The sequence below is a fragment of the Tissierellales bacterium genome (assembly GCA_025210965.1).
Classification (GTDB): Bacteria; Bacillota; Clostridia; order Tissierellales; family JAOAQY01; genus JAOAQY01.
The window spans coordinates 1-50919 of the sequence record JAOAQY010000158.1 but is presented as its reverse complement, the minus strand read 5'-3'; the positions used below and the strand labels follow the sequence as shown (position 1 = coordinate 50919).

Annotated in this window: 50 protein-coding genes, 1 tRNA gene and 1 other annotated feature; of the genes, 7 read left to right on the top strand and 44 right to left on the bottom strand. The window is 33.1% G+C overall.

The features are described from left to right. The 7 genes from N4A40_11110 to N4A40_11080 form a co-directional block, all read right to left on the bottom strand. Positions 1-275, bottom strand: a 275-nt coding sequence (locus tag N4A40_11110; protein MCT4662401.1) for a hypothetical protein, incomplete at its 3' end; no start/stop codon positions are given. Between the two features lie 98 nt (positions 276-373). Next, positions 374-1057, bottom strand: coding sequence for a DUF554 domain-containing protein (locus N4A40_11105; protein ID MCT4662400.1), 684 nt, complete (start codon positions 1055-1057; stop codon positions 374-376). A gap of 191 nt (positions 1058-1248) precedes the next feature. Continuing rightward, positions 1249-1641 carry a dihydroxyacetone kinase phosphoryl donor subunit DhaM gene (gene dhaM / locus N4A40_11100; protein ID MCT4662399.1) on the bottom strand — a complete coding sequence of 131 codons (393 nt, stop codon included), beginning with the start codon at positions 1639-1641 and terminating at the stop codon, positions 1249-1251. A 119-nt stretch (positions 1642-1760) separates the two neighbouring features. Further along, the gene (gene dhaL, locus N4A40_11095; GenBank protein ID MCT4662398.1) at positions 1761-2387 is read right to left on the bottom strand and encodes a dihydroxyacetone kinase subunit DhaL; all 627 of its coding nucleotides are present in this window, start codon (positions 2385-2387) and stop codon (positions 1761-1763) included. Positions 2388-2416: 29 nt separating this feature from the next. After that, complete coding sequence (gene dhaK, locus N4A40_11090; GenBank protein MCT4662397.1) at positions 2417-3409, bottom strand: dihydroxyacetone kinase subunit DhaK; 993 nt, start codon at positions 3407-3409, stop codon at positions 2417-2419. A gap of 147 nt (positions 3410-3556) precedes the next feature. Next, positions 3557-5596, bottom strand: a complete 2040-nt coding sequence (locus N4A40_11085; GenBank protein MCT4662396.1) for an HPr family phosphocarrier protein — start codon at positions 5594-5596, stop codon at positions 3557-3559. 15 nt (positions 5597-5611) lie between these two features. Further along, positions 5612-7213, bottom strand: a complete 1602-nt coding sequence (locus N4A40_11080; protein MCT4662395.1) for a GGDEF domain-containing protein — start codon at positions 7211-7213, stop codon at positions 5612-5614. Between the two features lie 40 nt (positions 7214-7253). Between N4A40_11080 and N4A40_11075 the strand changes: the two genes are divergently transcribed. Continuing rightward, complete coding sequence (locus tag N4A40_11075) at positions 7254-7739, top strand: hypothetical protein (GenBank protein MCT4662394.1); 486 nt, start codon at positions 7254-7256, stop codon at positions 7737-7739. 17 nt (positions 7740-7756) lie between these two features. On the opposite strand, the gene N4A40_11070 is transcribed toward N4A40_11075, so the two are convergent. The 4 genes from N4A40_11070 to N4A40_11055 form a co-directional block, all read right to left on the bottom strand. Beyond that, a complete protein-coding gene (locus N4A40_11070) occupies positions 7757-8773 on the bottom strand; it encodes a hypothetical protein (protein ID MCT4662393.1) in 1017 nt (338 codons plus the stop codon). Between the two features lie 10 nt (positions 8774-8783). Further along, positions 8784-9419 carry a metallophosphoesterase gene (locus N4A40_11065; GenBank protein ID MCT4662392.1) on the bottom strand — a complete coding sequence of 212 codons (636 nt, stop codon included), beginning with the start codon at positions 9417-9419 and terminating at the stop codon, positions 8784-8786. Further along, the gene (gene yfcE / locus N4A40_11060; GenBank protein ID MCT4662391.1) at positions 9406-9960 is read right to left on the bottom strand and encodes a phosphodiesterase; all 555 of its coding nucleotides are present in this window, start codon (positions 9958-9960) and stop codon (positions 9406-9408) included. The genes N4A40_11065 and yfcE overlap by 14 nt, the downstream gene beginning before the upstream one ends. A 97-nt stretch (positions 9961-10057) precedes the next feature. Continuing rightward, positions 10058-11212 carry an aminotransferase class V-fold PLP-dependent enzyme gene (locus N4A40_11055; protein ID MCT4662390.1) on the bottom strand — a complete coding sequence of 385 codons (1155 nt, stop codon included), beginning with the start codon at positions 11210-11212 and terminating at the stop codon, positions 10058-10060. A 167-nt stretch (positions 11213-11379) separates the two neighbouring features. On the opposite strand from N4A40_11055, the gene yedE reads away from it, so the two are divergent. The 3 genes from yedE to N4A40_11040 are packed head-to-tail and all read left to right on the top strand — an operon-like array spanning position 11380 to position 12889. Continuing rightward, positions 11380-12441 (top strand): YedE family putative selenium transporter, encoded by a 1062-nt coding sequence (gene yedE, locus N4A40_11050; GenBank protein MCT4662389.1) that lies wholly within the window; start codon positions 11380-11382, stop codon positions 12439-12441. A 14-nt stretch (positions 12442-12455) separates the two neighbouring features. Then, on the top strand, positions 12456-12662 hold the full coding sequence (locus N4A40_11045) for a sulfurtransferase TusA family protein (protein MCT4662388.1): 207 nt from the start codon (positions 12456-12458) through the stop codon (positions 12660-12662). Beyond that, positions 12662-12889 (top strand): DUF3343 domain-containing protein, encoded by a 228-nt coding sequence (locus tag N4A40_11040; protein ID MCT4662387.1) that lies wholly within the window; start codon positions 12662-12664, stop codon positions 12887-12889. The genes N4A40_11045 and N4A40_11040 overlap by 1 nt, the downstream gene beginning before the upstream one ends. Before the next feature lie 59 nt (positions 12890-12948). On the opposite strand, the gene N4A40_11035 is transcribed toward N4A40_11040, so the two are convergent. The 19 genes from N4A40_11035 to N4A40_10945 all read right to left on the bottom strand — a co-directional run bounded on the left by N4A40_11035 (position 12949) and on the right by N4A40_10945 (position 34055). Next, positions 12949-13278 (bottom strand): hypothetical protein, encoded by a 330-nt coding sequence (locus N4A40_11035; GenBank protein MCT4662386.1) that lies wholly within the window; start codon positions 13276-13278, stop codon positions 12949-12951. 43 nt (positions 13279-13321) lie between these two features. Beyond that, entirely contained in the window at positions 13322-13585 is a 264-nt protein-coding gene (locus N4A40_11030; protein ID MCT4662385.1) for a hypothetical protein, read from the bottom strand. Positions 13586-13777: 192 nt separating this feature from the next. Continuing rightward, entirely contained in the window at positions 13778-14557 is a 780-nt protein-coding gene (locus N4A40_11025) for an ABC transporter permease (protein ID MCT4662384.1), read from the bottom strand. Next, the gene (locus tag N4A40_11020; protein ID MCT4662383.1) at positions 14544-15461 is read right to left on the bottom strand and encodes an ABC transporter ATP-binding protein; all 918 of its coding nucleotides are present in this window, start codon (positions 15459-15461) and stop codon (positions 14544-14546) included. Before N4A40_11020 ends, N4A40_11025 begins: the two co-directional genes overlap by 14 nt. A gap of 301 nt (positions 15462-15762) precedes the next feature. Next, positions 15763-15839 (bottom strand) — tRNA-Arg (locus tag N4A40_11015). A 126-nt stretch (positions 15840-15965) separates the two neighbouring features. Continuing rightward, positions 15966-16442: a metallophosphoesterase gene (locus N4A40_11010; GenBank protein ID MCT4662382.1), complete on the bottom strand. Its 477-nt coding sequence runs from the start codon at positions 16440-16442 to the stop codon at positions 15966-15968. Continuing rightward, on the bottom strand, positions 16439-17047 hold the full coding sequence (gene rdgB / locus N4A40_11005) for an RdgB/HAM1 family non-canonical purine NTP pyrophosphatase (GenBank protein MCT4662381.1): 609 nt from the start codon (positions 17045-17047) through the stop codon (positions 16439-16441). Before rdgB ends, N4A40_11010 begins: the two co-directional genes overlap by 4 nt. Before the next feature lie 12 nt (positions 17048-17059). Next, on the bottom strand, positions 17060-17776 hold the full coding sequence (rph, locus tag N4A40_11000) for a ribonuclease PH (protein MCT4662380.1): 717 nt from the start codon (positions 17774-17776) through the stop codon (positions 17060-17062). A 14-nt stretch (positions 17777-17790) separates the two neighbouring features. Continuing rightward, positions 17791-18321, bottom strand: coding sequence for a DUF5698 domain-containing protein (locus N4A40_10995; GenBank protein ID MCT4662379.1), 531 nt, complete (start codon positions 18319-18321; stop codon positions 17791-17793). 20 nt (positions 18322-18341) lie between these two features. Next, entirely contained in the window at positions 18342-20543 is a 2202-nt protein-coding gene (locus N4A40_10990) for an N-acetylmuramoyl-L-alanine amidase (GenBank protein ID MCT4662378.1), read from the bottom strand. A gap of 148 nt (positions 20544-20691) precedes the next feature. Further along, positions 20692-22437 carry a peptide ABC transporter substrate-binding protein gene (locus tag N4A40_10985; GenBank protein ID MCT4662377.1) on the bottom strand — a complete coding sequence of 582 codons (1746 nt, stop codon included), beginning with the start codon at positions 22435-22437 and terminating at the stop codon, positions 20692-20694. A gap of 286 nt (positions 22438-22723) precedes the next feature. Next, on the bottom strand, positions 22724-24451 hold the full coding sequence (locus tag N4A40_10980) for a peptide ABC transporter substrate-binding protein (protein ID MCT4662376.1): 1728 nt from the start codon (positions 24449-24451) through the stop codon (positions 22724-22726). A 244-nt stretch (positions 24452-24695) separates the two neighbouring features. After that, a complete protein-coding gene (locus tag N4A40_10975) occupies positions 24696-25667 on the bottom strand; it encodes an ATP-binding cassette domain-containing protein (GenBank protein ID MCT4662375.1) in 972 nt (323 codons plus the stop codon). Beyond that, positions 25668-26693 carry an ABC transporter ATP-binding protein gene (locus tag N4A40_10970; protein MCT4662374.1) on the bottom strand — a complete coding sequence of 342 codons (1026 nt, stop codon included), beginning with the start codon at positions 26691-26693 and terminating at the stop codon, positions 25668-25670. It lies immediately after the preceding gene. A 13-nt stretch (positions 26694-26706) separates the two neighbouring features. Further along, positions 26707-27603 (bottom strand): ABC transporter permease, encoded by an 897-nt coding sequence (locus tag N4A40_10965; protein ID MCT4662373.1) that lies wholly within the window; start codon positions 27601-27603, stop codon positions 26707-26709. Between the two features lie 76 nt (positions 27604-27679). Then, positions 27680-28606: an ABC transporter permease gene (locus tag N4A40_10960; GenBank protein ID MCT4662372.1), complete on the bottom strand. Its 927-nt coding sequence runs from the start codon at positions 28604-28606 to the stop codon at positions 27680-27682. Positions 28607-29283: 677 nt separating this feature from the next. After that, positions 29284-31269, bottom strand: coding sequence for an NAD-dependent DNA ligase LigA (gene ligA, locus N4A40_10955; GenBank protein ID MCT4662371.1), 1986 nt, complete (start codon positions 31267-31269; stop codon positions 29284-29286). An 8-nt stretch (positions 31270-31277) separates the two neighbouring features. Then, the gene (gene pcrA / locus N4A40_10950) at positions 31278-33524 is read right to left on the bottom strand and encodes a DNA helicase PcrA (protein MCT4662370.1); all 2247 of its coding nucleotides are present in this window, start codon (positions 33522-33524) and stop codon (positions 31278-31280) included. A gap of 78 nt (positions 33525-33602) precedes the next feature. Next, positions 33603-34055 (bottom strand): YkvA family protein, encoded by a 453-nt coding sequence (locus N4A40_10945; protein MCT4662369.1) that lies wholly within the window; start codon positions 34053-34055, stop codon positions 33603-33605. A 127-nt stretch (positions 34056-34182) separates the two neighbouring features. Beyond that, positions 34183-34414: a binding site (T-box leader), on the top strand. Between the two features lie 97 nt (positions 34415-34511). On the opposite strand from N4A40_10945, the gene cysK reads away from it, so the two are divergent. From cysK to N4A40_10930, 3 genes are all read left to right on the top strand, one after another. Next, positions 34512-35417, top strand: a complete 906-nt coding sequence (gene cysK, locus N4A40_10940; GenBank protein ID MCT4662368.1) for a cysteine synthase A — start codon at positions 34512-34514, stop codon at positions 35415-35417. Then, the gene (locus N4A40_10935; GenBank protein MCT4662367.1) at positions 35414-35899 is read left to right on the top strand and encodes a serine O-acetyltransferase; all 486 of its coding nucleotides are present in this window, start codon (positions 35414-35416) and stop codon (positions 35897-35899) included. Before cysK ends, N4A40_10935 begins: the two co-directional genes overlap by 4 nt. 106 nt (positions 35900-36005) lie before the next feature. Next, the gene (locus N4A40_10930) at positions 36006-37358 is read left to right on the top strand and encodes an ABC transporter substrate-binding protein (protein ID MCT4662366.1); all 1353 of its coding nucleotides are present in this window, start codon (positions 36006-36008) and stop codon (positions 37356-37358) included. A 68-nt stretch (positions 37359-37426) separates the two neighbouring features. On the opposite strand, the gene N4A40_10925 is transcribed toward N4A40_10930, so the two are convergent. From N4A40_10925 to N4A40_10860, 14 genes are all read right to left on the bottom strand, one after another. Then, the gene (locus N4A40_10925) at positions 37427-38701 is read right to left on the bottom strand and encodes an MFS transporter (GenBank protein ID MCT4662365.1); all 1275 of its coding nucleotides are present in this window, start codon (positions 38699-38701) and stop codon (positions 37427-37429) included. Between the two features lie 78 nt (positions 38702-38779). Next, a complete protein-coding gene (locus N4A40_10920) occupies positions 38780-40012 on the bottom strand; it encodes an EAL domain-containing protein (protein ID MCT4662364.1) in 1233 nt (410 codons plus the stop codon). 277 nt (positions 40013-40289) lie between these two features. After that, on the bottom strand, positions 40290-41714 hold the full coding sequence (locus N4A40_10915; protein ID MCT4662363.1) for a YfcC family protein: 1425 nt from the start codon (positions 41712-41714) through the stop codon (positions 40290-40292). A gap of 201 nt (positions 41715-41915) precedes the next feature. Beyond that, positions 41916-42290 (bottom strand): GNAT family N-acetyltransferase, encoded by a 375-nt coding sequence (locus N4A40_10910; protein MCT4662362.1) that lies wholly within the window; start codon positions 42288-42290, stop codon positions 41916-41918. 43 nt (positions 42291-42333) lie between these two features. Further along, positions 42334-43563 (bottom strand): patatin-like phospholipase family protein, encoded by a 1230-nt coding sequence (locus N4A40_10905; GenBank protein MCT4662361.1) that lies wholly within the window; start codon positions 43561-43563, stop codon positions 42334-42336. Between the two features lie 150 nt (positions 43564-43713). After that, on the bottom strand, positions 43714-44655 hold the full coding sequence (locus tag N4A40_10900) for a winged helix-turn-helix transcriptional regulator (GenBank protein MCT4662360.1): 942 nt from the start codon (positions 44653-44655) through the stop codon (positions 43714-43716). A 21-nt stretch (positions 44656-44676) separates the two neighbouring features. Then, positions 44677-45372, bottom strand: a complete 696-nt coding sequence (gene araD, locus N4A40_10895; protein MCT4662359.1) for an L-ribulose-5-phosphate 4-epimerase — start codon at positions 45370-45372, stop codon at positions 44677-44679. Further along, complete coding sequence (locus N4A40_10890) at positions 45366-46229, bottom strand: L-ribulose-5-phosphate 3-epimerase (protein MCT4662358.1); 864 nt, start codon at positions 46227-46229, stop codon at positions 45366-45368. The genes araD and N4A40_10890 overlap by 7 nt, the downstream gene beginning before the upstream one ends. 4 nt (positions 46230-46233) lie before the next feature. After that, positions 46234-46887 (bottom strand): 3-keto-L-gulonate-6-phosphate decarboxylase UlaD, encoded by a 654-nt coding sequence (locus N4A40_10885; GenBank protein ID MCT4662357.1) that lies wholly within the window; start codon positions 46885-46887, stop codon positions 46234-46236. A gap of 60 nt (positions 46888-46947) precedes the next feature. After that, complete coding sequence (locus N4A40_10880) at positions 46948-47226, bottom strand: PTS sugar transporter subunit IIB (GenBank protein ID MCT4662356.1); 279 nt, start codon at positions 47224-47226, stop codon at positions 46948-46950. Between the two features lie 65 nt (positions 47227-47291). Further along, positions 47292-48356 (bottom strand): L-ascorbate 6-phosphate lactonase, encoded by a 1065-nt coding sequence (gene ulaG / locus N4A40_10875; GenBank protein ID MCT4662355.1) that lies wholly within the window; start codon positions 48354-48356, stop codon positions 47292-47294. Between the two features lie 16 nt (positions 48357-48372). Then, complete coding sequence (locus N4A40_10870) at positions 48373-48816, bottom strand: PTS sugar transporter subunit IIA (protein MCT4662354.1); 444 nt, start codon at positions 48814-48816, stop codon at positions 48373-48375. A 108-nt stretch (positions 48817-48924) separates the two neighbouring features. Beyond that, entirely contained in the window at positions 48925-49737 is an 813-nt protein-coding gene (locus tag N4A40_10865; GenBank protein ID MCT4662353.1) for an HAD family hydrolase, read from the bottom strand. Between the two features lie 80 nt (positions 49738-49817). After that, a partial coding sequence (locus N4A40_10860; protein MCT4662352.1) for a PTS ascorbate transporter subunit IIC occupies positions 49818-50919 on the bottom strand: 1102 nt, incomplete at its 5' end.

Genomic DNA, 50919 nt, shown 5'->3' with positions numbered 1-50919 from the left:
ACCTTATCATTTGTAAATACATTAGCCTCTATCAATGTATCTGTATACAACGCTTCCTCTTCACTAAGATTTACCATGCCATCATTTGGCAAATTTTCTAATAACTTAGAATAAATCATTTTGTGCCTAGCTTCGTCTTTTGCTAATTTTTCAAACAACGCCTTAGCTTTAGCATCTTTCATTTGATGTGCTAAGCTTTGATACAGCTCATTCGTCTTTTCCTCATTAATAACTATAGTGTTTATAAGTCTTTTTGCATCATAAGCCTTTCCCATAAAAAACCCCTCCTGTAAATTTATATAATAAAAAATGATAGGTTTAACCTATCATTTCTATACCCATTATTTATTTTCACACTACATTTTAACAAAATTTAACCAATTATTGCATAATAGATTACTGGTAAAAATATAGCTGGCAGCATATTTCCAACTTTTATTTTTTCCTCAGTAACTCCCAATACATTGAATGCTAAGCCTATTATAAGCACTCCTCCAACCGCTGATAACTCTGTAACCATGACTTCACTAATTAATTTAGACAAACTGCTCGCAAATAAAGTAATCGCCCCTTGATACACTAGTACTGATCCAGCTGAAAACATAACACCTATACCAAAAGTCGACGCAAATATTACTGACGATATTCCATCCAATATAGATTTTGCCATCAATGTATCGTATCTTCCAGTAAGACCGCTTTCAATTGCTCCCATTATTGCCATGGCCCCTACACAATAAATTAAAGATGATGTTATAAAACCTTCCGTAAAATTTCCATTTGAATTTTTAAATTTAGATTTTAAATATTCGCCTAGATGCTCAAGCCTCAGTTCTATATTCAATGTCTCTCCAATTATTGATCCTATAACAACAGATAATATCATGACCATGAGGTCATTACTTTTTAAAGCATTGCTAATTCCAATAATAATAATACACAGTGGAATCCCCTGCATTATTATCTTTTTGTACCTATCCGAAATACCTTTTCTCATGAATATTCCTATTAAACTTCCAACTATTATTGCAATAGCATTTATTATCGTGCCTAACATAGCTTTACCTCCTAAATTCACAATGTGACACTATTCTATTATATACCCAACTAAAAATCAAATATAATTATTCCAAAATCTATATTTTCCAACAAAAAAACACGCTAATCTACATAGATTGAAAATCTAAATAGATCTTCTAATCTAGCAAATAACGTGTCTTCAAAAATCATAATATATATAGGCTAACTTTACTTTTTAGAATAATTTTTTGCTTGTTCTGCCGCTTTAACTACCTTTTTCAAATCATGACCTAGTGAAGCTTCTACAACAGCTGCGATACTCCCTTCTACAAAAGGTGTATCAGCTAAAATAATTTTCTCTCGAATCTCTTCATCTAAGAATTCAAGTGCCATCTGAGTACTCATAACAGAGCTTCCAATATCGGCAATTAATACCACACCGTCTCCTGTATTTGCATCTTCTATAGCACTCATTATTTTAGTTGTATCAGTTCCTATTCTTCCATCCGCTGTTCCTCCTGCATTTATTAGTTTAATTTCACTCTGCGCCATTTGTTGGCAAAGCTCTATCGTTCCTTCTACTATCTTTACACTATGTGATACCAAAACAATTCCTACCATATTATCCTCCATTATCTAGCTGTTAATCGTCACCATCGGACTATAAGTCCATTTTACTTATCCAAATTCCTAACTTATTTAGCTGAAAGATATCTAACTAAAAGCTATTTAGCCACAGGCTATTTAGCTAAAACTTCCGCTATTACTTTAAGAATCAGATAACTCGATGTAGCCCCAGGATCTTGATGCCCTATGCTTCGTTCACCAAGATAACTAGCACGCCCTTTTGTAGCTATTATCTCTTTAGTATATTCTACTCCTTTTTCAGCTGCTATCTCTGCTAATTTAGACGCTTCTGACAAATCCTGCCCTTTTTCAATTGATTCATAAAATGCCTCTTGTGCTGGAATCAATGCATCTAACATAGTCTTACAACCTTTATCGGACTTTCCTCTCATCTTTATTCCCTCGATAGCTTGATTGTATATATCCACAAAGTCTTGTTTCTCCAATTCCATCTTTCCCTTTGCTACTGCAGCTGCCTTCATAAAAGCCGTCCCATAAAGTGGACCAGAAGCTCCTCCAACCGTTGATATCAAAGTCATAGCTACCATTTTCAAGATATCGCCACAATCTTTTTCTCTCACTGTGTCTATCTTAGCTTTTACTTCATTAAACCCTCTAGCCATATTTATGCCATGATCTGCATCTCCAATTGCTCTATCCAAATCATTTAGCATTTCTTTGTTCTCTATAATAGTATCCGCTATTTTTTCAATCGTTTCTAACAATAAATCTCTATTCATGATAGCCTCCTAATTTTCAATGTATCAATTTATTTCCAAGCTGGTGTATCTGCTTTTGCATCCAAATAACCTTTTAATTCCTCATCTAATTTTAGAACTGTAACTGAAGCTCCTTGCATTTCGAGAGATGTCATCATATTCCCTATTATAGTTTTATAAATATTTAGACCTTTTTCTTCTAGCAAAACATGAACATCATTATTCATAACATATAACTCCATAAGTGGTGTTCCGCCTAAACCATTAACCATAATTGCTACATCTTCCCCTTCTTCAATCTTTATATCTTCCAAAATTTTTGCTAGCAAGTCATTTACTATCTCTTTTGCTGATTTCATTTTTTCTCTATGAGTTCCTGGCTCTCCGTGGATCCCAAGACCCATTTCAAATTCATCCTCAGGAAGTTCAAATCCTGGTTTACCTGCCGCTGGAACTATACAAGGTGTAAGTGACATACCCATAGTTCTTACATTTGCTATAACCTTTTCCGCTACTCTTTTAACTTCAGCTAAATCTTTTCCAGCCTCTGCTGCTGCACCTGCTATTTTGTGTACAAATAGTGTTCCCGCGATTCCACGTCTTCCAGTTGTATACGTACTATTTTCAACAGCTACATCATCATTAACTATAACCTTTTCTACTTTTATATCTTCCATTTCTGCCATTTCCGCTGCCATTTCAAAGTTCATTACATCTCCAGAATAGTTTTTTATAACTAACAATACCCCTTCTCCACTGTCAACTGCTTTTACAGCTTCGAAGACTTGGTCTGGAGTTGGTGAAGTAAATACTTCTCCCGCAACTGCTCCATCTAGCATTCCAAGACCTACATAGCCTCCATGTGCTGGTTCATGTCCACTTCCACCGCCACTGACAAGAGCTACTTTTCCTTTTATAGGTGATTCTTTTCTAACCAAAACATTAAAACCTTCTAATCTTCTAACATAGTTTGGATGCGCTTTTACTACTCCATCTAACATTTCGTTTACAACTTGCTCAGTTTGATTAATTAATTTTTTCATAAAAAAATCCCCCTTTAATATATCAAAGTAAATTAAATCTACTTCAATTTCATTTATCAGTTACTTATTACTATTTGCAATTATTATGCCAAAAAACAAAGCCTTTTTTACTCACTTCCCAATTTAATTCTGATAAATTTTATCAACCTATTGGTATTTTTTATCAGAATCAAGTAAGCCGTATTTTTTTGCTTTAAGAGAAATAGTTCTATGTGTCAATCCTAAAGCTTTACCAGCTTTATTAAAACTTTTGTGTAACTCTAATGCCATTTTTATAATCGCCTTATCGTATTCTTCCATTTTAGCTAATTTCCCTTGTTTAAGATTAACTAATCCATAATCCAATTTTTCTCTCATCATAGAAATATGCTTTGGAAGATATTTAGGTTTTATTAAATAATCATCAGAAAGCATCACAGCTCTTGTCAAAACATTTTCAAGTTCTCTAATATTTCCTGGCCATTCATAATTTTCAAAACACTCTAATGCTTCTACGCTGATTTTCTTGTATTCCATATTTTCACTCTCAGCTATTTTTTTCAAGAAAAATTCAACTAATAATAGCAAATCTTCTTTACGTTCACGAAGAGATGGCACTTCTATAGGTATTACATTTAATCTATAATACAAATCCTCTCTAAATAATTCTTGTCGAACCATTTCTTCCAAATCTCTATTAGTTGCTGCAATAATTCGTACATCTATCTTAATAGGAAAATTTCCACCAATTCTATCTATTTCTCCTTCTTGCAATACACGCAATAGTTTCACTTGTAAATTCAATGGAATTTCTCCAATTTCATCTAAAAATAACGTTCCTCCATCAGCTAACTCAAATTTTCCTTTCTTCAATTGATTCGCTCCAGTAAAAGAACCCTTCTCATAACCAAACAACTCACTCTCAAGTAGATTCTCTGGAATTGCTCCGCAGTTGACCTTAACCATCCTTGATTTCGATCTAGGGCTCATATCATGAATCGCTCTAGCTATAAGCTCTTTACCAGTACCACTCTCGCCTAGTATCATTATAGATGCTTTCGTTTTAGAAACTTTTGATGCTATCTTTAGACAGTCTTTTAAACTCTGACTATCTCCAATTATACCCTTAAATGCTGAATCTATAGTATTTTTTTCATTTAACTCTGTTTTCAAATACTCCAACTGTTTTTCTGTTTGTTCAAGTAGATTTCTTATGTGTTCAAATTCAGTAACTTCTTTATAGCTAGATAGCACTCCCACAAAATCTTCATTTATCCTTACGGGCGTGGCACTAGATAATATTTTCCTTCCATCCTTTTGATGTATTACTAAATCAAATACTTTTTTCTGTGTACTTAACACCTTGACACTTGGACTATTAGGCAATAAAGTTTTAATATTCTTGTCGATAACTTCAGTTTTATTTACCTTCCATATTTTTTCATAAGAAGGATTGACATATAATACATCACCCTCTCTATTCACGAAACAAATACCATCTGATATATGGTTTAATATACTGCCAAATCTATCTTTTATATCTGCCGTAAATTCAAGTTCGGTACGGAGTGCTTCTATTTTTGTAATATCTTTAAATATTCCCAGTTTCCCAATTAGATGATTTTCTTCAGAATATACATTTGAAAAATCTATAAGACCTATATGATCTCCTATTTTTATCCTTTTTTCCTTTATTGGCTCTTCACTCATCAGTACTTCTGATAATTCATTTTCTCCCCAAATATCATATGGAGCCCTTCCGATTAATTCTCTATCTTTAAATCCCGTCAGCTTTTCTGCTGCTGAATTAACTAAAACTATTACTTGGTCTCTATTTAGGTAAAAAACGGCATTATAAAGTGCTTCTAATATTTTATCACTTGCAATAGCATTTTCATCTAGCACTCTATCTAACCACTCTGCTTCTTCATCTGAAATCACAATGCTACCTTTAAGAAGTGCTTCCATCTGATCTATAGCTGTAATTTCATCTCGTCCAGATGCATATATGCTAACTTCATCATTATGTTTTATATCAAGAGCTGTTACCGCTAACATACTAGTCAAAGGTACTTTAACTTCTGATTTTTCTATATATAACTTTGTCTGACATTTACGATCAATTCTACTAGCTTCTCCCGTAATCATAGCCGCTGTCCTTGCATGAACACCTCTTTCTAATCCTATTGTAAACTTTCTTTTTTCCATCTATACCTCTTTTCACTACATTTCGGTATGTTCCATATCCTCATAAAAACAATAATCGTTTTTAGTACTACTCTTCACATAATACATTGCTTCATCAGCTTTTTTTAAAACAATTTCCTGTTCTAGTCCATCCTGTGGAAGTCTTGCTATACCTATACTAATACCTATTTCCATTTTTTGACCGTTTATTATATATGGTCTTCTAATTTCTTCTAATATCCTCTGTCCTATTTTAGAAATTTCTTCTTTTGATTGAACATTAACCGCTAGTATTGTAAATTCATCTCCACCGATTCTACCTATAAAATCTGATTCTCTCATCAATCCTCTAAATCTTCCAGCAACTCTTGTAAGTAATATATCCCCTGCTTCATGCCCATAGGTATCATTTATATATTTAAATCCATCTAAATCAAGGAAAAACAGAGCACCATCCTCTTCATATCTTACTAACCTATTTAAATATTGTTTTAATGATTTCATAAATAAGAATCTGTTATCAAGTCCAGTTAATTTGTCTGTATATGCTAATTTATTAAGCTTTTCATTATATTCTATTTTTTTTGAGCTATAATAACTTATCAAAAAAGCAATTCCAGCTATGGTAATCATAGTAAATATAAAAAATGACATATATCGTCTTTTTATATAATCCATCTTACTGTCAATAACACCATGTGGCACCCGCGCCATTAGTATCCAATTTTTATAATCTGATACTACACTATAATTTGGATTTTTACTCCTGTCTAGTTCAATTTTTCGAACATAGTACTGCTCTTCATCCAGTATTTCCTTGTATTTTTTGTGATTCAATATTTTATCCCACAAAACTTCATTTTCAAGCTTTAAGTTATTTTCGCTATATTCATTGCCAAACATAAATCCCCATTCGTTTTCTGCTTCGACTGTCTTCAAATAATAACCTTGTTCATTTAGTAATTCGAGTTCAAGCTCAACATCAAGAGTTTTTGAATAATAGTTTTGTATTCTATTTAATAATTGCTGACCGCAAAAATTATTTACTATAACTCCTATTCTATTTTCATCTTCTCCATAAACTGCAGTACCGATTCTAATCATAGGTTTGTACGGAATTTCTATCAAACCATTTTCAATATTCAAATCCATCGGAGATACATAAATTTGATTTCTATCTAGTTTTACACTTTCTTCAAAGTAGTATCGCTTGCTTTTATTTTGAAGTTCAGATTCAGAAACGCTCTCAACTTCTAAATCAGATTTATTAACTCTTATAACTTCATCACCTGCTAAAGACAAAAATCTTATTTGATTATAATCTCCACGAGCCCTGGCAAACTCAATAAAAAGATTTTCTACAAGCAACTTTTCTTCGCTATTAAATCGTTTTCCTATATTAAATTTTTCTATATAATTTCTCAAAAATAAACTATCGCCATAAATATCCTCTAAGTCCTGTTCTACAGAATCACTGATTCTTTCCAAATAAGTTTCAACATCCTTATGAAATGCTTCTTTCGATGCTTGATGCTCAGTAGAGTATAGCCAAAACAGTATACCTCCAAACAATATCCCTAATCCTAGGAAAATCTCAAAAAAGTGAATAATACGTACGCGTCTCTGAGCCTTACTCACAGGTACCACCTCCATTTATTATCTATTATTATATCAGATTTTGTTTCTCAAATACATTTCTAAGGGTATATATATAATACAAACTTTTCGAAAGGGTGATTATATGTTTTCAAATCTTAAACTCGGAGATAAAAAAATCGTTCAACTATCTGTAAAGAAAGAAGATACTGCATTAAATTATGGTAGCGGACAACTTGAAAATCTTTTTGCTTCACCTAAATTAGTAGCTCTAACTATTGAAGCTGCATCAAAGCTCATTGATAGCTCTCTTCCTGACGGTTTCATATCTGTAGGAAAAAGTTTCAACATAGAACACATAGCTCCTACAACGCTTGGACAGACAATAACTTTAGAAGTAGAAATAATAGCCTTATCAGAACCGAAGGTAACGATTTCAATGAACGCTTACGACGAAATCGGCTTAATTGGTAAAGGCGAACACGTTCGTTATATAGTCAACAAAATATCACTTCTAGAAAAAGCCTATGAACGTTCAGATTTCCCCAATAATATACCTATAGATTAAAAAATAGCTAACAAATGTTAGCTATTTTTCGTTCTTTCAATTATAGTATTCTCCATCGTTTTAAGCTCTTTGAGCTCTTCATTTGTAAGTTTCTCTTTTATTGCTTCTCTCAGTTCTATCCCCAATTCTTTCTTTCCAATTCTTCTATTTCCACGAATATCATCCCAATGAATTTTCTTTCTCTTTTGAAAAAGATCATAATCGACTATTCTCTTTCCATCATCTAAATACTCTAAACCAACCAATATCTTTTTTATTGTATCAACTGAATAATATGTCATTAACTTAACTTTATAAACGCCAACGCTCCAAAAAACTGTTGCTGCATCTGTTCCCCAAGTTTCACCTATTATAAGTCCCAATCCTAATTTCTCGATAACATAAACTAGACGATCATAGTGTAGGTCGTAATGTTCATAACTATCATATATTTTAATCGTCAATGCATTCCAATCCTTATAGTCCAAACCTGCATTTATATACTTGTAAACATGTTTGCTTAAATGCCTTATTACCTCCGAAAAATAACGATTAATATAAACTGCATCTTTGTGTATAGCATGAAATTCTAATGACTTATTTATAGTCTCTTTAGTAAATAAAACCACAGTTCCACCTTTATGTTCCTGTAAAATCTGACTTGTTGCTTCTACACTTCCATCATAATCAACAGCAACAGCTTTTACTATTTGATCTATTTCTCCTATTGTTTTCATAATCAATAGTCTAGGCCCAAGTCTAACCTGTTTTATCGCTTTTCTTGCCTTCTCTTCGTAAAGTTTTTCTAGTATTAGAAGAGGCTCTTCATCTATAACATACATATCAACAAAATCGTTTAAATCAAGTAAATCTCGCATCTCAGATACTATATAAAGTATAGTCATATTTTCATCTGCACATTCAACAAATTCTCTAGGCTTTGCATGCTCTACTATTTTATCTCCGCACAGTTCTCCCAGTATTTTTTCAAGCTCTACAAGCCGAGGACTCTCCAATATCAATATTTTAGGTCCACTTCTAACTAAAGATAACATATTAATCCCCCTAAATCCCTATTTTGTATTTATTTAATCTATAATCATCTGTTCCTTTTGGATAATCAAGTTTCAACACTTCTCGCGTCTCTAGATTTATTATGTTTATACTCTCTAATCCATTTAAATAGCATTCACCATGATAAACATTTGATTCAATCATCATATCATGTCCAAACAAATGAAAGTCGGCATGGCACTCTCTCGTTTCCATACCATAGTGAGATATACAAAATTTCACACCATTAATCTCAATTTCCGATAAATTATCACTAATAATAACATTATCAAAATCCATTATAACGTCTTTACAATCATGGTTTCCCATGCAAGCCCATGCTCTGTGTCCTACAGTTTTGCTGATTATTGACATCATTTTCTTTACAAATTTTTCGTACAAATCAATCTTTTTAGGACTGAGTTCTAATTTTATATTATCAACTAAATCACCTGTATGAATAATATATTCCGGTCTTAATTTTTTTAGAAGATAATCTATCTCACCATAAATTGCAGTTGGAGTATCAGTAATGTGTACAACTATTGGATATTTGCGATCTAAAAGTTCTTTAGGTATCTCTATTTTCCCTAACCACTGATACAAATATTTCTTTAATCTACTTGCTATTTTATCACTGTTCATCATCTAAACCTATAGATTCAATTACTCTTCCATCTAAATTTTTCAATATAAACTTTGCTTTTTCTATAATTGCATAGCTATGCTCTGTGTTTTGCTTTGGTAAACTTACAGAACCAGGATTTAGTTTCAGTATACCTTCTCTCCATTCAAGTTTAGGAATATGGGTATGACCTTGAATATAGATATCTCCTTTTTGAAAATTCAAAGCTTCCCCACCATTAAATAAATGTCCATGAGATATAAAACACCTTTTACCTTCTATATATAATACTCCGTAATCTGCTAGCATCGGATACTCTATAAGCATTTGATCTACTTCACTATCACAATTGCCTCGAACCGCTATGATTTTATTCTTCAAGCTATTTAGCATTTCAACAACCTGTTTTGGATCATAGTCTTTTGGTAGTGGATTCCTAGGGCCATGATAAAGCGCATCGCCTAATAATACTATCTGATCTGGTTTTTCACGTTTTATAGCTTGCATCATTTCACTCATATAATATGCAGAACCATGTATGTCTGATAAAAATAATAATTTCATACTAATCCCCTCCATAGATTTATTGTATATTATTTTCAAAAATTCGACAATCCATTTTATTGCAAACAAATAGCAGTGTTTCCACTGCTATTTAAAATCATTGACTTGAAAGTGTCTTTATAGCCTCAATTGCTTTTTCTATTTCTTCTAATGTATTGGCATGACCAATACTAAATCTCACTGTTCCATTCGGAAATGTATTAAGTGTTTTATGTGCTGAAGGTGCACAATGCAAACCGCATCTCGTACTTATTCCATACTCTTTACTAAGTAAATATGCTATTTCACCATTATCTTGGTTGAAAAAATCTACCGAACACACTGCCATTCTATTTTTTAAATCAGATCTTCCAATCACTTTTATCTCATTAATTTTAATTAGCTCTTTCAAAAACACATCCATTAATTTCATTTCATGTTCATACATATTTTCAATACCACGTTCATTTATATACTTAAGAGCTACATTCAATCCATAAATTCCAGGAATATTTGGCGTGCCTGATTCGAATTTATCCGGCATATAACTTGGCTGAATTTCCTCCTCTGAAAAACTCCCTGTACCGCCTTCTATAAATGGTTTTACTATCTCAGCAAAGCCTTTATCAAGCAGGCATCCTCCAATTCCCTGTGGTCCTAATAATGACTTATGACCCGTAAATGCTATAGCACTAGCATTTAATTCTTTCCTATCTATGTTTAGAAGTCCTGCCGTCTGTGCGCAATCCACTATAAAATAAACTCCATACTTTTTGCATATTTCCCCTACTTCCTTTAGTGGTAATATCGTTCCTGAAACATTTGATGCATGTGTCATTATAACTGCTTTAATATTCTCAGACATTATCTCTTCGAGATATTCTAAATCCAAATTTCCTTCATTATCACATTTGCAAATTTTTATTTTTACATCTTCATCTGCTTCTAATCTTCTAAGCGGACGCATTACAGCATTGTGCTCTACTGAAGAAACAACAACCTCATCACCATTTTCAAGTAATCCTTTCAATATAAGGTTCATAGCTTCCGTTATATTTTTTGTAAATACAACATTCTCAGGATTTTCATCTCCAAATAGATCGGCTACTAATTCTCTAGTTTCAAAAACAATATTTTCGGCTTCATATGCTGAGTCATATGCCCCCCTATTAATACTTGATCCTACCATATTTATGTAATTTGCCATGCTTTCTCCAACGCCAGGTGCTTTGGGAAAAGATGTAGCTCCATTATCCAAATAAATTCTATCCAATTGATACACCTCCTAATACATTATAATCCATTTTTCAATCCAATACTTATTAATTAAATTAATTTGTAACTATTTCAAATCATTTTTTTCTATTGGGCAAATCTGTATTATATTGCTAGAATATTCATGGTATGTAATTTTTATTAAATAATTAAGGAGGTCATAATATGCATAACAAAAAAGGTATCATATTAACAGGTAGCATAGTTGGCTTAATTGCTGTTCTGCTAGTTAAATTTGGAAATCCCGCTAACATGGGTTTCTGCATCGCTTGTTTCATTAGAGATATCGCTGGTGCAACCGGTTTTCACCGTGCAGCTGTAGTTCAATATCTCAGACCGGAAATAATAGGTTTAGTTTTAGGGGCTTTTATCGCATCTAAAATTAGTGGTGAATTCAGCTCGAAAGGTGGCTCTTCTCCATTTACAAGATTGATTTTAGGAGCTTTAGTAATGATTGGAGCATTAATGTTCTTAGGTTGTCCTCTTAGAATGGTTCTAAGAATCGCTGGCGGAGATTTAAATGCTATTATAGGATTATTTGGTTTTATAGCCGGTATATTAGTTGGAGTTAAAGTTCTTGAAAAAGGATTTACTCTAAAAAGAAATTATAAACAACCTAAATTAGAAGGATACGCTTTCCCTATTTTCAACTTATTTCTATTTGCAGTATTTTTAATGGTTCCAAGTTTATTTATATTTAGTAGTAAAGGACCTGGAGCATTAGCCGCACCAATATGGATTGCATTAGTTTGTGGATTAATTGTAGGTTTTCTATCTCAAAAATCTAGATTATGTATGGTTGGAGGAACTCGTGACATGATAATGTTTAAAGACAATTATTTGTTACTTGGATTCTTATCAGTAATAGTTGTTGCTATGATTGGCAATATTGCTTTCGGATTTTTCAATCTAGGATTTGATTCACAGCCTGTAGCTCACTCAGATGCACTTTGGAACTTCTTAGGAATGGCGGTTGTTGGTTGGGCCTCAGTTCTATTAGGTGGTTGTCCTCTTAGACAGCTAATATTAGCAGGTGAAGGTAATTCAGATTCAGCAATAACTGTTGCAGGTTTGTTTATAGGTGCTGGTATTTGCCATAATTTTGGTTTGGCATCTAGCCCAAAAGGGCCTACTTTCAATGGCCAAATTGCAGTTGCTATTTGTTTTATAATTCTTTTATTACTTTCATATATAAATTCTAATGCATTTGGAAGAAATGATTCTTAGAGGAGGTTTTTTAAATGAATAGAATAGATACTTGCGGCATGGCATGCCCTCAACCAGTATTAATGACTAAAAAAGCAATAGCTTCAAAACCAAGTTCAGTAGAAATATTAGTTGATAATAACACTGCAAAATCTAATGTTCAACGTTTTTTAGAACACAGTGGTTATTCAGTTTCATTTGATGCTGAAAATGAAAATATATTGCTAAAGGCCAGTAAATAATGTACTACACTATTATTTTTTTCACTCATTCTGGTGCAATAAAATTTGATAGAAATATGAAAAAAAATCAAATAAAATGCGAATTAATGCCAGTGCCTAGAAAATTAAGTTCAAACTGTGGAATTGGTGCTAAAATACTCTTCGATGGCTGTATCGAAGATATCATCAACGACGAAATTGAAAAAATTTATTCTGCCGATGAAGATTTAATATTTGAAGCTGAATAATATTTGAAATGATAAAAGATTATAAGCTAAATATCTTTAGCCTATAATCTTTTTTTATTTCAGCGCGTTCTCTTTTTTATCATTCCAGTTTCACTATCAAAAGCCATGAATTTACCAGCTTTTATTTTATACTCAAATAAAACTGCTAAAACTGTCAACAAACCCACTTTTATTAAATCCAAATTAGTAATAAACATTTTTGTTACTACACATACTAATAGCCATATACCTGTAGTTATAAATGCTCTACCAAGATATTTTCTATACCCTTCAATATCCTCTATTTCATATAAACTCAATACTCTAATCCCTTTAAACCATGATTTCACAATAGCTATACCAAACACTATACAGCACAACGCTATTCCTATCGTAACCCAAATAATCACTATAAAAATCACTCCTTTTCAAACTAGATTGTTATATTTTTATCTATATCATATCATATCTAGCAAGTTCATATATAATAAAAACCAAAAGGAGTTGTAATATTCCATTAAATACTATTTTTTCTCTACTTTTTATCAAACAAGAATCCGTAAAATTAATTAAATTTACTATGAACAATAAGTATATTGAAAAACACCAGGGCAATCTGTTTTTGCTCCAATAAGAAATGAGCATACTTGCAAAAATCAGAATCATCGCAAGACGATTAATAATTTCTAGTCGTTTTTCTGCATCAGAAGATCGCATAAAAACGCCCCCTTCACCTATAATTAACTCACTAGATTTAAATTACCCTTCGAAAAAAAAACTATGCATCTATATAGTATTATTAATAATACTAGGTCTTTTTATTAACATTTCCATATATTCACTAATATCTATTCACAATCATAAGCTTATCGCAGCAAATTCCCAAATCAAATCGTCTTTTCTCAACAATTAATAATGACCCAACTTTCCCTCTCTTCTTGCTTTGTTTAAGAAATACTTAAATGTAGCGTATCCTAAAACACTATATAAAATACTTAAAGCCATCACTATTGCTAGCTGGCTAATTATCGATCTTCCCAGCAATATTGATCTGATTAATTCCTGTAGCCATGTAAGTGGTAGTAATTTACTTACAGTCATTATCCACGTTGGCATTTCATCTAACGAACTAGTTATTCCGGAAAAAAACAATAAAACATACGATACCATATTTAAGAATGGTTGAACTTTCTTTTTAAATAATGATAGACCACCAAAAGATAATCCAAGCATTCCAAAAGACAACACTACAAAGCTTGTTATTAAAACAATTAAAAAATTACCACTTCCAGCAGAATATATCACATCCCATACATCGAATATCAGAGCACAAATTATAAATAGTACTATTGATTTTACAAGATTAAATACAAATGCAATAAATATTTTTACAATAAATACAGAAACGCCTTTTGTTCTTGTCATAAATATCTGCTCTAGCGTCCCCATAACAGCTTCATCCTCAATAACTCCTGTTACATACGATAATGCAGAATTGCAAAGCTGCCATGATATTAATCCATATAAAAGAGCAAGTGAGTTTACATTTCCATCAAAATTCACAGAATAAAATATACCAATAAAAATCAACAATAACCCTAAATTATAGAAAATATAATTTAAAGAATATGACTTGATTTCTCCAGCGAACATAATTATTTCAGCTTTTACCAACTTATTTATCTTCACAATTAATCACATCCTTAATATACTCATTTAAATCCAAATCTATTTTAGAAAATTCTAAAATATTAGCTTCGTTAAATTCTTTGAATAAACTGCTAGAATTATTACATAAAACTTCCATTATTGGCCTATCTACTGAAACTACTGTTATATCGGGATTATTTATTAACTCAACATCCATATCATCAATTCGAATTAGAGCTCGAATCTTTTCGGTATTTCTGTTATACTTTATCTCCGAAATTTCCTCATACTTTAGCAATTGACCATTATTAAATACTGCAACTTTATTGCAAAGAGCTTCGACTACACCTATATCGTGTGAACACATTATCACTGTCTTTTTATAAACTTTGTTAAATTTTTTCAAAAGTTCAATCATTTTAATTTTTGAAGTAATATCTAATCCTAAGGTTGGTTCATCTAAAATAATTATTTCAGGATCTTTCAGCAATATATTTATTATAGAAACTTTTTGATTCATCCCTCTTGATAATTTATTCACCGAAGTATCTAGCTTATTCAAAATCCCAAAGAACTCACAATACTCTTCTAGTTTTGCATTAAATTCTGTAGGATTACTATTATTTAACAAGCTAAAATATTTCAAATTCTCTCTTACAGTTAAAAAGTTATATAGATTTCGCGAACCTTCTAATTGTACACCAATCTTATTATTTGCAATTATTGGTTTTTCACTTATATTCTCACCTTGCAATAATATTTCACCTTCATCTAATTCAATTAATCTACAAATTGATTTTACCAGAGTTGTTTTTCCCGCTCCATTAGGTCCAAGAAAGCCAACTACATCGTTTCGTTCGATTTTTAAGCTAATAGAATCATTAGCCTTTAGCAAGGTTCCCTTTTCCTTATACCACTTTGAAGCATTAATAATTTCGAGCATAATATCCTCCTTTTCTATTAACCTCCTAGGCTAAAATTCTTTTTTATAAAACACAACAAATTTTCGTTAAATTAAAGCAAAATACAAGTTTTTTCTGCCACATGTCAAATATGTCTTCAGCCACAGCATCATTCTATGTGTGTTTTTTTATCTATTGTGCATTTTTATTGTATAATTATTATATTATAAAATCAAATATTTTTTTACATATTTTGTAATTGTAATAAGTAGATAATTTTACAAATCTTTTTATTAATAATTCGATTTTTGGCACAAAAAAAACAGACCGAAATCTGTTTTGTGGTGCACCATGAGGGACTCGAACCCCCAACCAACTGGTTCGAAGCCAGCTACTCTATCCAATTGAGCTAATAGTGCCTATATTCAATTATCACTCATTACAACTATATATTCTAGCAAACTCGATTATCAAAGTCAAGCTAGTTCTTCTCATTTACTCAAATAAATGAGAAGAATCAAGCAATTTCATCTTCTCATCTAATATCATAATTTCCGTATCTCTGTATTGATTTGTCCGTCATCTATTTCCAATATAATATATGACTTTCCATAACTACTCCTAGGAAGTGTAGGACTCCCTGGATTTATTAGATAAATTCCTCTAGCTCTCTCAATAGATACGACATGGCTATGCCCATACAATACTATATTAGCACCCAATTCAAGTGCTCTGTAGTATATTCTTTCATGCCCATATTTTACATTGTATTTATGTCCATGAACAGCTAAAATTCTAACGCCCTCTATCTCAAAAAAACGTTCTAGCGGCGTTTCAACATCTAACATATCGCAATTTCCACGAACCGATATAACTTCAATATCAGTCTCTTCTTCAATAGCTCTAACATCCTGAGTACAATCACCCAAATGAATTATCTTTCCAACTTTAGCTTCTGCTTTAATAGCATTTACAATCAAATCCACTTTTCCATGAGTATCACTTACCACCGCTAGTTTCATTTAATTTGCTCCAAATGTGTTTTTAAATATTCTTTCATATTTACCAAAGCTTTGGCACGATGACTAATCTTATTTTTAATTTCAGCTCCAAGTTCTGCAAATGTAGAATCATATCCTATAGGCTGAAACAATGGGTCGTAACCGAATCCAGCTTCTCCAACTGCCTCAGTTAAAATTTTACCTTCGCACACACCCTCTATTATAGCTTCCTCTCCATCTTCGAAAATCACCGCCATAACAGTTCTAAATCTAGCAGTTCTTTCCGCTTCTTGAACTCCTTTTAGTTCTTCTATAAGCTTTTTATTATTAGCTTTATAATCACAGTCTTCTCCTGCATACCTAGCTGAATAAACTCCTGGTGCACCCTTTAGCGCATCAACAAACAAACCTGTATCATCAGCAATAACTATTCCCTCAACTAATTTTGACAATTCTCTAGCTTTTTTTAAAGCATTGTACTCAAGGGTATCTCCATCTTCTTCTACTTCAAAATTAGATAATCCCATCTCATTTTTTGAAACAACTTCTAAATCAAATTCTTCCAATATTGATCTTATTTCTTGTACTTTGTGAGCATTCCCACTAGATAATATAAGTTTTTTCAAAACTCTACCTCCTTATAAGTCTCCCAAAACTTCTCTTTGCATCTCTATCAATTCTGCAATACCTTTGTTAGCAAGTGTCAATAATGACATTAATTCATCCTGCGTAAAAGGACTTTCCTCACCTGTTCCCTGTATTTCAACTATCTTTCCGCCTTCTGACATTATAACATTCATATCTACCTTAGCCGATGAATCTTCAACATAGCATAAATCTAGCATAGCTTTTTCATCTACTATACCTACACTTATAGCCGCTAGATAGCTACTTACTGGCAATTCCTCTATTAATCCATTTTCAACTAATTTTCTCATAGCTTCAACCATCGCTATAAAACTACCTGTAATAGAAGCCGTTCTCGTACCACCATCTGCTTGGATTACATCACAATCAATCCATATAGTTCTCTCACCTAATTTTTCAAAATCTACTACCGATCTAAGTGCTCTACCTATTAATCTTTGTATTTCTTGACTTCTTCCATCTACTTTACCTATTGATCTTCTCTTTCGTGTTAGAGTAGATCCTGGTAACATAGAATATTCTGCTGTTACCCAACCAGTTCCTTCTCCCTTTAAAAATGGAGGTACTTTTTCTTCAACCATAGCTGTACATATAACTTTTGTATCTCCCATCTCAATTAGGACAGAACCATCTGGGTGCTTTATATAATTTCTTGTAATTTTTACTTCTCTTTTTTGATTTAATTCTCTTTTATCTACTCTAGTCATTTCATTTCTCCATTCTATTTTTTCTTTATCGCTTGACTTGCAAAGTATCCACCTTTTATATGCCTAACGTCACTTATGGTTACAAAAACATTTACTCCACTTTCTTCTATAGCCTTGTGCAATAAAGCAAGATTTTTTCTCTTCAATGTAACTTTTAATATTTTTTTATCTCCTAATTTACCCATAGCCGAAATCACAGTAACTCCAAAGCCATTGTCTCTAAGTATTTCTACTATTGCCAAGTCACTATCGTGATGCAATATAAGCTCAGCAGACAAATTTCCCAATGCAATTTTGTCCTCAATCACACAGCCTACATAATTTCCCATAGCAAATCCTAAACCATAAGCTAATAATTTAAATGGATCATTAAAATCATTAAAAACTTGATTCAAAGCTACAACATAAATAATTATCTCAAAAAAACCAATTAAAGCTGCCTGTAATTTTCTTCCCTGCACTACCATTAGCATTCTGATAGTAGCCATAGAAACGTCTGTCATTCTAGCTGTAAAAATAAATAAGTACCCTAACATCCATTCCATTTACATTCCCCCATCTAAATTTAATTATTACCCTCTGCAAAATATTTGTCTAATGCATTTGCAATAGCATTTGCCGCCCTAGTTTGATAATCTTCTGACCTAGCTAGTTTTTCATCACTTCTATTTGTCAAAAATCCTAGTTCTAATAAAACTGATGGCATCTTAGTCTCTCTAAGCACTACATACTGTGGTTTTTTCCAAATACCAATACTCTTCATATTTAACTCCGATGATAATGTTTCTTGCATAGCTTTCGCAAGAGGATATTGATCACTCGATTTCAATTCACTCTCATAAGAAGGACAATACATTGTGAGCACACCACTTGAATTTGGTGATTTAGAACTGTTAAAGTGTATGCTTATAAATGCATTTGCATCTGTTTGATTTGCAATCTCAGCTCGGTCATAAAGATAAATATATTCATCTTTATCTCTAGTCATTATAATATTATATCCTCTACTTTTCAATACATCTTTTAATTTTAAGGAAACACTCAATGTCAAATCTTTTTCCATTACCTTGCTATACGGTGATATTGCACCACTATCGCCTATATGGCCTTTGTAAAGTTTTCTGTGGTCTCCACCATGTCCTGCATCAATAACTATTGTTTTTTGACCAACTGCAGGTCTCTGTTTTTCAAAAGTAATTTCATAAATTTCACCATTCCACCTAGCAGAATAGTCAATATTATTATACAAATCTACATAAGCCACAGCCTTTTCTCCACTTAAGTCATATCTGATTTTCGATATTCGGTCATCATTTATAGGTATTTGACTTTCTTCTTCTAAATCATCCAATTCGATTTTTAAATAGTTTTTCTCATCATCAAATATTATCTTGTCATTTTTTAAGTCATCTCTACTTATCATAATTTTTGATTTATCATAAAATTTCTCATACTTTAAAATATTTGATTCTCGATTCTCATTCATATCATTTGCAAATCTAACAACTAGGCTTTCATCTTCAATTTTAGTTTCAATCAATGTATCCTCTTTTAAATCAAAAACCACCCTTACAATTTCACCAATATTTTTATAGTTAGAATCTGGATTAAATTGAGAAGTCCTAATTCTCGTCAAATATGAGTTCTTATCATCAATTTTTAAATTTGGTTCTGATAACCTTGTATTCATTATATCAATAACATACCTTTTGGGATCATCCAATCTGATTACTCTATAATCTGGTTTCTTTTCTGTCTCAAATTTCAATGTATAGCCATCTTCCGTAATTTTCTTTAACCCACTAAAATAATTTGTGCTTCCATCTCTATTATCATTTTTTTTACTATCGCTAGATATAGTATCTCTACTATCGCCTAAATAATAATCATCCTTTTCGAAGTGAAGCTGTATACCGTATTGGCCATCTAATTCATTTATATAGTATTCTTTCTTTTTCTCCAAATCTATTATTACACGAATCGTATTTTGATTTAAGGGCGCTACTCTAATACTTTTAACTGGATATATGTTTATGTTTTTTTCAATAACTTTTTCCAAACTACTATTTTTCAAATCCAATACAATTCTACCTTCACCATTTGCACCACTATCTAAAAAATATTTGTCGTATTCTAATGGTTTAGAACTTATAAAATCAAATGTTGGCAGATAGTTTTCATCTCTATTTATTTTTACATCAATCAATTTTCTCACGCTACTATCTTCAGAAACTGAACCTGAACCACCACCTATGCTACTTTCACTAAAAACTAAATACTTTTGCGCAACATAGCCGCTCATATCACCAATTCGAACCTGTATCCACTCGTACGATCCTGAGTTTATAGTTTCTCCTATGATTTCAAGTTTAGTACCTTTCTTCAATTTATCAAGAACTCTGCTTTGTACACTAGGTTCTTCCCTAAGCATCAATACCGATTCTACATTTACGAATGCTATCCTTGTTTCCTGTCTACTAGATAATTTTAAATATTCTCCAGCTACCCAGCCTTTTATTTCCCCAAAATCAATCTTATACCAAGTATATCCCTCGTTATATATTGCATCACTTAATACTTGACCTTTTTGAGTTTGGCTTACTCTTCCAACTTTATCACTAGTAGCCGATGCCATGAGTCTAACATTTAGTATTTCAACATCACAAATAATTTCATCTCCAATTTTGAAAGCTTCTTCTGCTAAAATAACATACCTAGAACTTAATATCAATAATACAATAAACAAACAACAACTTAATTTTTTCAATACTACACCTCTTTTTTACGTATTCTTCTATGTACACTATAGCACATTTATCCGCTATTTTTAATCAATTTCATCTAATTTATTCACTTTTTATATCTAAATTTAAACAATTTAAAAGAGAGGGCCGAAGCCCTCTCTTTAGTAGTTTCTAATGTTCTGTTAAATAAGTCCACTTCCACTCATTATCAACACCTACAGAGTATCTTACCCAACCTTTAACATAATCTCTCTGTACGAAGTTTCTAGCTTTAAAGTATATTGGTGAAATTGGTTGTTCATCAAGCAATATCTTCTCTGCATCTATCATAGCTTGCATTCTTTCATCACCTGTTGTGTTTGTAGCTTTTTCAATCAAAGCATCAAACTCTGGATTTGACCAGTATGCTGTATTCTGTCCGCCACCTGTAACAAATAAGTCCATGAATGTCATTGGGTCATTGTAATCTGCTCCCCAACCTGCCATTGTAAGTGTAAAGTCTTTATTGTTGTAACGCTCTAATCTAATTTTGAACGATACTGTTTCAATAGGAACTTCAAGTCCTAAATTTTGTTTCCACATTTGTTGGAATGCCTGTGCCCATTTCTTAGCAACATCAGATTCTCCTGTCAAATATGATACATGTGCTGCTAACTCTTCTCTAGTTTTTCCGATTTCTGCTAAACCTTCATCTAATAATTTGTTTGCTTCATCTATTGCTGCTTGTCCATCTGTACCGGCATCTTTAACAAATTCACCAGATTGAGTTCTGAAATCTCCACCACCTGATTTACCAGGCATGTTTCCAGGTACTAAACCACTAGCTACTTGTGATCCATTAGCTAATACATTGTCAACAAATGCTTTTCTATTAACTGCCATAGAAAATGCATGTCTGATTTTCTCATTTGAGAAGAATGGATCTTCGCAGTTATATTGTAAATACCATGTAGTTGCTATAGCTAAATTACCAAATTCTGGAGAAGTTCTGTATTTAGCTAAGTACTCTGTCTGTACTGCAATAGCATCTAATTCATTTGTCTCATATAGATTTATAGGAGTATTGATGTCAATAATCATATCGCCTTCAATACGATCTAATTTAACATTTTCTTTATCCCAATACATTTCATTCTTTTCAAGCGTTAATTTCTGTTCTTGAACCCATTCAGTAATTTTAAATGGTCCCGAGAATACCATGTTTGCTACATCTGAAGTGTATTTATCACCATGTTTTTCGATAGCAGCTTTTTGTGCTGGCAAATATGTGATAAATGATGTCAAACTAGCAAAGAATGGAGTTGGTCTTTCTAGTGTAACCTCTAGTGTTTTTTCATCTAGTGCTTTGATAGCAACATCGTCTGCGCTACCCTCTCCTGCATTATATGCCTGAGCTCCTTTTATATGATAAAGCATATAAGCATATTGTGATGCAGTAGCAGGATCTAAAGCTCTCTTCCAAGCATACTCAAAATCTTCTGCTGTTATTGGAGTACCATCAGTCCACTTTGCATCTCTCAGCATAAACTTATAAGTCATTTTATCTTCACTGATTTCCCAAGATTTTGCAAGGCCTGTATCTTGGTATGCCTTACCATCTGGCTGTAATCTTACTAAACCTTCGTAGCAAGCATTTACCACTTCAAACGATACCTGATCTGTAGTAGTTTGTGGATCTAAATCTGGTGGATTCGATCCCCAGTTAATTCTAAGGACTTGCTCCGCTGCTAACTTCTCTTCCCCGTCGGTTGCACTATCCTTTGTCTCTTCTTTCTTCTCTGCATCTGTTGATGTTTGAGTTACTTCTTCTTTCTTTTCTGGCTCCGCAGGTGCATTCCCTCCGCCGCAACCTGTAAGAACAACTGACATAGACATAGCTGCTGCTAACAATACTGCTAATAACTTAGTCTTCTTCATTTGTTTTCCCCCTCTTTTTTTATTACTTTTATTCTCTTACCCAATTAATTGATGGATAACTGAATAATTTAACATTTACCTTTTTTATATAATTTTATTACATTTTGGTCAATGTTGTGTAATATTTATGATGCAATTTTAACATTTTTCTAGTTTTCACGCAAGGAATGTTGCTTTTTTGTAATTATTATTTCTTTTTCGAAATATTTTTATTAAGAAAAAGAAACATCTAGCCGTGAGCTAGATGTTTCTTTCATGAACTTAATATATTATTATTCTTAAAATTCTAGTGTTCTAAAAGATAAGTCCATTTCCACTCGTTGTCAACGCCAACAGGGAATCTTACCCAACCTTTTACATAATCTCTCTGAACTACATTTCTAGCTCTAAAGTATATAGGCGCTATGGGTAGCTCTTCAAATAAAATTCTTTCTGCATCAATCATTGCCTGCATTCTTTCATCACCAACAGTATTATATGCTTTATCAATCAAAGCATCAAACTCTGCATTTGACCAAGAAGCAGTATTTTGTCCACCGCCAGTAACAAATAAATCCATAAACGTCATTGGGTCATTGTAATCTGCTCCCCAACCTGCCATTGTTAACGTATAATCTCTATTATCGTATCTCTCTAATCTAATTTTAAAAGTAACTGCTTCTATAGGTGGCTCTATACCTAAATTTTGTTTCCACATTTGCTGGAATGCCTGCGCGATTTTCTTAGATATATCAGAATCACCTGTCAAATAAGTCACATGTGATGCCAATTCATCTTTAGTTTTTCCAATCTCAGCTAATCCTTCTTCCAACAATTTATTAGCTTCATCTATAGCTGCCTGCCCCTCTGTTCCAATATCCTTGATGTGGTCTCCTGATTGAGCTCTAAAATCTCCACCTGAAGACAACCCCGGCATATCATAAGGAACTAGTCCCATAGCAACCTTAGAACCATTTGCCAAAATATTGTCAACGAAACCTTGACGATCAACAGCTAGTGAAAATGCTCTTCTGATTTTTTCATTTCCAAAGAATTCATCTTCACAGTTAAATTGCAAGTACCACGTAACTGCGTTTGCATAGCTTGCAAAATCTGGTGACGTTCTATATTTAGCTAAATATTCAGTCTGAACTGTAATTGCATCTAATTCATCTGTCTCATAAAGATTTACTGGTGTATTTGTATCTACTATCATATCTCCAACAATCTTATCAAGTTTCACTGAATCTTTATCCCAATACATTTCATTCTTTTCAAGAACTAATTTTTGCTCTTGAACCCATTCTGTAATCTTAAATGGACCTGAAAAAACCATGTTTTCTATCGCAGCACCATACTTATCTACACCATGTTTTTCAATAGCTGCTTTTTGTGCTGGTAAATATGTGATAAATGATGTCAAACTAGCAAAAAATGGAGTTGGTCTTTCCAGTGTAACCTCTAGTGTTTTTTCATCAACCGCTTTGACACCTACATCTTCTACTTTACCTTCTCCTGCATTGTAAGCTTCTCCACCTTTTACATGGTAAAGCATATATGCATATTGAGATGCGGTCGCAGGATCTAGTGCAGTTTTCCACGCATATTCAAAATCATTAGCTGTAATTTTCGTTCCATCTGACCATTTTGCATCTCTCAATTTAAAAGTATACACTAATCCGTCTTCACTTACTTCCCAAGATTTTGCAAGTCCAGTATCTTGATAAGCTTTGCCATCTGCTTGTAATCTTACTAAACCTTCATATGCTGCATTTATAACCTGGAATGAAACTGTATCCGTTGCTGTTTGCGGATATAAGTCTGGCGGATTAGCTCCCCAATTTATTCTCAATACCTGCTCTGCTGCCAATTTTTCCCCTTGTTCCTCAGCAACTTCTTTTTTTTCTTCAACTTTAGTCTCTGTTTCTTTTGTTTCCTCTTTAGAAGTTTCTTGCCCTCCTGCGCAACCTGTCAATAATACCGATAGAGATAATGCTGCTGCCATAACAAATGCCAATACCTTATTTTTTTTCATTCACATTTTTCCCCCTCTTTTTAATTATAACTTTTCCTTAACAACTTTCTTTAATTATAAAGAATTCTTAATATTTTGTCAATGATAAATGTCTTTTTTGTAACATTCGGCATCTGATATCACTTTGACTTTTACTGTTCTTAGTTTTCATATTTCTAATGCGCCACTCACCAATCTGTTTATTTTGCGCTTTTTTTGAATAAAAAAAAGAGTTTTCCTTAAAGGAAAACTCTTAAATACAAATTTAAATTTCTTTGCCAACTAAGTGACAAGATACAAAGTGTCCTGGTTCAACTTCTCTGTATTCTGGATCTTTTTCTCTACATATATCTTTAGCGTACTGACAACGAGAAGCAAATCTACATCCTGGCTTAGGATTTATAGGACTAGGAACATCTCCCTCAAGTATGATTCGCTGTCTAGTTCTTTCAATCTCTGGATCTGGTATCGGAATCGCAGAAAGTAACGCTTGAGTATATGGATGCATTGGCTTCTCATACAATTCTGCACTAGTTGTAAGCTCAACTACTTTTCCCAAATACATAACTGCTATACGATCTGATATATGCTTAACCATACTCAAATCATGAGCTATAAATAAGTAAGTTAATCCTAACTTTTCTTGAAGCTCTATAAGCAAGTTAACTACCTGTGCCTGAATAGATACATCTAGAGCAGAAATAGGCTCATCACACACTATAAATTTAGGTTCAATAGCTAAAGCTCTAGCTATACCTATACGCTGTCTCTGACCACCACTAAATTCATGTGGAAATCTATTAGCATGCTCTCTATTCAATCCTACTAGTTCAAGTAATTCATAAATACGTTCTTGTCTTTTCTTTCCGTTGTAAATCCCGTGAATATCAATGCCTTCACCAATTATATCAGTAACCGTCATTCTTGGATTTAGTGATGCATATGGATCTTGGAATATCATCTGAGCTGATTTCGTAAATTCTTTAAGATCTCTCTTATTCAATTTATGAACATCTGCTCCTTCAAATATAACATCACCTTCTGTTGCATCATACAATCTTATTATTGTTCTTCCAGTTGTTGATTTACCGCAACCAGATTCTCCAACAAGACCTAAAGTCTCGCCTTCCTTGATAGCAAAATCCACTCCATCAACAGCTTTTAATACCGCGTCTTTTCCAACGTGGAAATGCTTTCTCAGGTTTCTTACTTCTATCAATGTTTTATTATCCGACATCTATTCCGCCTCCTTATGCAAAGGACATTCTACTTTTGGCGCCATATCATGCTCTAACCAGCAATGTACGTAGTGAGTGTCCGATAAATCAGTTTTTTCAGGATACTCCTCTTTACATATTGGCATTGCATAATCGCATCTAGCTGCAAATGGACATCCTTTAGGTGGTGCAAATAAATCTGGTGGCTGACCAACGATTGGAGCAAGTTCCTCCTTATTATTTGCATCAATTCTAGGAACAGAAAGAAGTAGTCCCCAAGTATATGGATGATGAGGCGTTTTGAATATCTCATCAAGTGTTCCTGTTTCAATTATTTTACCAGCATACATTACTGCTACTCTCTTAGCCATGTTTGCAACAACACCCAAGTCATGAGTAATCATTATAATAGCTGTATCTAATTTATCTTGAAGCTCCTGCATTAACTCCAAAATTTGAGCTTGTATAGTAACATCTAACGCAGTTGTTGGCTCATCTGCAATCAATAATTTAGGGTTACATGAAAGCGCTATAGCAATCATAGCTCTCTGTCTCATACCACCACTAAATTCATGTGGGTATTGATCTACACGAGTCTCAGGAGAAGGTATACCAACAAGTCTAAGCATCTCAACAGCTCTTTCGTGAGCCTGTTCTTTTGTCATGCCTTGATGCTTAATCAATCCCTCCATAATCTGCTTTGATATCTTCATAGTTGGATTTAATGAAGTCATAGGATCTTGGAATATCATACTGATTTCACTACCACGTACGTCCTGCATTTGACCTTCTGTAAAATCAACTATGTTCTGTCCATCAAATAAGATTTCTCCATCTTTAATTCTTCCTGGTGGCATTGGTATCAATTTCATTAGAGATTGAGATGTTACTGACTTTCCACATCCTGACTCCCCAACGATAGCCAATGTTTCACCCTTTTCTAAGTGAAAATCCACTCCACGAACAGCTTGGACTTCACCTGCATAGGTATCAAATGATACTTTAAGATTTTTAACTTCCAACAAAATGTTGTCTTTATTTTCCATGCTTTTCGCCTCCCTAAGTTCGTAGTCTTGGATCTAGTGCATCCCTCAATCCATCTCCCAATAAGTTAAATGCCAACATCGTAATACTGATAAGTAACGATGGGAAGAACAATTGATATGGGAACATTAACAATACTTGTGCACCATCATTAGCCAAAGTACCCCAACTTGCCATAGGCAGTGGAAGTCCCAAACCAATATAACTTAAGAACGCTTCTGTAAAGATTGCGCCTGGAATTGCAAATGTTAAGTTAATAATAATAGGTCCCATAGAATTTGGTATCAAGTGTTTTGCTATAATGCGCTTGCTATCTGCACCTAATGTCTTAGCTGCCATAACAAACTCCATCTCTCTAAGCTGTAGTACTTGACCACGAACTAGACGAGCCATACCACCCCAACCAGTAACAGAAAGAGCTAATATCATAGTCCAAAAACCTGCTCCCATAACAACCATCAATAATATAATCCAAAGCATTGATGGAATAGAGAATATAACATCAATAATACGCATCATAACGTTATCTACTGTACCACCCTTGTATCCTGATACACCACCGTAGAAAATACCGATTGTGAAGTTAATCAACGCTGTGATAAAAGCTATTGCCAATGATACTCGTGCTCCTACCCAACATCTAACAAACAAGTCACGACCTAATGTATCTGTTCCGAACCAATGATCTCCACTAGGTGCATTATTTATAGCTGTAAAATCCTGAAAACTAGGATCATATTTGCTAAGTACTGGAGCAAAAGCAGCAAACAATACCATGACAATCAGCATTATCAAGGCAACAATGGCAACTGGATTTTCTTTCAAACGTCTCCACGCATCTTGCCAATAAGTCATACTCGGTCTACTAATTTGCATAGACTTTTCAATATCTTTTCCCTCAATGACAAACATGCTTTTGTCTAGAGTTATTTCACTAGTATCTACTTTTTCAAGCTTCATTTCTTGAGCCATCCGTTTAAGTCCCCCCTTATTGTCCTTCATCTAATCTAATTCTTGGATCGATAAGTCCATAGGCAACATCAACAAAGAATATCATAAGTACTAGTACTGACGAGTAGAATACTGTAGTACCTAGTATTACTGTAAAGTCGTTTTGTTGAATACTCTGAATATAGAACTTACCAAGTCCAGGAATCGCAAATATTTTTTCAACAACAAAAGTTCCCGTAAGCATTGCTGCCAATAATGGACCCAAAATAGTTATAACTGGCAAAATAGCATTTCTAATCGCATGACGGCGAGTAACTCTTGCCTTTGTAAGTCCTTTAGATTTTGCTGTTTTAATATAGTCTTGTCCCAATACATCAAGCATACTAGTTCTCATCATACGAGCTTGGAATGCAATCATTCTGAAGCCTAATGCCGCAGCTGGCAAAATTACATGCACTGGAGTTCCCCAACGAGCAACTGGTAGCCACCCTAATTGAACACCAAATACATACTGGAACAAGGATGAAAAGACAAAGTTCGGGACGGATACCCCGACTATTGCTATAAATATTACAAAATAATCCCAAAAACCCTTATGATTCAAGGATGCTATAATACCTAATAAAATACCCATTGTAATACCAAATAGCGATGCTGACATACCTAACTTCGCTGATTCTGGGAATCCTTCAGAAATCATATCGTTAACCGAACGATTTTTGTATTTAAGTGAAATCCCCAAGTCTAATTTTGTCAAGTTTTGCAAATATTTACCATACTGAACAATCAACGGTTGATCTAAACCGTATTTGTGTTTCAAGTTCGCCATGATTTCTTCAGGTATTTTTTTCTCATTAGTAAACGGATCTCCTGGTATTGAATGCATCAAGAAAAACGTAACTGTAATAACTACCCAAAGTGTAACAAACATCGAAACAACTCTTTTTAAAATGTACCTTAGCATAAATACACCTCCGATGTAATAGTTTAATGTGCCATTGACACAAATTTAATCGGCATCCCTCCCCCAATTTCTTTAATCCCCTCTAGTGTTTATAAACAATAATTGCAAGTTTATCTATGATACCCCTCATAAATTAAAACTTCCAATCATTACTCACTAATTAAATGACTCATCTGCTCTGAATAAATTATCATATTTTTTTAGATTCTTCCATAACCTAAATTTTCAGATAATTGATATTAGAATCAAAATTTACAAGCTCAATAAGTTTTTTTGCATATCAAATCCGTTCAAAAGTTGATATAACCTACATATATGATACTTTATTTACATCTACTTTACAATTACAGAACTCTAAATATTTTGTTAATATCTCGTAATATATACAGCTAATCGCCTGTTTTTTGTTATTTTTCTAACGTACATTGCATATTTTTTAGTCTTTCGTATATTTATGCTTTTACATATTCCGTTATTTAAATGATTTTAAACTTGTATTTATTTTTAGCTATCACTTTTTATTCGTTTTTTACATTATTTGTTACTATGATTATGTATAATTATTTAGCACATAATGCGATGAAAAATATTATGTATTGCGAATAATCACATCAAAAACATCAGCATTTGCAAGTTATAAAAAAAAGAATGCTTTTCAAAGCATTCTTTTTTTTTATCTAGATTAGTTTTTTCAAACTATTTTCATCAATTATCTCTACACCTAATTCCCTAGCCTTATCATATTTAGAACCTGGATTTTCACCAATAATAAGATAATCCGTCTTCTTACTAACACTTCCAGTCACTTTTGCACCTAAATCAAGGAGTATTTTCTTTAGTTCTGTTCTTTTGTAATCACTCAACGTTCCAGTTATTACAATTATTTTTTCACTAAAATGATTTTCTTTTATTTCAATCTTTTTATATACAGGATTCACTCCACTATCAAGTAATCTTTTAACCTGTTTCTGCACTAAATCGTCCTTGAAGAAGTTTACAATTTCACTAGCTACTATTGGACCCACATCTGGAATTTCTATAAGTTCTTCCTCTTTAGCATTCATTATGTTTTCCAAGTTTTCATAATAATTGGCCAAATCCCGAGCTGTTTTTTTCCCTACATTTGAAATTCCTAAAGCAAATATAAATGAATCTAATTCACACTTTTTACTATTTTCAATAGCACTCAAAAGATTTGCGATTTTCTTTTCTTTAAATCCTTCTAACTCAACTAAATCTCCTTCTGTCAAATCATACAAATCCGCTATAGTATGCATCTCACGTTCTCTAACTAATTGTAACGCTGTTTTTTCACTAAATCCCTCAATATTCATCGCATCTCTTGATGCAAAATGAGCTAGTCTATTAACTAATTGTGGCTCACACGACAATGTGTTATGGCAAAAAATATGGACTCCCTCACGTTCAAGTTTACTTCCACATGCTGGACATTCCACTGGCATATCTATTTGTTTACCATTCGAGACATCCTCATCCACTATTCCCATTATTTCTGGTATTACATCGTTACTTCTCCTAATCCATACTCTAGCATTTATGAATACCTTTTTTCTCTGTATATCATCCCAATTATTTAATGTGGCTTTCTGAACAGTAACTCCTCCTATATCTACTGGTTCTAATATTGCTGTAGGTGTTACTTTTCCAGTTCTTCCGACATTCCACACTACTTCATTCAATACAGTGGTAACTTCTTCAGCTTTAAATTTATACGCAACTGCCCATCTAGGAAATTTTTGAGTGTATCCTAAAACTTCCCTAGTTCGCACATCATTTATTTTTATAACCATGCCATCAGTTAAAACATCTAATTCTTTTCTAACTTCCGCTTGTACCTCTATTTCTTTTATAAGCTCATCTATACTACCAAATTTTTTCATGTACTTGTACTGTGGCAGTTTTTGAATACGTATGAACTCCATCATTTCTTCATGATCAGAATAAAGTCTTTCTTCTAAATATCCAATATTATAAAAATAAGCAGCTAGATTTCTGTCAGCAGTAACTTTAGGGTCTAAATTTCTAAGAGCACCTGCAGCTGCATTTCTTGCATTTTTCAAAGGTTCTTCATGAGTACTATTATAATGTTCTAGGGCAGATAACGGCATAAGCCCCTCTCCTTGAATTTCTATCCTTCCCTTATATGCTATGCTAAGCGGTATATTTTTTATAGTCTTTATCTGTTCTAATATTCCTTCACCCACTTCGCCATTTCCTCTAGTTGCACCTTGGATTAGTTTACCGCCTTCATAAGTTAAATTCAATGTAAGTCCATCAAATTTATATTCCATAACATACTCTATACTAGGTAATTTATCATCAGTGCTTGAGTTATACTCATCTACTAATTTTTTAGCTCTATCTGCCCAAGCTTTTATTTCTTCAAAACTTTGAGCTTTTCCAAGACTATAAAGGGCTGAAAGATGTTTGTGTTTCTCAAAACGATCCAATACCTCTCCGCCAACTCTTTGAGTAGGGGAATCCAAAAGCACAATTCCTTCATTTTTCTCCAACTCTACTAGCTCATCATATAATTTATCATATTCTGAGTCACTCACTAACGGATCATCCAAAGTATAATATCTATAATTTAATTCATTTAATTCTTCAACAAGTTTTTCCATTCTGTTTTTTGCGTCCATTTTTCCTCCTACTTAACTTTTTCTACTGGTGCAAAATTAAGCATAAGCTTTTTTATTCCCTTAGTTTCAAATGCTACTTGAGCTTCTAAATTTTCTCCGCTTCCTTTCAATTGTACAATAGTACCTACACCAAATAATTTGTGAGACAATTTATCTCCTGCATTCCAATAAGCACCTGACGAATATTCTTCATCATGAGAAACACTATTATTGATCTCTCTCTCTTTTAATACTTTACTCTTTTGAGATTGGTACGAAACCCCTTTAAAAAAGTCATTTAGGCTCTGCCCAACTTGTTGTTTCCTATTTTGGCTAATAGATGCCTTTTGTCTGTCTTCAATTAGATTTACTGGGATTTCGTCTAAAAATCTTGAAGCGCCGTTACACTGAGTTCTTCCATATAGCATTCTAACTTCAGCATTTGTCATATACAATTTTTCACGAGCTCTAGTAATACCTACATAGCAAAGTCTTCGTTCCTCTTCCATTTCTTCATACGTATTCATTGCTCTACTGATTGGAAATATAGTTTCTTCCAATCCAACCATAAAAACTACTGGAAATTCAAGTCCTTTAGCACTATGAAGTGTCATAAGTGTTACACTATTTTCAACTTCTTCTGTTTTATCTAGATCACTCATTAGAGATACATCCGCAAGAAATGCTTCAAGAGTCTTGTCTTCACTTGATCTAGTAAATTCAACTATAACTGATTTAAATTCCTCAATATTATCTATTCTAGACATTGATTCTATAGTATTTTCTGCTTTTAAAACCTCTATATATTGACTTTCATCCAATACAGCTTCAAACAATTCATCTATTTGGAGTACTTCTTTCATCGCCATAAGTTTAGACATTTTCTCTACAAACTTCTTAACCTTTGTCTGCGCAGCATTGCTCAAACTTACAACAAGTTCTGCATTTATAGCTGCTTCAAACAAACTGATTTCATTTGTCAAAGCATATTGTTCCAATCTATCTATTGTAGTTTTTCCGATTCCTCTTTTAGGAACATTTATTATTCTTTTTAAACTTATATCATCATGAGGATTTTGGAGAATTCTCAAATATGAAATAGTATCCTTTACTTCTTTTCTGTCATAGAATTTTAGTCCTCCAACTATCTTATATGGAATAGTTGATTTCATAAGACAATCCTCAAACACCCTTGACTGCGCATTCGTTCTATACAATACCGCTATATCCTTATATTCTCTATAGTCTTTTTCGATTGCATTTTTGATTTCTTTTATGACAAATAATCCCTCGTCTTGCTCATTTTGAGCAGAGTATCTAGTAATCTTATCTCCATCTTCCTGCGATGTCCACAATGCTTTTTCTTTTCTTCCAGTGTTATTTCTTATAACCAAATTTGCCGCATCTAATATATTTTTAGTTGATCTATAGTTCTGCTCAAGTTTTATAACCTTTGCAGCCAAATAATCTTTTTCAAAATCAAGTATATTTCTAATATCCGCGCCTCTCCAACCATATATACTTTGATCATCATCTCCAACCACACAAAGATTTTGATGTCTCTGTGCAAGTAGACTTACCAATAAATACTGCGCTCTGTTCGTATCTTGATATTCATCTACAAGTATATACTTAAATCTCTCTTGATAATATTCCAATACCAATGGATAATCTTTAAATAACCTCAATGTATTTATTATCAAATCATCAAAATCCATAGCATTATTGTCTTTGAGTTTCTTCTGATAAAGCATGTATAGTTCCGCTTTTGTTCTCTCTCTGAAGTCTTTAAAATTGGCATCAAAAGACTCTTTTGGTGTCAACAATTTTTCTTTTTGCTTGGATATAAAACCCAATATAGCTTTTGGTTCATATGTCTTTTCATTCAAATCTTTTTCTTTTATACACTGCTTCACTAGTGTTTTTTGGTCTTGACTATCATAAATGACAAAACCTGTTGTATATCCTAGTTTATCTGCCTCTCGTCTGAGCACTCTCACACAAATAGAGTGAAATGTGCTAACCCACATACCATCTAACGGCCCCTCGATTAGTGCGCTTAATCTCTCTTTCATCTCTTTTGCAGCTTTATTAGTAAAGGTCAATGCCATCACTTGAGATGGTCTTAAATTTTTTTGTTCTATTATATACGCTATTCTATGTGTTAATACTCGCGTTTTGCCTGAGCCAGCACCAGCTAGCACTAAAAGTGGTCCTTCAGTTGTAATTACTGCTTCTTTCTGCTTTTCATTTAGACCTTCTACAAATTTACTCATCAAATTCACCCTTCACTATTTCTTTTTACTCTAACTTTATTATTATATCAGCATTTTATTTTTTATCCAAATTATATCTCACTCATCATTGCTATTTTCTATCTTCCACTTTGCATATTCATCTAAATCACTTTGAATTTGTTTCAACAAATGTGAAACTACAGCCAAATCATCCAAAAATCCTATTGATATTATCCAATCCGGTATTATATCTGTTGGCACTACAAAGTATAAAAGCGCTATTATGCTTGCTGTTATTGTATTTTTAGGTATCTCAGTATATCGACCATTCTTATAATCACTTAGTAATTCAACAATATTTTTTAAAGGTATTACCAAACTACCAAAATATTTTTGAGATACTTTTTTAAATTTCAAAACTGTATTATTCAATAATTTTTCTAGTTTGCTTTTCTCCTTCGAATAAGTTTCTGCTTTATCCGTCCATAATTGTATTTGATTTGTTTGAAATTCTATAAGTGCTTTTTGCTCAATCTCCTCTTCACTTTGCTTTGACTCTTTAATCTCCATTTTCTACCTCCCAATTCTCAATCATTCCTTATTTATTATATCCCGAATTATTCATATTAGTCCTAAAAATAATATAATATTTATATATTAGTATTTGACAAATTTTTAAAATTATTTTATAATGCTAAAAAAGACGAAGATAAAGGAAAGTAGATTTGACTGATACTTACAGAGAAGAAATCATAGCTGAGAGATTTCTATTGGATGTTTTTTCGAAGTGCCCTTTTGAGTTGAGTACCGAATTTACAGTAGGCTACTACGGGATCGCCCGTTACAGCGAAGAGACATGATGGTGTCTTACGAGAGGACTTTTGTCCAAAATTAGAGTGGAACCACGGAGTATAAGCTTCGTCTCTAGATTATTCTAGAGATGAGGCTTTTTTTATTGTAATCGCTCTATTGACCATCGTGCTTCTAAAAAGAACTTATTGCATTTATTTTTTAGGAGGATGAAATATGATATACAAAAATTTACTAAATTTAATAGGCAAAACACCACTTTATCAGCTAAAACAATACCCAAATATCTTTGTTAAACTTGAAAAATTTAATCTTGGTGGCAGTATAAAAGATAGAATTGCTCTAGAAATAATAGAAAATGCCGAATTGAATAAAACTCTTCAATCCGGAATGACTATAATAGAACCAACTAGTGGAAATACCGGAATTGCTTTAGCCATGATAGGAAGGCTCAAAGGATATAATGTAACTCTCGTAATGCCCGAAAATATGAGTGCAGAAAGACGATCTATAATATCTGCATATGGAGCTAATATCATACTAACACCTGCAAAAGATGGAATGAATGGTGCTATAAAAAAAGCTAATGAAATATACACAAATGATGAAAACAAGTATTTTTTAGCACGACAATTTGAATCAAAAAGCAATTTGGATGCACACTATAAACATACTGCCAATGAAATTTTAAATGACCTGCCCGAATTTAACGCATTTATAGCAGGTGTAGGAACTGCTGGTTCATTAATTGGCTCTAGCAAAAAATTAAAAGAAGTATTGCCAAACTTGAAAACAATTGCAGTAGAGCCAAGCGAATCTTCGGTTTTAAGTGGCAATAATTCTGGTCCTCATTCTATACAAGGAATCGGTGCTGGATTCATCCCACCACTTTATGATGCTACCTTAGTTGATAACATAATTCAAATATCATCAGAATCTGCTTTTAAGAGTGCTCAAAATTTAGCATTAAATGAAGGATTATTTTTAGGTATCTCTAGTGGAGCAAATATAGCAGCTGCAATAGAATATAGTAATGCACATCCAAATGATAAAATAGTTGTAATTGCACCAGATGGCGGAGAAAAATATCTTTCAATGGGGATTTTTGGTGATGTAAAATGATAAAAAAATGGAGAGAAACTATAAAATTTATATGCAAGTCAGACCCTGCTATAAAAAGTTCCATGGAAGTTTTCATGTATCAAGGCTTTCACGCACTATTACACCATCAATTAGCTCACTTTTTTTACAAACACAATCGATTCATAATAGCTCGTTTTATATCTCAGGTAAGCAGAATGCTTACTGGAATTGAAATTCATCCAGGAGCTAAAATTCATCATGAGGTATTTATAGACCATGGAATGGGTGTTGTTATAGGTGAAACTGCCATAATTGGTAAAGAAGTCATAATTTATCACGGTGTTACTCTTGGGGCTAGTTCATTAAAAGCAATAGATAGACATCCCATCATTGGCAATAATGTAATTATAGGTGCTCACACTCAAATAATAGGACGTATTTCTATAGGCAACAATAGTAAATTAGCACCTTCATTATTAATAAAACAAAATATACCTCCGAATACCGTTTTAAAATCATAATTATTTGCAAATAGCAACGTTTTTTGATATCATTTCAGGGTATTAAACGTAATATAAAAATATATTTATTAAAAATCATAGTTTTTAAAACGGGAGTGATTACTTTATGTATTCTAAATCAAAATCATTAGTGTTTATAATGCTATTATTCTTACTAACTGCATGTAATAACACAGATATCAATAATTCTAAAGAAACAACTACAGATTCTATTTCCGATTCTAATATTACTATTCCAAGTAGCGAACCAGAATCTTCCGACAGCAAGATTGAAATCAATTATTTTTCTCATGGCATCGAAGATGGAACTAGATCTGCAATAATATCTTCATTCGAAGTTTTGCACCCAGACATCAAAATAAATCTTATAGAACTACCTAGTAACACTGATGAAAAACTCGAAATCTTAATAAATGCTTTAAAACAAAAAAATACAAGAGTTGATGTTTTTGATGCAGATGTAACTTGGCCAGCAGTATTAGTAAATCAAAATTTAGTATGGCCTATAGACCAATTTATTACTAAAGAAGAGCGGAATACATTTTTAAAACCAGCTATAGATGCTGCGATGGTTGATGATGTTATTTATGGTTTACCTTATCGCGTAGATGCAGGGATGCTTTATTATAGAAAGGATCTTTTAACAAAGTATGGCTATGAGCCTCCTAAAACCTGGAATGAATTAATTTCGATTTCAAAGCACATCACTTCCGAAGAAAAAGATTTGTACGGCTATGCTGGTTCATGGAAATCTTTTGAAGGGCTCACTTGTAATTTCCTTGAATTTATATGGAATCATGACAGTGATATCATTAATCCAAACAATGAATTCATATTAAATTCAGATAAAAATGCTGAAGCCTTTCAGCTTATGATAGATCTTAGAAATAGGTATCAAATAACACCTAAAAATATACTTAATTTTTCAAGTGGAGATGCAAGGGCATTATTCACAGCCGGACATTTACTTTTTTTGAGAGATTGGTCTTCTGGTTGGAATATATCACAAAATGCTATTAATTCTTCGATAGTTGGTAAGGTTGATATTTCAGCTCTTCCAACTATTGATTCTAGCGAACACTCGCACTCTACTCTAGGTGGTTGGCAATTAATGATTGCTGCTAACTCGGAGCATAAAGAAGAAGCCCTTCTATTTGCTAAATACCGAGCAGGCGAGTATGCTCAATCTCTTTCAGCAAAAAATCTTAGCCATCTACCTAGTCTAAAGCATTTATATGATTCATCGGATACATGGAATAATTTACCAGCTTTAGATAAAACAAAAAATATCTTAGAGCAAAGTAAATCCAGACCACATTTATCTTATTATCATAAATTTTCTGATACTATCCAAGAATCAGTACACGATGTATTTTTGTCGGGCACATCATCTAAAGATGCTTTAGATAATATGCAAACAATCATTTTAGAATTAGAAAAAAACAATTATGACGAATAAATCAAAACCTTAGAATACAGATTAATGCTGAATTCTAAGGTTTTTTTGATTTTGCGTCTATTTATATCTTAAGCTCTTTTTCTACTATCAGCTTTATTATCATTTCTTCTACTATCAATTTTACCCGTTAGTATAAATCCTATAGTAGAAATTAACGCAGCAGCGCCAACGACTTGCCAAGCAACTTGATATCCATAGCCTTCTATAAAATAGCTCATTATTTTAGGGCTAGTTACAAATCCAACACCTGTAATAAAACTAATTATAGCGTTAAATCGCCCTCTATAGTTAACCGGGGTATGCGACATTATAAACACTGAATTATTAGTAACCATGATAATCTCTCCCCATGTCCAAATAAGTACAGACAAGAAATATAATGGCAATTGCCCTCCAACAAAGGCAAGCATACCAAAGCCAATTGCATTTAACAGCGATGCAATAGCAATATTATTGATTTCTTCTTTGTTCTTTAAGAATTCTGTTATAAACATGGTGAAAATAATTACTACTATAGCATTGAAACTCATCAGCATACCTAAATACTTAGGTCCAAGCTCATCTCCAAAGACATCTGCTAAATGAAGTGAGAATCCAAAACTAGATTGAGCATAAACTGTAGCACTTAACATTGAAAATACAGTAAATACCACTAAAACTGGTTTTTTAAATAATACACGAAGAGTACTTCCAGATTCCATTTTTTCATTTCCTTCAAATAATTTCATTTCATCGTGACTAAGCATAGTTTCTTTTACAAAAATCGCAACCAAAATTACGCTTAAAAACGTAGTTATGCCATCACCAAAGAAAAACCATTTCGTATAATTCGCTAGCAAAAATCCGCCTATTATTGGTCCAATAGCTACACCTAAGTTTATGCCAAGATAAAGAAGTGAATATGCTTTTCTTCTCTCTTCTGGAGTCTTAGTAATATCTGCAACCATAGCACTGTTTATTGGCCCTACCAGATTATTTAACATGGATGCTATTATTATCAAAATAGGCACAATTTCAGGATTAGTGTCAGTAAAGATTCCACATGCCATAAACAGAGCAGCTGATATACTAGGTGCTAAAATATAAATAAATTTACGTCCTTTCTTATCTGCTATATGACCACCAACAAATGGTGATGCCATAGACAATGCCCCTTGTATCATTATGAAGTAACCAATTTCACTTTCACTCATTCCTAATTTAGTTCTCATGTATATAGTTAAAAAAGCATATACAAATCCACCAATTCGGTTTATGATTCTAGCTATAAATAATATATATATACTTCTTGGCAATCCACCATAACTTTCTTTTATTTTAGATAAAATTAACCCCTCTCTCATAAATCCACCCCTATTCGTATTTGAATAAACATTTTAGCATATTTACAATCTCAATTCATAGGGTATACTTTTTTATAACTATTTTATCTTTTGCTTCCTTTTAAGAAAAGCTTCATAATTTATGTTCATACACACTATATACTTACTGTTTGCAACATAAGAAGATGCTCCTATGCAAACATTATTTGTCATCATGGAAACAAATGGCTCAGTAAGCCACACTGTCAATATTGTATCCCAAATTTGCCTATATATATCACTCTTTGAAAAATCACTTCCAGCTTTGTATGTGTGAAAAATAGAACCATGTCTAATTTTGTATCTATCACTATTGTTGTATGCCGGACCTGTTTGGATTCCATTTTCATCAACAAACCAAATAGTCTCAATCATAGGATATCTATCAAAATAATCCATTTGATGAGTCTCAAATTCAGACAGTATTTCTGGAGTAATTTCTTTTCCCAATCGCTCTGTCATTCGTGCTAGTTTTCCCATAATCACCCTATCTTGTTCTATATGGTCTTGATCTAAATAATCTTCAATCTGAATTTTGTCATATAAATCATCCATCCACTGATTAAGATCATTTGGAGATATCTCCATGGGTTTTGCAACGTAATATCCCTGTATAAACTGTGCTCCATTTTTGACTGCTTGTATCCACGAAGCCTTGTCTTCTATACCTTTAGCAACTACAACCATTCCCATTTTTTGAGCAATATGATTCAAAAAACCTATGACATTTTTCTTATAATCTCCATCTGCTAAAGAGTTTAATCTGCTAGCATTTATCTTTATAATGTCTGGATTCATCATTATTATCTTATCTAAATTACTGTAGTCTCTTCCCAAATCATCAATACATATTGCAAATCCCAAATTTCTATATTTACTAATAAAATTTTTAGCTAAATCCCTTGTGGAAAAATCAATTCCATTTAGATCAAATACTATATTACCATACGGTATATTAAGCTCATCCATTTTATCTATTATGAAATCATGATTTATACAATATTCTAAGAGTTCTGCATCTACATTTACAAACAATAATAATTCACTCTTTATTTTATAAAATGGCGCATAAGACTCTATTGCTTTTTCTATTAAGAGTTTTTCTAAATCTATTAATAAGCCTCTATCCCTCGCTTCCTCTATTAATACGCCTGCCCCTATAACCTCGCCAGTATCTAAATCAATACCTCTAGCAAGTGCCTCCATTCCAACAGATAAATCTTTCAATGGTGACAAAATTGCCTGCATCAATATTTGAACACTTCTATTCTCAATAATCCTTTTTATTTTCAAGGACATCAGCCTCCCCAAGCTATTTAAGTTTACTTTATTATATCATGGCATTATCATTCATATTACATTTTACCCCATTTTATTCAATTTATCGAAATGGTTTTAGTTTTTAACCCCTGCTTGAGAACAAATGTATTTTTCTATTATTTATATTGATATTTTTAAATAAAAAAGCGACTTTCTCAAGTCGCAATATAATTTACCATATTTTGAAATTCATTACCAATATAATATAGGATAACCAAAAATCAGATTAAATATACTTTCTATTTTGAAATTAAAATTGTGCCGCAATCCACAATATACCCATAATAAAAACCATAACGATGACTAAGAATTTTCCTACAAATTTTAGCCATTTATTGTATGGAACTCGTCCTATAGCTAAGCCTCCCATTACAACCGCACTTGTTGGTGTAATCAAGTTCACAATGCCCGAAGCCGATTGATATGCAGTAATAACAAGTTCTCTACCAATCCCAGCAAAATCTCCAAGTGGAGCCATTATAGGCATAGACAATGTAGCTAGACCAGATGTCGATGGAATCAAAAACGAAAGTGGTATATAAAACAAATATGTGACTACTGCAAATGCCCCACTGCTTAGCTGTGCTAATGTATCCTCTCCAAAATTCAAAAGAGTTGCATCTATATGACCTGCTTGCATAACGACAGTTATACCTCTAGATACACCTACTATAAGCGCTACACTTAGTAGATCTTGAGCGCCCGCTACAAATGCATTGACCAATTCTTTTTCTTTTAGCCCTGCCACAATTCCAATGACAATCGCTGCAACCATAAATAGTGTAGCTAATTCCTCAAACCACCAACCAAGTGTAGGTATCCAAGTTATGCCTATATCAGAAAATGGTATTACTCCTATAATCATAATAATAAAAGTAACTACAAATAATTTCATTATTAATTTTCGCTTTTTAGTATACTCAGGAAATGAGTTTTCCGCCTCTTCTTCATGACTTACAAAATGTTTATAATCCGATTCTTTAGTAGAATAAGTAAGTGATTTTGTAGGATCTTTTCTAACTCTTTCCGCATAGCGCATAACATATGCTATCGCCAAGATTTCTCCGATTATAAGCATCAACGCTCTTAAAAATATCCCCTCACCAAGCGACACTTCTGCAAAACCAGAAGCTATACCTGTTGCAAATGGATTAACAGTAGAACCCAATACGCCCATTCCGGCTCCTAACATAACAACCGATACCGCTGTTATAGTGTCATAACCCGCAACTAAAAATATCGGTATCATCAGTGGATAAAATGCTATAGTCTCCTCAGCCATCCCAAATGAGGTTCCTCCAAGCCCAAAAAATATCATAAGCACTGGAATCATCCACTTCTCTTTCCCCTTCAGTTTCATAGTCACCGATGCTATAGATGCGTCAATAGCTCCAGTTTTCATTGTAACACCTAAAAATCCTCCTATAATAAGAACAAAAAGAGAAACTCCAATAGCATCTTTAAATCCCTTAATTGGAGCTACCACAACATCACCTACACCTTGAGGTGTAGATTCAATCTGATGGTAAGTTCCTGCAATTGGGACTTCTCTTCCACTGGCTGAATCTAAGGCCATATCATATTGTCCTGCTGGAACAATCCAAGTCATGATGGCAACAAAAATAATGATAGCAAATAAAATAGTGTAGGCTGTAGGCATTTTCATCCTATTCATAAACATTTATCCCCCTTGTATTTTTATGCACTTCCCAAAACAACGAACATTTTTACTTCACCCCAGCAAAGTCCTTTCTTTCAACCTCACAGCAACAAAATATATGTTCGTTATTTTTTTAACTTTTTATATCTATCACCATTATACATTATTATGCATTTTTTGTAAAATTAAAATTATTCAATCAAACACAACTTAATTTTATTTCTTTAAAAACATCGCTTTGCCATCATAGTTAAACTCATGCTCTTTTAGAAAATTTTCTATGCCTTCTGCTTTTACCACTGCAATTTCTAACCCTTCAAAATTATTAACTATCTCTTTCATCATAAAACTACCAATTCCTCTATTTTGATAGTCTTTGTGAACAACAAAATCATATATAACCGCATAATAGTAATAATCAGTAAGAGCTCTTACAAAACCTATTAACTTTTTCCCGTCATATGCTGTGATATAATAAGAATCTCCAAAAGCTTGAACTATAGATTTTTCATCTTTATTAATTCCTACACTATCAAAAACATTCATAATTTCCTTTGCTTTTATCTTATTGTTGTTATCAAATCTTATCATAGCAACACCTCTCTTCTATACTATTACATTTATGCCCGATACCTTAGTTATTATTCACTAAAAAATCAGCACTATCAATAATTAATGCAGCAATTTCCTCTAACAATTTCTTTTTTTGCTCCCCCCAAAGCCATGTTCCTGGAATCAAACTTTGTTTTTGCTTTTTCCTAGCATTGCCTTTGCGTTTTTCATATTCTTTTTCAACTATCTCCATGAAATCTCTTGCATCATATATCTCAAATCTCTTAATTTCATATTTTTGTGCTAAAACTTCGTAGAGCGATAATACCAATTCTTCATAAGTTGTATTTTCTTCTAACTCTAGCATTTTTATGATTTTAGGTATCATACTCTCAAATAAGAACCTTTTAGCCGGCAACTCATCTTTTTCTCCCATTTTGGATTTAATTATCTCTATAATACTACCATCTATATCCATTAATTTGCTCAAAAAATATTTTTCATCAAACATTTGATCTATATAGTATTTTTTACCAAATAAGTTTTTTAACGCTTTCATAGCATCATAATAACCCAATTGAATATTATATCGTGCTACATCTTCATCAAAATCCAAAGTTTTTCCTAGCTCTTCTCTAGGCTCTATAATTATATTTTTCACACCCTTAGGCAGTACATTTTTCTTTTCCCTACCTAATCCATGAGTTCTAATTGAAATTATATCTTTGTAACCTTTTTGATAAACCAAATTTATAGGTAAATTATTGTATACTCCTCCATCCACAAATAATTTTCCACCAACAGGCTCACTTTTAAACCCAGGAAAACTAGCACTAGCAAGTATATATGAGATGATTTCGCCTTCTGGTATATCATCTTTATATACTTCTACTGGTTTCATATCACTAAGTGAAACCGTTACTAAAGCAAAATCTATCTCTGAATTTCTCAGTTTCTGCTCATCAATTATATTTTCCAATAGGGATCTCATAACACTAGTATCTAGCCCTCCCTTACCAATTATATCTTTAAGCTTGCTCGCAATATAATCTAACGTCTCCATGTCTATGTTTAAATTTTTCCACTTTTCAATATGTTGGTCTTCAACATCAAAAACCATAGAGTTTTTTATATTCCACCAAAGTTCATATGCTTTATCAAAATCTCCTTGCGCCATAGCTGCACCATTAACAGCACCTATCGATGTTCCAGCTATTAATCCTACTGGTATTTCCAATTCTAAAATAGCCTTATAAGCGCCTATATGATAAGAGCCCTTCGCTCCTCCACCTTCTAGTACCACTCCATACATAAAAAACTCCTCCTTTATAATATAATAAATCCGTTCTTATTTATTATATCCTTTAATTACAATTTCAAAAATAATCATTTCGAATAATTTACATAAAAAAAGAAGTTTTCCCAATATAAACTGAAAAAACTTCTCAAAATAAATTCTTTTCTATTTATTTTTAGCTAATCTCAACACTTCTTTGAGTGTATCTTCATCAGAAATTAGTGTATCTATATATCCGCCTCTTAGCGCACCCAATATTGATTTAGCTTTCTTTAATCCACCAGCTACTACTATGAGTTTATGCTCTTTAATTTTTTCCGTAGATATTCCAATTATATTGTGGTTTATAGGAATATCTAGAAACTTACCATTTTGATCAAAAAAGTGTGCACATAAAAATCCAACACCACCATCAGCTTTAATCCTATCCTTTGAATCTGCTTCTATATACTCATCCCAAACAGTTTGTATAATCCCTTGTTCTAAAGCTCCTAATCCACTTAAAACCAAATCACAGTTATCAATCATATCAAGAGTATTCTTTACCACAGGTGTATTCAACACAGCGTCTCTAGCTATATCGTTATTTATATATATTGGAGCTGGCAAAGGATAGAGCTTTCCGCCTAACTTGCTAGTTAGAGTTCGGCCTATGCTCAGCATACTATTTGCATCATAACTAATTGCTCCAAAGAGTTCAACTACTTTTAAGTCTTGAAATTCTTGCTTTTTAAGCTGCGATACTGTAGAACGAACACTATGTCCCCAAGATATGCCTATGGTCATATCATCTCTAATTTCTTTTATCAGTACCTTTGCTGCCATTTTTCCGATTTCATTTACCGTATCTTCGTAACTAGATAATGTTTTCACAAGCATGACATTGTGAATACCAAATCTGTCCTTAATTTCATTTTGCAAAAGCTCTAACATATCGCAGTCATAGTTAATGCTTATATCCACAACACCTAGTTCCTTAGCTTTTTTTAACATTCTGGACACTTTAGGCCTAGATATATATAGTTCCTTTGCTATTTGATTTTGTGTTTTTCCCTCTAAATAATACATAACTGCTATTTCAATGAGTAAATATCTTTCATTTTCCATAAAGCTGACTCCCTAATTCATTTATTTCTGCCCATAATATGCATTAGCACCATGCTTTCTCAAATAATGTTTATTCAATAGATTCTCATCAATATTTTCAACTTTCATATCTATTTTTTCTGTCCTATAAGCCATTTTTGCAACTTCTTCTATCACTTTAGCATTGTGTACTGCATCTTTGGGACTTTTTCCCCATGAAAATGGTCCATGACTTGTTATTATAACGCCAGGCACTTCTAGTGGTTCCAAGTCTCTCTCTTTAAATGTCTCCACTATGACTTTACCAGTATTTAGTTCATACTCACCATCAATTTCTTCTTTGGTAAGTTTTCTAGTACACGGTACTGCACCATAAAAATAATCTGCATGAGTTGTACCATAACAAGGAATATCTCTTCCTGCTTGCGCCCAAGACGTTGCCCAAGATGAATGCGTATGAACAACTCCTTTTATGTCTTTAAATTGTCTGTATAACTCCAAATGAGTAGGAGCATCCGATGAAGGTCTCAAATTACCTTCTACCACTTCTCCGTCCAAATTCATAACCACCATATCTTCTGGTTTCATTATATCATAATTCACTCCACTAGGCTTAATTACTATTAAGCCTTTTTCACGATCTATTCCACTTACATTTCCCCAAGTGTATATGACCAATCCTTGCTTAACTAATTCAAGATTTGCTTCAAATACTTCTTTTTTCAAAGATTCTAACATTTAAAATCACCCAATTTCATTTGTTCTTCAAGCCATAGTTTAGCTTGTTTTACTTCGCTTACTGAGTCCTCAACTGTGTATTCCTTGTCATTATCTGCCCACATCTCTATCAAAAACGGTCCGCTATATCTAAGCTCTTTTAGTTTGTTAGATAATTCAGTAAATCTAACATCACCTTCTCCAAAAGGCACACATTTAAATATTCCAGATTTAGTATCCTTTAAGTGTATTGCTACAATATGGTTGATTCCCTTTTCTAGCTCCGTTTCCGGCGAATCTGTCCACTGAGATAAATTCCCTAAATCTGGATAAATTTTTAGCCAAGGCGATTTAACAAGATCTATATATTTCAAGCATCTAGTTATAGTTCCTATAAACTCCGTATCCATTATTTCTATAGAAAGCATAATATTATAAGACGCTGCCCTAGCTGCACTGTATCTCAAACCCTCTATAAATAGTCTTTCACTTATCTCAGTATGCTCTTCATAGTAAACATCATATCCAGCAAGTTGAATATTTCGTATGCCTAAATCAGCCGCCAATTCTAAAGCTTTATCCATGATTTCAAATGCGCGTTTTCTTTTCAGCTCATCACTACTGCCAAAAGGAAATCTTCTGTGACCACTTAAGCACATAGAATTTATATACATATTGTTTTCGTAGAGTAAATCTCTGAGTTCTTTTCTCTTTTCTTTAGTCCATTCTAATCTAGCTAATCTTTCATCGCTTTCATCTACAGACATTTCAATAAAATCAAATCCTGCACTTTTAGCTACCTCTATTTTTTTAGACCAATCAAATGCATTCGGTATAGCCTTTTCATATATTCCTATTGGTACCATTTTTTTATTCATATAACTAGCTCCAATGCTTAGCTATTTCCGCTTTAAACGACTTTGCTGCTTCTGATGGAGACTGCGCATCTCTTATGCTTCTACCAGCTATAAAGCAATATATTGGATAAGCTTTAAATAGTTTTAAATCGTCTATTGTAAGACCACCTGTTACAGTAACCTTAAATCCCATATCACAAAGCTTTCCTATTTTTTCTAAGTCCTCATCTCCCCAGCCTTTACCAGCTGCTTGTGCATCCCTTGATCTGTGGTAAACTACTTGCTCAAGTCCTGCTTCTTTCCAAGATTCTGCTTGTTCCCAAGTCCAATCACCATACAATTCAATTTGAACATCTCTGTCTTCACCAAATTCTTTAGCTACCCCTAGCATACCTGTCATTGTAGGGATTTCCGCACAGCAAATCACAGTCATCCAATTTGCTCCTGCTCCAAAACATTGTTTTGCAAGTAAACTACCAGCATCCGCCCCTTTTATATCTGCTAATATCGTCTTTTCAGGATACAATGCTCTTAAACATCTTACTGGCTCTAAACCTTCTGCTACATGCAATATAGTTCCCACTTCTATAACATCTACATGCTCTCCAATTTCTCTTATAGCTCCCATAGCATCACTTAAGCTAGTATTATCTAATGCAACTTGTAATTTTGGTTCCATTTTAATATCCTCCTTTATATATAAAAGGCGGTTATCTTACAATAACCAGCCTCGCCGTCTTTACGCTAATGCTTCTTGTAATTTTGTTTTAATCTCATCTTCTGATAAAAGGTTTAATAATCCTATAACCTTAGCATTTCCAGCATTTGAAAAATCCTTTACAAATGCTTGTGATACAAGCACTACATCAAAATTTTTCGCATCCGATGTTGCTTGACCTACGCTACAATGATGCACTTGATATTCAATTCCCATTTCTTTTAAAACTTTTTCTATCTTCATTTTTATTATCATACTTGATCCCATACCGTTACCACATGCAGCTAATACCTTTAACATATCGAACACTCCTTTTAATCGAGAAGTTTTTGAAAAAAATCAAAAACTTCTCATGATTTCTATTTTTATAATAATGCTTTGAATGGAAGATCTGGTTCTATAGCAAATGCATCATCAAATCCTCTTGGATAGTGATACTCTAGTTTAGCTCTATCATTTGGATAAGTGAATTTTCCACCTACTTGCCAGATAAATGGCGTGAATTTGTATTCCAATACGTGTTTTCTCATATTCCAAAGTGTCAATATTTCTTTTGGATCAGCTTGGAAATTTGTCCAGATATCATGATGGAATGGAATAACAACATCTGTATTCAAGCACTCTGCCATTTTTAATATATCTATAGAAGACATCTTATCAGTCATTCCCCTTGGATTCTCTCCAAACGACCCAAGTGCTACATCTATTTTGTGATCATTTCCATGCTTTGCATAGTAATTCGAATAGTGAGAATCTCCACTATGATATAAATTTCCACCTGGTGTTTTTATCAAATAGTTAACTGCTAATGTATCCATATCTCTAACAGGCTTGTCTTTCAATATCATTCCAGCTGGAGCTGTAACAAGTTCAGTCCTGTCAAAAGATTCAAGAGCTACTATTTCTGTATCCTTTACTTTTACAACATCTCCAGGTTTCACAACTATGCATCGTTTTTCTGGGACTCCCCAGCTAATCCATAAATCGACGCATGCTTTTGGCCCAATAAACGGAACACTTTCATCACAATTCTGAAGAACTGCTGCTGCAACATTTTCGTCAATGTGATCGCCATGATCATGTGTCGACAATACTGCATCTAGTTCTTTTATTGCAAATGGATCTATTACACAAGGAACATTTCTAAGATTTGGCTGTAATTTCAGACAACCAATCATTCTTTGATGCTGATGCTGTTCTCTCATAAGAGGGTTTGATTTTGTCTTTTTCCCCGATTTTACCCAAAGGTCTATAAGTATATTTGCATTTCCTTCTGATTTAACCCAAACTCCAGTACAACCTAACCACCACATTGCAAAAGTTCCAGGTTCTACTACCTCTTGCTCTATTTCTTCATTCAACCAAGTACCCCACTCCGGAAATGTACTCAATATCCAACTTTCTCTTGTAATCTCATCTACTTTTGCCATACTATCCACTCCTCTTTTATATCTTAAACAATTCTAGCATTTCATCTTTTGATGTAGCATTTAAAATAGCCTCAAATTTTGAACTATCACTAAAAACTTCAACTATGCCTTGAAGCATTTTCATATGCATATCTGCATCAACACACGATAGTGCAATTAACAACCTAACTTGGTGATCTTCTGCTTCTGAAAAAGCAACTGCTTTTTTCAACTTCATTATGCTAAACCCTACTTTAACCGAACCCGTTTCTGGTCTCGCATGAGGTAAAGCCAAATTCGGTGCAATAACAACATATGGCCCATATTCCTTGATGCATTCAATCATTGCATCTATATAAGACTGCTTTACAAAGCCATTATCTAGAAGTGGTTTCGAAGACTCTACTACCGCCTCTTCCCAATCTCTAACCTCATCTTTAAATTGAATAAATTCTTTTGTCAAATCAAAATTTCCAAACATATTGCCTGCCTCCTATTTTGCATTTCACTCAGATACGATTTATAATTATATATTAATTTCACACTGCACATTTGTCAATGCGTTTACAACTTTTTGCACATTTGTGCATCATTTCTTCAATACATAGTTCTCTATAGCCCAAGACACTCCATTGTCATCGTGGTGTATAGATACATAATCTGCTATCTCCTTTACTTCTTCCACCGCATTTTCAGTAGTTACAGCACACCCTGCAAATTTTAGCATCTCAATATCATTGTAATTATCACCAAATGCCAAAATATCACTTCTATCTATGCTATATTCACCGGCTAACCATTCTATAGCACCTCTTTTACTTGTGCCTTCGACCATAAAATCCATGAGGCCTTTGCTTGACTGACATATCTCAAGCCCCTCAATTCCAACAAATTTATCTCTAAGCAATTCAAATCTATTGCTATCTTCTTCTATTATCAGTATTTTATAAATTTCTTCTTTCAATATACAATCGATACTTTCATTTACTCTAAATGGCACTTTGCAATCTTCTTCTAGTTTTTTATTCCTCGTTTGAAAATACTCCAGGCGTTTACTTGGAATAGTAAATATATATTCATCAGAATATGCCATATAGGTAAATTGTTCTTCATTACATATACTTAGAATATCTCTAACTTTTTCACTAGACATAATTCGCTTTCGCCATACTTCTTTCGTCATGGGATTTCTTATCATCGCACCATTACACGAAATAACTGGTGTCTTAACTCCCAATTTCTTTACATATTCTTTTACAAGAAGATCTGATCTTCCCGTAGCTATAACTATTTTGCATCCTAATTCTTCTAACTTTAGTATCGAATCCTTGTTTTCTCTTGAAATCTCATGTTTCTCATCTAATAAAGTTCCATCCAAGTCAAAAACCGCTAATTTATACATATCTTTTTTCTCCTATAAAGCAGGAAATTGCACAGTCTCTTTCATAATTACTGTACAATTTCCTTTTGCCTATTAGTTATTTATTTAGCTCTTGTATCTCTCATTGTTGTAAAGTAAGTTTCTTTATATCTCTTGTAATGTAATTGTGGTAACACTAACAATCCTGCGATAAGTGCTATTGGGAATGCTATACCAACTGCCTTACTAGCAAGTACCGTTCCTGACCAAAGCGTAGCCCAGTCAAACATACCCATCCATCCAATAACTAGATCACTTTCCTTAAGAACTGTAAGAACAAGCGCTGATCCTAAAACTTGAATCATACCTGCAAAAAATGGAATAATCGCAGCTGCTCTACGTCCACCTGATTTATTTGCAAATATAGCAAGTGTTCCATTATCAAAGAATAAACAGATAAATCCAGCTATGATAAGAATCGGTGATTTCATTGCAACTAACGCACCAATTGCTGTAATTTGTCCGAAGAATCCAAATATAAATCCATAAGTCGGTGCATTAGGCGCATAACCAAATGTTACAGCACAGTCAACTGCTGGTACTGCACCTTGTAACAACTTATCAGATATACCGTGGAATGAAGTAGTAAGTTCTGCAACAAACATTCTTACTCCAGTTAATATTATAGTAATATATACTGCAAAGTATGCTGTTGTTTCAAATATATATGTTCCAAACCAATATTTACTAGTATTATAATCAAATGCTTCCTTGCCGATAACCACCATTATAGTTCCAACAAATGCTGTCATAAGAACCACATTTGAAACTATATTATCATTAAAAACAGAAAGCCATCCAGGCAATTGAACATTGTCTACCGAATTTTCTTTTTTACCAACTAAGCCACCAACTCTATAAGCAAGCCATGCGCCAAACATCTGTTGATGTCCAAGTGTAAATCCTGCTCCATCTGTAACCTCTTGAGTTGCTTCTATTACTAAGTTTGACATTACTGACCAATATGTTCCAACTAGAAGTCCTGTTACACCTATTAACATAGGAGATACTTGAACATCTACGCCTTCTATTACTGTGTATAATGCCCAAAGAAGTACTGCTGATTGCTGATACATAATGTGTCCAGTAATAAATAATGGACGAACCTTAGTGTACTTTCTAAATGCAACTAATAAAATGTTCCACGCAAATGCTATAAGCATT

Bases quoted from the DNA above. Each gene is read 5' to 3' on its own strand.
- N4A40_11105 (MCT4662400.1), bottom strand. From the start codon at position 1,057: ATGTTAGGCACGATAATAAATGCTATTGCAATAATAGTTGGAAGTTTA.
- dhaM (MCT4662399.1), bottom strand. From the start codon at position 1,641: ATGGTAGGAATTGTTTTGGTATCACATAGTGTAAAGATAGTAGAAGGA.
- dhaL (MCT4662398.1), bottom strand. From the start codon at position 2,387: ATGAATAGAGATTTATTGTTAGAAACGATTGAAAAAATAGCGGATACT.
- dhaK (MCT4662397.1), bottom strand. From the start codon at position 3,409: ATGAAAAAATTAATTAATCAAACTGAGCAAGTTGTAAACGAAATGTTA.
- N4A40_11085 (MCT4662396.1), bottom strand. From the start codon at position 5,596: ATGGAAAAAAGAAAGTTTACAATAGGATTAGAAAGAGGTGTTCATGCA.
- N4A40_11070 (MCT4662393.1), bottom strand. From the start codon at position 8,773: ATGTTATCTTTAGTTAGAAGTGGACCTAAAATATTGATATTGGAGAGT.
- N4A40_11065 (MCT4662392.1), bottom strand. From the start codon at position 9,419: ATGATGAACAGTGATAAAATAGCAAGTAGATTAAAGAAATATTTGTAT.
- yfcE (MCT4662391.1), bottom strand. From the start codon at position 9,960: ATGAAATTATTATTTTTATCAGACATACATGGTTCTGCATATTATATG.
- yedE (MCT4662389.1), top strand. From the start codon at position 11,380: ATGCATAACAAAAAAGGTATCATATTAACAGGTAGCATAGTTGGCTTA.
- N4A40_11045 (MCT4662388.1), top strand. From the start codon at position 12,456: ATGAATAGAATAGATACTTGCGGCATGGCATGCCCTCAACCAGTATTA.
- N4A40_11040 (MCT4662387.1), top strand. From the start codon at position 12,662: ATGTACTACACTATTATTTTTTTCACTCATTCTGGTGCAATAAAATTT.
- N4A40_11030 (MCT4662385.1), bottom strand. From the start codon at position 13,585: ATGCGATCTTCTGATGCAGAAAAACGACTAGAAATTATTAATCGTCTT.
- N4A40_11020 (MCT4662383.1), bottom strand. From the start codon at position 15,461: ATGCTCGAAATTATTAATGCTTCAAAGTGGTATAAGGAAAAGGGAACC.
- N4A40_11010 (MCT4662382.1), bottom strand. From the start codon at position 16,442: ATGAAACTAGCGGTGGTAAGTGATACTCATGGAAAAGTGGATTTGATT.
- rph (MCT4662380.1), bottom strand. From the start codon at position 17,776: ATGACTAGAGTAGATAAAAGAGAATTAAATCAAAAAAGAGAAGTAAAA.
- N4A40_10995 (MCT4662379.1), bottom strand. From the start codon at position 18,321: ATGGAATGGATGTTAGGGTACTTATTTATTTTTACAGCTAGAATGACA.
- N4A40_10985 (MCT4662377.1), bottom strand. From the start codon at position 22,437: ATGAAGAAGACTAAGTTATTAGCAGTATTGTTAGCAGCAGCTATGTCT.
- N4A40_10980 (MCT4662376.1), bottom strand. From the start codon at position 24,451: ATGAAAAAAAATAAGGTATTGGCATTTGTTATGGCAGCAGCATTATCT.
- N4A40_10975 (MCT4662375.1), bottom strand. From the start codon at position 25,667: ATGTCGGATAATAAAACATTGATAGAAGTAAGAAACCTGAGAAAGCAT.
- N4A40_10970 (MCT4662374.1), bottom strand. From the start codon at position 26,693: ATGGAAAATAAAGACAACATTTTGTTGGAAGTTAAAAATCTTAAAGTA.
- N4A40_10965 (MCT4662373.1), bottom strand. From the start codon at position 27,603: ATGTTTGTCATTGAGGGAAAAGATATTGAAAAGTCTATGCAAATTAGT.
- N4A40_10960 (MCT4662372.1), bottom strand. From the start codon at position 28,606: ATGCTAAGGTACATTTTAAAAAGAGTTGTTTCGATGTTTGTTACACTT.
- ligA (MCT4662371.1), bottom strand. From the start codon at position 31,269: ATGGACGCAAAAAACAGAATGGAAAAACTTGTTGAAGAATTAAATGAA.
- pcrA (MCT4662370.1), bottom strand. From the start codon at position 33,524: ATGAGTAAATTTGTAGAAGGTCTAAATGAAAAGCAGAAAGAAGCAGTA.
- N4A40_10945 (MCT4662369.1), bottom strand. From the start codon at position 34,055: ATGGAGATTAAAGAGTCAAAGCAAAGTGAAGAGGAGATTGAGCAAAAA.
- cysK (MCT4662368.1), top strand. From the start codon at position 34,512: ATGATATACAAAAATTTACTAAATTTAATAGGCAAAACACCACTTTAT.
- N4A40_10935 (MCT4662367.1), top strand. From the start codon at position 35,414: ATGATAAAAAAATGGAGAGAAACTATAAAATTTATATGCAAGTCAGAC.
- N4A40_10930 (MCT4662366.1), top strand. From the start codon at position 36,006: ATGTATTCTAAATCAAAATCATTAGTGTTTATAATGCTATTATTCTTA.
- N4A40_10925 (MCT4662365.1), bottom strand. From the start codon at position 38,701: ATGAGAGAGGGGTTAATTTTATCTAAAATAAAAGAAAGTTATGGTGGA.
- N4A40_10915 (MCT4662363.1), bottom strand. From the start codon at position 41,714: ATGAATAGGATGAAAATGCCTACAGCCTACACTATTTTATTTGCTATC.
- N4A40_10910 (MCT4662362.1), bottom strand. From the start codon at position 42,290: ATGATAAGATTTGATAACAACAATAAGATAAAAGCAAAGGAAATTATG.
- N4A40_10905 (MCT4662361.1), bottom strand. From the start codon at position 43,563: ATGTATGGAGTGGTACTAGAAGGTGGAGGAGCGAAGGGCTCTTATCAT.
- N4A40_10900 (MCT4662360.1), bottom strand. From the start codon at position 44,655: ATGGAAAATGAAAGATATTTACTCATTGAAATAGCAGTTATGTATTAT.
- araD (MCT4662359.1), bottom strand. From the start codon at position 45,372: ATGTTAGAATCTTTGAAAAAAGAAGTATTTGAAGCAAATCTTGAATTA.
- N4A40_10890 (MCT4662358.1), bottom strand. From the start codon at position 46,229: ATGAATAAAAAAATGGTACCAATAGGAATATATGAAAAGGCTATACCG.
- N4A40_10885 (MCT4662357.1), bottom strand. From the start codon at position 46,887: ATGGAACCAAAATTACAAGTTGCATTAGATAATACTAGCTTAAGTGAT.
- N4A40_10880 (MCT4662356.1), bottom strand. From the start codon at position 47,226: ATGTTAAAGGTATTAGCTGCATGTGGTAACGGTATGGGATCAAGTATG.
- ulaG (MCT4662355.1), bottom strand. From the start codon at position 48,356: ATGGCAAAAGTAGATGAGATTACAAGAGAAAGTTGGATATTGAGTACA.
- N4A40_10870 (MCT4662354.1), bottom strand. From the start codon at position 48,816: ATGTTTGGAAATTTTGATTTGACAAAAGAATTTATTCAATTTAAAGAT.
- N4A40_10865 (MCT4662353.1), bottom strand. From the start codon at position 49,737: ATGTATAAATTAGCGGTTTTTGACTTGGATGGAACTTTATTAGATGAG.